The organism is Empedobacter falsenii (genome assembly GCF_019308355.1).
Taxonomy (GTDB): Bacteria; Bacteroidota; Bacteroidia; order Flavobacteriales; family Weeksellaceae; genus Empedobacter; species Empedobacter falsenii_B.
In genome coordinates, this window is the sequence record NZ_JAAGKM010000020.1 from 1 (window position 1) to 46,533 (window position 46,533).

Below are 46,533 nucleotides of genomic sequence, written 5' to 3' on the forward strand. Positions count from 1 at the left end.
CTTCAGCTAAAGTAATTTCTGAACTAGAAAAACTAATCGAATGGCGAGGGAAACCTGAGAAAATTAGAGTAGATAATGGTCCAGAATTTATTGCTGAAAAACTAAAACTATTTTGTCAAAAAAAAGCCATTGAATTATATTATATTCAACCTGGGAAACCTACGCAAAACTCATTGATTGAAAGATTTAATAGAACTTTTAGAACAGATTTTTTAAATGCTTATTTATTTGAAAATATCAAAGAAATGAAAAATTATACAGAAATTTGGATGTGGATGTATAACAATGAAAGACCACACAGTTCTTTGCAATATCTTTCTCCTAGAAACTTTTTATTGAAATATGGTAAGGTCAAAAATCCTAATGATTTTCCTACATTTCAAATTAATCAAAATAATAATACAATAATATTAAATAAAAACTCTACTTTTAAGTGTTCTTAACAAGGGGAAGATTACAGTTGTACCGAAGACTTATACGATTGATAATGAATTATAAAAAAGGCATTAAAACTCTCACGTTAAGAAAATGTTTGAGAGTATTAATAAGATTTTTTATTTTATGAAGTTTTATGACTAACTAATGAAGTTATAATTATAGTTTTATATTAAATTTGTACAACAAAAACAACTATAGAAAATGGCTGAAAAGATATGGTTATCATCTCCTCATATGGGAGGAAATGAATTAAAATACATTCACGAAGCATTCGATGCAAACTGGGTGGCTCCTTTAGGACCAAATGTTAATGGTTTTGAAGCAGATTTAGAAAATTTCTTAAATGCAGATGTAAAAGTTGCAGCATTAGCTGCAGGAACAGCGGCAATTCATTTAGCATTAATAGAATGTGGGGTTTCACATGGTGATGAGGTAATCTGTCAATCGATGACATTCTCAGCAACAGCAAATCCAATTGCGTACCAAGGTGCAACGCCTGTTTTCATCGATTCTGAAAAAGACACATGGAATCTTTGTCCAATTGTATTAGAAGAAGCAATAAAAGATCGTATTGCAAAAGGAAAAACACCAAAAGCGATTTTAGCGGTTCATTTGTATGGAATGCCTTACAAGGTTGACGAAGTACATGCTGTTGCAGAAAAATATAACATTCCTGTGATAGAAGATGCTGCAGAAGCATTGGGTTCTACGTTCAAAGGTAAAGCTTGTGGAACGTTTGGCCGTTTCGGAGCCTTATCGTTTAACGGGAATAAAATTATTACAACTTCTGGTGGTGGAGCGTTGGTTTCTCATACACAAGAAGATAAAGATAAAGCGGTATTTTTAGCGACACAAGCGCGTGATAATGCACCTCATTATCAACATTCGCATATTGGATACAATTACCGTATGAGTAATATTACTGCAGGTATTGGTCGTGGACAAATGGAAGTATTGACAGATAGAGTAGAAGCTCGTCGTGCAATGAACAAATTCTATCAAGAGTTATTTTCTGATATTGATGGCGTAACTGTTTTTGTTGAACCAAGTTCTGATTATTTCTCTAACCATTGGTTATCTGCGATTTTAATTGATCCAAAAGTAGCAGGGAAAACACGTGAAGATTTGCGTTTAGCTTTCTTGGAAGATGATATCGAATCTCGTCCATTATGGAAACCAATGCACATGCAACCTGTATTTGCAGATGCACCTTATTATGGAGGAACAGTAGCAGAAGAATTATTCGAAAATGGATTATGTTTACCTTCTGGTTCTAATTTAACAGATGCAGAACGCGAACGAATTTCTGCTAAAGTAAAAGAAGTGTTTGGAAAATAATTCTCAAAAATATAATATCAATCAAATCCTCTCAAGTTTTCTTAGGAGGATTTTTTGTTTGTTAATATGAGTTAATATGAAATAAATTCCCCTCTTGAGAGGGGTAAGGGGAGTGTAAAATTATAGATTGATATTCTAGTTGATTGAACGGAGCCGAAATCAAAATATATAAGATACGATTCTGAGACAAGCCCAGAATGACAAAATCCGTTTCCAAAACTGAATTTGATTATTAATAAGAATAAGAATAAGAATAAAAGCGTAAAACGTTAAGCGTATAACTTAATAAAAACCGACCTTAAAACTCTCACGTTAAGAAAATAATTTAAGTTCTAAGTATTGAGTTTTAAGTAATAAGTTTTTACAAAATTTGTGAATGAAAAAAGAATTAAAAAAATGTCATATGATTTGGAGGCGAGTGTCAAAAAGTTGAAAGTCATGGTTAAAATGTTTTACTATTTGCGTAGCAAATGATTTAAAACATTGAATGACTAAAACTGATTTTGACCGTCGAAAATCAAAGACTTGATGTTTTGTAATCACATACTCTGTTTGCACAGACTTTGCATTAAGGTAAAAGTTAGAAGAAAAATAATAAAACAGGTTTTAAAATTTCTCGTAAAAAACCGAAATCATCTACAAATAAAACTCAGAATCCCCAGTAATCCTTTCCTTCGTGAATTTCCTAAAAGCGATAAGATGTAGAATAAAACTCATCGGGAAAATACTCAGATAAAGTAACCAATCTACATTTTTATTTAGAATTATTGTTAGAAAAAAACAGACAATAAGCATCGAAAGTAAACCAATTGGAAATTGATGATTGATAAAAATATATTTGATTGGAAAAGTAATAATAATCGCTCCTAAACAACTTATTCCGTACCCAAAATAGGTTGGATTTAGATATAAAGCCATTACTAAACAAGGTAAAATAAAGAGTAAACTGTTTAGGCTAAAATCAATTTCATTCTTTAGTATATATTGTTTGTTGGATAATTTTGAACTTATAAAGTAAGCTAATTTCTCTGTTTTTTGAATATTTCCGAGAAGGAGAAAAAGAATTCCGACAATAGAAACAATGAACAAATTCAGGTTATTTTCAACCAATCCTTGATACGAAATATAATAGGCACCAATAAACATGAGATAATTAATTTTGAATCGTCTAAGTTGAACAATCGTCAAAACATCTAAAATTCGAAGTCTATTTTTTACCATTGGTTTACCAATCTTTCCATTATAAAAAGTGAAAAATAAAATCAATGCAAAAATAACCGCTAAACTAATCATCCAACCAAAATGAATAGCCACAATAATGTTGAAAACATTAACAAGAATGAGATCTATAAGATAAATGAGATAGGTTTTTCGGGGATTGAATAAACCTTTTAAAAGTCCAAAATCTTTTCTGATATTTACTTGCTGACTTGCCATAAAACTAAAAAATAGAACAAGATATTCTTTATAATCAAAGGCAGGAAAACTCGGAAAACTACCATTCAATATTTTGAAAATAATGACAAAATAAAGGATAAAAGGTATCCAAAATTTAGACGAATCGTTGTAGGTTAATTGGCGAAAACGGTTGATGTAAATGATTTTTAGCGTATATAGAATTTTATCCATGATCGATTGATTGCATAAACAAGTTCATAATATTTTCATTCTCAACTTCCGTAATTTGTTGCTCATTTACATAAAATGTTTTGGTCAAATAAGGCGAAACAATCTCGATAATATGCGAAGAAACGAACACAATATTTTCTTTCGATAATTGTCTGATTTTATGCAATAAAACATAATTACTTTCGATATCTAAACCATTAAAAGGTTCATCGAAAATATAAATTTTATAATCATCAAATTGTAAAATAGTATTGACATATGCTTTTTTCAGCGTTCCTGTCGACATTGTTTTAAGTAAAACTTTTTCATCAATATCAAAGATTCGAGTTGAATTTGAGTTTTTTCGACCAGATACTTTTTGATAAAATTTATAAAATTCATCCGCAGTCAAATATTCATAAATCATCGGTTCGGTTGCTAAAAATGCAACATCAGAAGGCTGTAGAATTTCATTGTTTAATCTAATTGAACCTTCATAGGATTTCAAACCGCATAAGGTTTTCAGAAAAGTACTTTTTCCTTGTCCGTTTTTCCCAAAAACGCCATACAAACCATTGGAATCTATTTTGAGATCGATCGCTTTCAAAATAACTTTATCTAAATCATAACTGATTTTCTCAAGATTAATTTCTAAAATTGGTTGAGCCATTTTTACAGAGTTTTAGTGGAATAAAGATAAAAGTACTCAAATAATTTGTTATAAGTTGATTATCGGTTAAATTTGTAATCAAATTGATCAGAAATTATGATTGACCAAATCAAACAATATATTGAAGAAGTAAAAAACTTCCATTCAACAAATGCTGCTGAAATTGAAGAATTCAGAATTAAATTTTTAGGAAAAAAAGGAATTTTAACGGACTTGTTTACGCAGTTCAAATCTGTTCCGAATGAACAAAAAAAGGAATTTGGTCAAGTTGTGAATGAATTAAAAACATTGGCAACTGAAAAATCAACTGTTCTTAAAAATGAAATCTCAAACGAAGGAAAAACTGATTCTTCTTTAGATTTAACACGTCCTGGAGAGCCTTTTACATTGGGTTCTCGTCATCCAATTAATATTACAAAAAATCGTATTATCGAGATTTTTAATCGCATTGGATTCAGCGTTTCTGAAGGGCCAGAAATCGAAGATGATTGGCACAATTTTACAGCGTTAAATTTGCCTGCGCATCACCCTGCGAGAGACATGCAAGATACATTTTTCATCGAAACTAATCCAGATATTGTGTTGCGTACGCATACGTCGTCTACGCAGATTCGTCATATGGAGAAAAATCAACCGCCCATGCGTTTCTTAGCGCCAGGTCGTGTTTACCGTAACGAAGCGATTTCGTCTCGTTCGCATATGATGTTCCACCAAATCGAAGGTTTATACATCGACGAAGGTGTTTCGTTTGCAGATTTGAAACAAACTTTAAGTTATTTTACAACTGAGTTATTTGGTAAATCTGAAATTCGTTTACGTCCTTCATATTTCCCATTTACAGAGCCTTCTGCGGAGGTTGACGTGTATTGGGGATTAGAAACAGAAACTGATTATCGTATGACAAAAGGTACAGGTTGGTTAGAAATTATGGGATGTGGAATGGTAGATCCTAACGTTTTGCGTAATGTTGATATCGATCCTGAGAAATATTCGGGTTATGCATTCGGTATGGGAATTGAGCGTATCGCGTTATTATTATACCAAATTGGGGATATCCGTTTGTATACAGAAAATGATAAACGTTTCTTAGAGCAATTTCAATCGGAGTTATTCTAAGATAGAAAATATTATAAACAAAAAATCCTGTTCAATTGAGCAGGATTTTTTTATTGGAATAATGTTTTAAATAATATATTAGAGATTATATCCTTTAGTTTTAATTTTCATAAAAAAGCATTTAGAAATTGTCATGCCGAGACATCACTCTATTTATTTACAAAGTAATAATTAATGTAATCGTCCTATTAAAAATGGCCTTAAATCTATGACGTTAAGAAAATAATTGAATGTAACGTTAAAAAGATTTTAGCCTGTAGGGTTTTTAAAATCTTTAGTGAAATGAAAGTATTTTTAGTCTAATAGATTTACAGCCTTGACTTTTTGGTTACTTTTTAGTCAAGTAAAAAGTGACATAAAATATAAGGAATATCTAATTATATGATGTGTTTAATTTTCATAAAAAAGCATTTAGAAATTGTCATGTCAAGCTTGTTGAGACATCTCAATTATTATTTAAGTATTGATTTAACATTTTTCTTATCAATTTGTTGATTGTTGACTTCTACAAAATAATCTTGTTGCCAATTTTGAGTTTTCTCCGCTTGTTTATTTTCAGGTTTTACCCAATTCGGATAAACTCTAAAACCTCTTTTTCCTTCTGTTTTAATTGAGGTCAAAATATTCTTTTCAATTAAAATTGATGTCGGAAAAATATAAAAACCTAGTTTAGAATCATCTTCTGCAGCAATAATGTAATAATCAAAACCATCATTTTCGTCAAAAGGTTCGGTTTGTTTAGCTGTATTTCGTTTCCATAACGTTACAAATTGACCAACTTTTTTAGGCGTAATTTTCGCTTTTCTAAATTTTATAGAAAATTCTTTAACATTGAAATTATAACCTATATATTCGTCACATTCTGCATCTTTTTCAAGAGTTGAAATGGATAAATTCGAAGATTTTAGAACAAAATCTTCGAATTTTTGAATAATTTCAATCATTTATTTCAATTGTTGATAAAAGTATAAATCATACGTTGGGAATAAATTTGGATAGAAAATTTTTCCTAAATCATTCAAAATAATATCAGGACGAAGAATTCCTTGTTCAAAATAATCATTCGAACCTTTTGCATTCATACGTTTGTTGTAAGCGTACACATTTCCTTTCTTAAATGCATCAAACCACGCATAGTTTGGATAAGAAGCTTTCATTTCTGCCAACGTATTTACGTTTGTAACATTGATCCAATAATTTGCAGATTTTCCAGCTGTATAAACTTCTTCAAATGTTAAGCTCAAACTATTTTCACCTGTTTTATTCTTGAAAATATAATTTCCTTTCGCATCATCAATCAATTTTGCTTGCAACAAATCATTTGTCGGAACGTACCAAATGTCGCCATACATTGTATTCACAATTGTAGAAACATTACCTTGCGCTTTGGTTTGAATGATATTTTTGATCGAATCATAATTATTTTTAACCGTTTCTACGCGTTTTTCAGCTTCTGTATCTTTTCCGAATAATTTTCCGAAAACCTTCAAATACTCAACTTGTCCCAATGGGTTTTGCTCTTTGTATTCATCTAAATACAATACTTTTATTCCATTTTGTTCCAATTGTTGATGAAATTTTGCTAAAACAGGATTAGAACTTGCGATAATCAATTGTGGTTTATTTTTTAAGATAATTTCTGTGAATAGTTCGTTTGAATTTCCAACTTTTAAGATTGATTTATTCGCAATTCCTTCTGCTATTTTAGGATTGTAAATAAAATCTGCATCGCAAACTCCTTTGATTAAGTCAAGACTTCCTAATTGATCTAAAAACGTCACAGCAGACGAAGTTTCTACCATCACAGTTTTGATTGGCAAGTCTTTTTTATCAAATGAAATCGTATTTCCAGATGATTTTATCGTGATTGTTTCGTTGTTTTCTTCGATAGAAATATTTTTTGCAAACTGAAAAGTTGTATTTTCTTGTTCGGTTTTAACAGCTTCTTTCGACTGTTTACAACTACTAATGGCAAGAAGAACGAATGAGGTTAGAATAAATTTTTTTATCATTTGGATTGAATTTAGAGGAAGCAAGTTAAGAATTCTGTCAAAATCATAAAAAAATATTTTTGTAAGCAATTGATACGTTGTAAATTAAATTATTGTTAAAAATTTTTCTCGAAAAGCTTAGGTTTTTACGATAAAAGTGCTGTATATTTGCATTCGAAAATAAGGGAAAATACTTTCAATTATTTCAAACGGCCGAGTGGCGCAACTGAATAGCGCACTTGATTACGGCTCAAGAGGTTACAGGTTTGAATCCTGTCTCGGTCACAAAAATGCTCAGCGTCAATCGTTGAGCTTTTTTTATGAATGTTAAATTCTATTGTTATCAATAAAAAAGTCCATCTACAAATTGTAAATGGACTTTTTGGATTTTTATTATTTCTTTCTGAAGTAAACTTCAACTGGAACTCCTTCAAAATTGAACTCCTTTCTCAATTGATTTTCGATAAATCGTTTGTAAGGATCTCTAATATATTGCGGCAAGTTACAGAAAAACGCGAATTGAGGCGTTTTTGTAGGTAACTGCGTTACATATTTGATTTTGATGTATTTTCCTTTTACTGCAGGTGGAGGTGTAATCTCGATAATCGGTAACAAGGTTTCGTTTAATTTACTTGTTTTGATACGACGACTGCGGTTCTCGTAAACTTCGATAAATGTATCCACAGCTTTCAAGACACGTTGTTTTGTAAGAGCCGAGATAAACAACACAGGAACGTCTGTAAAAGGCGCAATACGTTTTAGAATAGCATCTTTGTATTCTTTCATTGTATTGGTTTCTTTTTCCAATAAATCCCATTTGTTGATTAAGATGACCACACCTTTTCGGTTACGTTCTGCTAAATAAAGAATATTCAAATCTTGTGCTTCAATACCACGTTCTGCATCAATTACTAAGACACAAACGTCGCATTCTTCGATTGCACGAACCGAACGCATCACAGAATAAAATTCTAAATCTTCGCTTACTTTTCCTTTTTTACGCATTCCGGCAGTGTCTACCAAAACAAATTCGTGTCCAAATTTATTGTACAACGTTTCGATAGAATCACGTGTTGTTCCTGCGATATCCGTTACAATATTACGTTCTTCACCTAATAATGCATTGATTAATGTAGATTTTCCAGCATTTGGACGACCTACGATTGTAATTTTAGGTAAACCTTCGAATGGATCAATGTGTTGTTCTTCTGTAAAACAATCTACCACATCATCTAATAATTCACCTGTTCCACTTCCGCTCATTGCAGCGATAGTGTACATTTTTTCGAATCCTAAGTTATAAAACTCATAAGAATCTTCTAAATTTTTGTTGGTATCGACCTTATTCACAACTAAGAATGTAGGCTTCTTAGTGCGTCTTAAAAGGTTGCCAACTTCCTTATCCATATCCGTTAAACCAACTTGATTGTCTACCATGAACAAAATTACATTTGCTTCATCAATAGCCAATTCAACTTGCTTGCGGATCTCTTCTTCAAAGGTATCATCTGAACCAACGACATACCCTCCGGTATCGATTACGGTAAACTCTTTTCCATTCCAATCAGATTTTCCATAGTGACGGTCACGTGTAACACCAGAAGTGTCATCAACGATAGCTTGTCTTTTTTGGATCATTCTGTTGAAGAACGTAGATTTACCAACGTTTGGTCTTCCTACAATTGCAACTATATTTGACATTTTGCAAAGGTATAATTTTTAGAATTATTTTTTACATTAATTTTTTGATTGAGAAAGTATTGTAAATAAAAAAGGTTAGATAAACTCTAACCTTACTCCATTTTTATTTTACAACTTTAAGAAGTTCTTTTTCAGCAACCACTTTTCTAAGTCCGGAACTTGAGAAACGGTGGTCTCTTGAATTGTAATACAATTCGATTCCTTTTTCTTCACAATATTTACGTCCTGTAAAGTTTTTGTCTTGGTATTCAATCCCTAAAATACGCACATCGATTTTGAAAGATCTCAAAACATCTTCTAAATCCTGTTCTGTTGCATAAGGCACAATTTCGTCAACAAATTTGCAACCTTTTAACTGAATGTAGCGTTCTACAACAGTTTGTGTTGGTTTGTTTTTTTCTGGTCGATCTAATGTTGGATCTGTTTGTAAACCTACAATCAAATAATCGCAATGTTGTTTTGCGTCTTCTAGCATTTTGATATGTCCCGCATGAAGCAAATCAAAAGCACTAAATGTAATTCCGATTTTCATAGTGAATTAGTTTAGTCTTTTATAGTTAGTTTTTATTAATCTTCAGATGATCGGTTGTAATCATCTTCAATTCGAATGATGTCTTCCTCACCAAAATACGTACCATGTTGAACTTCGATAAAAATTAGAGTCTCATTACCTATGTTCTGAATACGATGTTTTGCTTTTAATGGAATAATAACGACTTCACCTGCTTTGTATTCATATTCTTTATCATCAAGTGTTACCATTGCAGTACCCTGAACAATTGTCCAAACTTCTGCACGATGATTGTGGTATTGGTAAGACAAACGCCCGCCAACATTCACTTCTATTCTTTTTAATTTATATATATCGGTGTCCTCTAATACGTAGTACGAACCCCAAGGTCTATTTCCTATTTCCATGTTTTATGCAATTTACGGAATATTTAGATACAACTCTAAAATACTCGATGAATAAATTGTTATGTTCATTCAAAAAAAAAACCTCAAACACATGCTTGAGGTTTTATAAATGTGGTGGTGCCTCCAGGAATCGAACCAGGGACACAAGGATTTTCAGTCCTTTGCTCTACCAACTGAGCTAAGGCACCGTCATTTTGGATTGCAAATATAAGAAGGTTTATTTTATATTTCCAAAATTATTTTTAAATATTTTCTATTAATTTTTTAATGAATTGATTTTTATTCATTTATTTTTATAAAAATTACGAATTGGTAACAAATGGAATGGTCAATCGCACTTTTGCACATCTGGAATTTTATCAAAGAATGGTATTGGGTTCCGCTTACAATCCTTTATGTAATGGTGATTGTTACTATTTTGATCGAAAATCGAAACCCAACCAAAACAATTGCATGGATATTAGTAATTGTTTTTCTACCGTTTATTGGAATAATTCTATATTTTTTCTTTGGACAGAAATTTAAAAAAGATGAATTTTTTAAACGAATAGATAAGAATCATCAAAAAATCATCAATGAAAAATGGGCTGAAATGGATCAATTTGTTCAAGATGATTTAGATAAAGTAAATACAAGAATAGGTTCGTTGTCAAAGGTTTATCGTTATTTAAACAATGCAAGAGTTGCTTATCCTGCAACAAATAATAAAGTAAAGTTGTTGACAAATGGAGAAGAAAAATTCCCTCTTTTTTTGGAAGCTTTACGTGAAGCGAAAGATCATATTCATCTCGAATATTACATTTTTGATGAAGATAATATTGGTAATGAAATCATTGATATTCTGATTGAAAAAGCTAAAAATGGTGTAGAAGTTCGTGTAACTGCGGATGATTTTGGTTCACCAAAACTGAATAAACATCAATCAAGATTTGATGGAACAGGTGTGGAATTTCAAACATTTTTACCTGTTCGATTTTCTTCTTTGGCAAATTCTAATTATCGTAATCACCGCAAAATTTTGATTGTTGATGGTAAAAAAGCATTTGTAGGCGGAATTAACATTAGTGATAAATACATTAATCAAAATGGTGTAAAAAGCCCAAATAATAAGGTTTATTGGCGTGATACTTCGGTGATGATTGAAGGCGATTCTATCAATAGTTTGCAATTGCATTTTTATCTAAATTGGATGATGACGGAAGGCAAAAAGTATAATATTTCTGATCCAAAATATTTTTATTCAAGTAAAGAAAAGAACGATTTTTCAACGGTTAGTTTTGGACTTTCTTCACCAGGAAGTGATTTACATTCGGCAATGGAAGCGATGGTTCTGGCAATTACTTTGGCGAAAAAGAAAGTGCAATTGTGCACGCCATATTTTATACCAAGTGACGAATTTAAAACAGCGATGATGATTGCTGTTTCGAGCGGAGTAGAAGTGGAGTTGATTATACCTAAAAAAGGCGATTCTATTGTAGTGCAACAAGCGTCATTATCATTCCTAAAACCTTTGATGAAGCGGGGTGTAAAAGTTTATTTATACGAAAAAGGATTTATTCACGCCAAAACAATAACGGTTGATGATAAATTGGCTTTTATTGGAACAGTGAATTTAGATTATCGTAGTTTTATGATTAATTTCGAGATTACTTCGGTGATTGAAAATGCAACGTTATTACAACAAATGAGTGCTCAATTTGATATAGATAAAGAGGATTCAGAATTATTAACGCTAGAAAAATGGGAAAATAGACCTTGGTATTACCGTGCATTTGCATCAATTTGTAGATTGTTAGCACCGATATTGTAAATATTTATTACATTCGATTTTAGATCAAGGTAATATGAAAAAGGTATCTTTATTAACAATTGGAAAAATTGCTATAGGTGCAGTTCTAGCTTATGGTTTTCTAAATTTTATAGATCAACCAGATGTTATGATTGAATCTTTTAAAACTGGATTTTTAGAAGGAATCTTAGGAAAATAAAACAAAAACCTCCACTTCAATTAAAGTGGAGGTTTTTGTTTTTTATTGATTTTTAAAATCTTCGATTTCTTTTCTAATTTCTTCATATCGACTTCTCAAATCGTCCGAAATATTATTCGGGATATCTTTAATTTTCTTCAATTGTAATGAAATAAAAATCGCAAATAATCCTGTCGAAATAACCGCTAAACCAAGCCATGCAACAGCTGTTAAACCTGCTAATTGTGGTTTTGATAATAAAATAAGCGAAATGATTAATCCAATAATAGCTAAGAACAGAGAAATTCCCCAATCTTTTACGCCATAATTTTTTAGGTCGAAAGCATAACTAATTCCAGAAATTGAGCGGAATAAAATTAAAAATCCAACATAATAAGCAAAAACTTCTAAACTTAGAATTGGATTTACAACTAACATAAATCCAACAATAGTTGTAATAATTCCATATGTCAATGTCCAGCCCCAACTATCAATTTCATCTTTGTTCGAAATGGAAAAGATAATTTCTGAAATTCCTGAAAATAAAAACGAAACTGCAAAGAAGACTGAAAGTGCTACATATGATGCAGTAGGAAATGCAAAACAATAAATTCCTAATCCAACAAATAGTAATCCTATGATAAGTAAAATCCACCAATATTTGATAGAATTTTTAATTGATTTGTAAAAAGTACGTGCCATTTTGAAAATTGATATTTTAAATTATGCTCTTAAATTTAAGAAATTTTATAATTAAAAGCATTCTTTTTTGAGTAATTTATAATGAAATTAGATTTCTTAAAATTCAGGATTTATTTCATGCCAGAATAAAATTAAAATACCCTTAACTTTGAAGTTCGCTTAAAAATCAACGAAAATGAAGTATGGAATAGAGGCGGCTTCTATCTACGTTCCGCATATATATTTACCAATAAAAGATTTAGCAATTCAGCGTAATATTGATCCTGATAAACTTGAAATTGGTTTAGGTTTAAAGAGAATGTCAGTTTTAGATGTTCACGAAGATACAGCAACTATTGCTGCGAATGCTTTGTTGAAATTGATTACAGATTTTAATGTTAATCCAAACGAAATCGGACGAATTTATTTAGGAACAGAAAGTGCTTTGGATGGAGCAAAACCAACGGCTACTTATGCGGTTCAGTTAGTAGAATCTGTTTTGGCAAATCAATTTGGAGAACGACCTTTCAAACACACAGATGTTGTGGATATGACATTTGCGTGCGTAGGAGGAGTAGATGCGATGCACAATTCTATCGATTATGTTCGTGTAAATCCAGCTAAAAAAGCGATTGTAATTGCGGCAGATTATGCAAAATATGGTTTAGAATCGACGGGAGAATATACGCAAGGTGCTGGTGCAGTAGCGATGTTAATCTCGAATCAACCAGATTTGATTGCGTTTGATAACAATTGGGGAATTGGAATGGAATCTGTTTTTGATTTCTTTAAACCACATCAATCAACTTCTGACACAGCAGTTTTAAATGCTTTAGGAACAACAAAATCTGAAATCGAAATCTTTTCAGATGAACCAGTTTTTGAAGGTCAATATTCTAACGAATGTTATAAAAATAGAGTTAGAGAAGCTTATTTCAACTTTAAAGAAAAGTCTAAAGTAGAAGGTAAATTGTACGAAAATTGGCGATATATTGCTTTTCACTTGCCTTATGCATTTCAAGGAAAAAGAATGTTTTCGGATGTTTTTGCATTAGAAAATGGTCAAAATAATTCGAATGATAACTTGAAAATTGTTTCAAAATCGGATGAATATAAAGCCTTAATCAAAGAAAAAGTAGAACCAACTCAACGTGCTTCTTCGGAGATCGGAAATATGTACACAGCTTCTGTTTTCACGGCGTTTTTATCGGCTTTACAAGTGAGCGCTGATAATGATGAAGAGTTGAATGAAAAAACTGTTGGATTTATTGCGTATGGTTCTGGATCTAAATCAAAAGTTTTTCAAGGACAAATTGGTGAAGGTTGGAAAAATGTGATGAATAAAATGGATTTGTTCAATTATTTGAATCAAAGAGAAGCGATTTCTTTTGAACAATACCAAGATCTACACAATAAAAATCTAAAAACATCTATTAATGATTCGAAAGGTTTTGCCTTAGATCGCATTGAAACTGAAATTCCAGATTTGAAAGGTGCAAGATATTATACTTACAAAGGATAAAAACATAAAAAAATCGCTCATTTGAGCGATTTTTTTTATACTATTTTCTGCTTCCATTTCCCTCGTTTAAAGAGAATAAATGCTAAAATTGCAATAAACGTTTCCGAAACAGGAATTGCTATAAAAACGCCTTCTTCTTTCAAATTGAAATGATAAGAAAGTACATAAGCTAACGGAATTTGAAATAACCAAAATCCAACAAAATTGATAATCGTTGGTGTCATTGTGTCACCTGCTCCATTAAAAGCATTCATCATCACCATTCCAATTCCATATAATAGAAAACCACTTGCCAAAATATACATTCCTTCTTTTGCAACAAGTTTGATATGCGCTTCTGTTGTAAATATCGAAACCAAATAATTGCTTAATCCATAGAAAATAACACTTACAATCAACATATAAATAATGTTGAATTTCATTGTCATTAAAACAGATTTTTCTGCTTTTTCTGGATTTTTATTTCCTAAATTTTGACCAACTAATGTTGCTGCAGCATTGCTTAATCCCCAAGCAGGTAACATAAAAAACATCATCAATCGTAAGGCTGTTTGATAACCAGACGATGCAATTTCTCCACCAGATTGAGCAACAATTCGCGCAAGAATAATCCAACTACAACTTGCAATAATATATTGTACAATAGCAGGAACTGCAATTTTTACAATATTGATAATTAGTTTAGATTTTGGAACGAAATAGCTCCATTTAATTTGAATTAATGAATCTTTTTTCGTTAAACAATACAATTGATAAACCACACCACCACTTCGTCCAATAGCAGTTGCTAAGGCAGCTCCTTCTAATCCCATTTCAGGAAAAAAGAACCATCCACGAACAAGAATTGGACACAGTATAATATTTATTCCGTTAGCTAACCACAAACTTTTCATCGCAATTGCTGCATTTCCAGCTCCGCGAAAAATTCCGTTAATCAAGAATAATAACACAATTGATAAACAACTTGCCATCATTATTTTAGTGAAATTCTTCCCGTATTCTGCGGCTTGTTCGGTTGATCCCATCCAAATCAATAAATCTTTGGAGAATATAAATCCGAAAATACTCAACAGAATTGTAATGATAATCGATAATAAAATTGCTTGCGAAGCACTTTTTGATGCTTTTTCGGGTTTCTTTTCTCCAATTCTTCGTGCAATAATGGCAGTTGCAGCCATACTTATTCCTATTGAAATCGAATAAACAATTGTTAATAAAGATTCTGTAAGACCAACGGTTTGTATGGCGAAAGCGCTTTCTTTTAAATGTCCTACAAAATATAAATCGACCAATGCAAAGACAGATTCCATCACCATTTCGAACATCATCGGAATTGCTAATAGAAAGACTGATTTTTTGATTGGTAACGCGGTTAAATCTAAGTTTTCGCTTGAAAAAGATTGTTTAATCAACGAAAAAATAGACCCAATTTTGGCTGTTAAAGACTTTTCTAAAGTCATTTTTTTTTGGTTTTTCAAATTAAAAATACTTGATAAATTTTTAAATCAAAATGAATTTAACGTTAAGTTGCCGCGAAGTTTTAAGTATTCATTTCAATTAAAATCTGAGAGGATTTTGCGCAAAATTAAATCATTTTTTTCAATACCAATTTATCTTTTTGATTTTATTATCTTTACCAAAATAGCTATACTAAGAAGAAATGAAAAAAACTGCTTTTATTTTATTTAATGTTGCCCTTATGGTAGGAGTGAATGCACAGAGTTATAAGAAAAAGTATCCAGATACAAAAAAAATTGATCATGTTGATACGTATTTTGGAGAGAATGTACAAGATCCATATCGTTGGTTGGAAGACGATTTGTCTGAGGATACTAAGAAGTGGGTAATCGAACAAAATAAAGCAACTTATGCTTATTTGAATGAGATTCCTTTACGCACGCAATTGAAAAAATCGTTGACAGATATCTGGAATTACGAGAAAATTTCGACTCCTTTCAAAGAAGGAGATTATACGTATTACTACAAAAATGATGGTTTACAACAACATTCAGTTTTGTATCGTAAATTAGGTGAAAACGGAACGGAAGAAGTTTTTTTAGATCCAAATAAATTCTCGAAAGATGGTTCTGTTTCTTTGGCTGATGTTAGTTTTTCTAAAGATGGAAGCTTAGTTGCCTATTCTATTTCAGAAGGTGGATCGGACTGGAGAAAAGTAATTGTTTTGAATGCAAAAGATAAAACACAAGTTGGAGAAACATTGATTGATGTTAAATTCTCTGGAACAGCTTGGAAAGGAAACGACGGTTTTTATTATTCTTCTTATGATAAACCAAAAGGATCTGAATTATCTGAAAAAACAGATCAACACAAATTATATTACCACAAGTTAGGAACGGCTCAGAAAAAAGATCAATTGATTTTTGGAGGAGCAGAAATACCTCGTCGCTATGTTGGTGCTTATTTGACAGATGATGAACGTTTCTTAATCATATCTGCAGCCAATACAACAACAGGAAATGAGTTGTATTATCAGGATTTGTCTCAAGCAAATAGCCCAATCAAAACGATTGTGAACAACTTTGATACAAATACTTCTGTTATTGATAATGATGGAGAGACTTTCTACATTTTTACGAATAACAAAGCACCTAATAACAAGGTTGTAAAAGCTACAATCTCAGATTTGAGCGAAGCTGCTTGGCAAACCGTTATTCCAGAAACTGAAAATGTATTATCTGTTTCTACAGGAGGAGGTTATTTATTTGCTAAATACTTAAAAGATGCAATTTCGGTTGTAGAGCAATACAAATATGATGGATCAAAAGTTCGTCAAATTACATTGCCTGGAGTTGGTTCTGCATCAGGATTTGGAGGGAAAAAATCAGAGAAAGAAATCTATTTCGGATTTTCAAATTATATCACACCTTCTACAAGTTACAAGTACAATGTAGAATCAGGTTCTTCAGATGTTTACATTAAACCAAATGTGAAATTTAATTCAGATGATTATATTTCAGAACAAGTTTTTTATACGTCAAAAGATGGAACAAAAGTTCCGATGATTATTACGTATAAAAAAGGATTGAAGAAAAATGGTAAAAATCCTACAATCGTTTATGGATACGGAGGATTCAATATTAGTTTAACGCCAGGATTTAGTCCAGCAACTGCTGCTTGGATTGAAAATGGTGGAGTTTACGCTGTTCCAAACCTACGTGGAGGTGGAGAATATGGTAAAAAATGGCACGATGGAGGGCGTCAATTCAATAAATTGAATGTTTTTAATGATTTTATAGCAGCAGCAGAATATTTACAGAAAAACAACTATACTTCGCCAGATTATACTGCATTATCAGGAGGATCTAACGGAGGATTATTAGTTGGAGCAACAGAAACAATTAATCCAAAAGTAGCAAAAGTAGCATTGCCTGCGGTTGGTGTTTTGGATATGTTACGTTATCATACATTTACTGCTGGTGCAGGTTGGGGCTATGATTACGGAACAGCTGATGATAGTAAAGAAATGTTCGAGTATTTGAAAGGTTATTCACCAGTTCACAATGTAAAAGAAGGAACATGTTATCCTGCTACATTAGTCACAACAGGAGATCATGATGATCGTGTAGTTCCTGCGCATTCGTACAAGTTTGCGGCAAATTTACAAGCGAAACAAGCGTGTGATAATCCAGTTTTAATCAGAATTGAAACGAAAGCTGGTCACGGAGCAGGTCGTTCGACAGAAGTTGTGATCAATGAAACAGCTGATAAGTATGCCTTCACTTTGTGGAACATGGGAATCAAAAAATTGAAATAATTATAATTTAATTCATTCAAAACCATCTGATTATTCAGGTAGATTTTTTAATTTTATAGGGTTAAAAATTTTAAAAATAATGAACACAAAAACATACGCAGCGTTTAATGAAACTGATCCATTAGCGCCACACACAATAGAACGTCGACATTTACATGCGAAAGATATTTTTATAGATATCGAGTATTGTGGAGTTTGTCACAGCGATATTCATACAGCGAAAGGCGATTGGGGAAAACCAAATTATCCAGTTGTTCCAGGGCACGAAATTATTGGTCGAGTAAAAGAAATTGGTTCTGATGTAACAAAGTTTAAAGTTGGAGATTTGGTTGGAGTAGGTTGTATGGTAGAATCTTGTCAACATTGTCATTCTTGCGACGAAGGTTTGGAGCAGTATTGTGAAAATGGTTTTACAGGAACGTACAATTCTAAAAACTCGAAACATGGTGGAATCACTTACGGTGGTTATTCAGAAAACATCGTGGTAGAAGAAGATTTTGTGCTTCACGTACCCGAAAATATCGATGTAAAAGCTGCTGCGCCATTGTTGTGTGCGGGAATTACAACGTGGTCGCCTTTGCGTCACTGGAATGTAAAATCGGGCGATAAAGTTGGTATAATTGGTCTTGGAGGTTTGGGACATATGGGTGTTAAATTTGCAAAAGCAATGGGTGCACATGTTGTAATGATTACAACATCTGAGTCTAAAGGTGAAGATGCAAAGAAACTTGGAGCTGATGAGGTTTTGATTTCGAAAGATGCAACACAAATGAAAGCGCATGCAAATTCATTTGATTTTTTATTGAATACAATTCCTGTAAAACACGATGTTAATCCATATTTACAATTATTAAAATTAGATAAAACAATGTGTATGGTTGGAGCTATCGAGCCTTTAGATGCTGTTCACGGAGGTTTATTGATTATGAAACGTCGTAATTTAGCAGGATCTTTAATTGGAGGAATCAAGGAAACACAAGAAATGTTAGATTTTTGTGGAGAACATAATATTGTGTCTGATGTCGAAATGATCGATATTCAAAACATTAATGAAGCTTACGAGCGAATGATGAAATCTGATGTGAAGTACCGTTTTGTGATTGATATTAAATCATTGAAAGAATCTTAATCTTAGATATAGAAACAAAAAAATCCGCTTAACGAGCGGATTTTTTTGAGTTTTTAAGTTCTATTTCGCAACAGAATCTTTTGTTGTTTCTGCTGGATTTACAGTTTTCGAAGAATCTACCGTAACTCCTTCTACAGAATCTGCCGCAGGAATCTCTGCTTTTTCAACATTTACAGAATCTTCAATAACTGTTGTTGGTTCTCCTACACTTGTTGGTTCTTGTTTACAAGAAATTGCTGTGAAAGAAATCGCTGCGAAAGCGAATAACGCTAATTTTTTCATTTGATTTTTTTGTTTAATCTATTCTACAAATTATTTTTTCTCTGTTGTTGTAGTCTTAGTTGTTTCAACTTTTACAGGAGTTTCTTTTACAACTGCCGAATCTTTGATCACAACAGAATCTTTTCCTACAGAGTCAATTTTTACAGAATCTTCGATTGTTGTAATCGTGTCATTTTTTACTTCTGTTTCAGTTTTTGTTTCTTTCGATCCAAATAAATTACAAGATGTTAGACCAAATGAAGTTCCGATTACTCCTAATACGATTACGTTTAATGCTAATTTTTTCATAACTTTAATTTTTGATATGTTTAATTGATTTTTTGTTTTTCTTGATTTTTTCAATCATTTTGTTGAACCAAAGTTAAGCAGACATCAAAGTTTTTTGAAGCAAAATAGTTGTAAGATGATTGTAATCCAATCATCTAATATTCAACAAATGTTTTACAACAAAAGAAATCATTTAACAACGCATTAATAAAGAAATACAACTCAACATATCAAAAAAATTATTTTATTTGTAGTTGTATTAAAAGACAATTTGTAAAATCGAAATTATTTTACAAAATACTGAAAACCAACTTTATAAATTTTATTTTTTTGAGCAAATTTACAGATATAGAAATTTTCGAAATTCTGAAAAAAACGATTTCAAATCGATTTTTGGAAGAAAATTCTGCTCAATCCGATAATATCTCCGATTGGAAGGGGCAAGAAATTACATCTTTTCAAGACGATTTATTCAATAAAACCAGATCTACTGTTAGTGAAAAATGGTTTTATACGTATTTTAAGTCAGATTTTAAGAAACTTCCGCGTATTGATATGCTCAATCTTTTGGCGCAATATTGTGGATATAAAAATTGGGCACACTTTCTTAATGTTCAGAAAATCGAACATTTTGGTCCAAATAAGACTGAAGAATCGACGATTGAAGTAACAGAAAACGAAAATTTTTCATCAGAACATATAATTCCAGAAGAATCTGAAGTAGAGATTCCAGCAGATGTTAAACCATCAACAGAAAAAGAAATAATTCCGGTAAAAGAGAAAGTTGCTAAAACAAAACCTAAGCTAAAATTGATTTCGATAATAGCAGCAGCAGTTGTTTTGTTGAGCGGAATTGGAGCAACTATTTATTATTCAATTTTTGGTCAGCGAGAATATGAATTTTGTTTTGTAGATTCGGATAGACAAGCTGCAATTACCAATTCTGTTGAGGTTACAATTATTAGAGATGGTTTTACGCCACTTTATTTATCAACGAAAACAGGTTGTATCAAATTCGAATCGCAAAAAGATACAATCAAGATGTTTGTGAGTTCACCTTATTATAAACAAGATACGTTTAAGGTTAATTTGCATCAATATAATCAGCCAGAAAAGCTTTTGTTAGAGCCAGATGATTATAAAATTATGCTGTATTATTATTCGAATTCAGCAAAAGATCTGAAACAACGAATTTCTAAGCTAAATCAAATGATTGCGGATGATGCGTTGATTTATCAAGTGTATGACAATGATTTTTTTGGTGTAGAGATTCTTTCGAAACAACAATATATCAATTTAGTTACAATGCCTACGACATCGTTAAAGAATTTTTCTTTGATCGAATCGGAAAGGAAAAATGGAAAAATTGTGAAATTAAAATTTAAAATCCAGCAAGATGAGAACGATAAGTAAAATAGTTCAGTTTAGCATGATATTGCTGATGAGTTTTTGGATGATATTTTCGTGCAAAGACGATAAATATAAAGGAGATTACAACCCAGAAGCGATAAAAGGTTACAAAAACGAGGCATCGACAGTAAGTAGTAAAATGGATTCGGTAGAAGCTGTAAATTTTATTGCAAAGCAGAAATTGCGCGAGTTTTTTGAGCTTTCGGCGTTGGCATCTAACACCAATGATACGGTTGTTGATAGTTTGTTGAGAGATCAATTGTTGTCTTATTTTCCTAAAAAAGATACGACCGAAATATTTTCGTTATTGAGAGAACTTCGTTCAAAAAAAGTAACATTTACTTCCATTTCTAAATTTGCAATTTTACCAAAAGATTCAATTACACCAGACTCTATCAAGCGAATTGCGTATACAATTAATTATTTCAATTCGGATAAAAAGTTAATCGAAACGAATAATCATGTTGGTGTATTTGTGTTAAAACAAGAGCCGATTAAGTTTCAGAGAGAGTTTAAATTCTATTTTAGAACGTTAAATGATAAAAAAGACTCAATTCAGAAAGATTCAATTCCGTCTGGAGTAATACAGAAATCAAGAGGAAAATCGCCGAAATAAGCGTCTTCAATATATTCGATAGGTCTAAAATAAGTTAGACCTATTTTTTTTGAATTAGGTTTACATCTTGCCAAAAATTTATCATAATATCCGCCACCGTAACCTACACGATTTCCTTTTTTATCGGCAACAAACATTGGAATAAAAATAACATCAATAGCTTTAGAATCAATTTCTGAATACTGAATAGGTTCTGGAATTTGAAGTGAATTTAATACCGTTTCGAAACCTTTTTCTACTTTACAATTAATCATATCATCGCCAATAACCAAAGGCAAAACCACCTCTTTTTGTTGTTGAAATAGCCAATTTATGATTGGATAAGTATTGATTTCGTTATTTTTTTCGATAGGTAAGAAAATATGAAAAGTCTGATCTGTAGAAAAATCTAAGTGTTTGATGTGTTCGAAAATTTGATCACTCAAGTTATTTACTTCTTCTTTAGTGAATGATTTTCTCAACGTTCGATAATATTTTCTAGCTTCAGATTTTGTCATTTCTTCGTAGTTTGATACGAAGTTAAGAAATTATCAAAGTAAAAAAGTAGAGAGTAATAAATTCCAATTAATTTAGAAAAACTAAAACAAAAATAAAACAAGCGATTGCCATAAATAGTAATAAGTTTACCGGTTTTACTTTCATTTTACTGAATAAAGACTTTTTGTAAGTTTTGTGAATTCTTTTCGGTTTAGACATTTTATAGTTTATTTGTTTTCTATATAGATGCAAATATGTATAAAAGGTTGCTTATAAAAAAAAGGGAAACCGTAAATATCTTTTATGAATTTGTATATTAATTAAATAAAATTAAAAAAATAAAAAGTCCATCAAAATTTTGATGGACTTTTATATAGCTAATGTTTTAACCTAAATTTCTTTTACTGTAATTATATTTACAGGGCAAGCTTTGGCAGCACGTTCGCAATTATCTGCGATAGAATGATCAGGATCTTTTAACGTATGGAAACCTTTTTTATCAATTGCTTTTAATAAAACAGATTTACCATCTTTTTTTGACATTCTGAATCGTTCTGGTGCTAACTCATAACAATAGTTGCATCCGATGCATTTATCGCGTTGTAACGTAATAATGACCATTGATAACTATTTTTTAATGAGAATAAGCGCCTTCTTCAACACTATTTTGTTGCGTTCCTGGCTCTTCTACTTTTACTAATTTGTATAATTTATCAGAAGGACGAATTCTAAATTCCATCGGAATTGTAATCGAATCACCTTTTTTAGCTGTATCAGATTTTACATCTTCCACCATCATTTCTGTTACCACCATTTCTTTGGCTCCAGTTGTTGGTCCTGTAACTAAAATCAAATCTCCAACTTTCAAATCATAGGCATCAATTACAAATTGACCAATACTTGGTTTTGGGAAGAAATGAACTCCTTTTCCGATATAAACTTTTTTCTGAGTTGCCATAGAACCTGGAACAGCAGACCATTCTCCTAATTTTTGACCTAAATAATATCCAGACCAAAAACCACGATTATAAACAGTTTGCAATAATCCCATCCAGTAATCCACTTTTTCTTTTGAATATGTTTTATCCGCAATAGAATCAATCGCTTCTCTATACGCACGAATTACAGTTGCAACGTATTCTGGAGCACGTCCACGACCTTCAATTTTCAATACTTTTACACCAGCATCAACCACTTCATCCAAAAATTCCATTGTACAAAGGTCTTTTGGCGACATCATGTATTCGTTATCTAATTCGATTTCGAAACCAGATTCTTGGTCGATTACCGTATATTTTTTACGACAGTTTTGTTTACAAGCTCCACGATTTGCAGAAGAATTGTGCGAATGTAAGCTCAAGTAACATTTACCTGAAACAGCCATACACAATGCTCCGTGACCGAAAATTTCGATTTCAACTAAATTTCCACTCGGTCCACGAACATCATCTTTGATAATTTGTTCACAAATCTTTTTCACTTGTTTCAAACTCAATTCACGCGACAATACCATTGTATCAGCAAACATTGCATAGAATTTTACTGTTTCGATATTCGTAACGTTAATTTGTGTCGAAATATGAATCTCAATCCCAATTTGTCTTGCATAAGCAATAACAGATTGATCCATCGCAATAACAGCCGTAATATTTGCTTCTTTTGCTCTGTCCAATAAGTTTTTGATTAAAGATAAATCGTGATCGTATATAATTGTATTTAAAGTAAGGTAAGAACGCACACCTTTTTCTTCACAACGTCTTACGATTTCTGGTAAATCGTCCATTGTAAAGTTTATTGATGCTCTCGCACGCATATTCAACTGCTCAACTCCGAAATATACAGAATCAGCTCCATTATCTAAAGCCGCTTGTAACGATTCGAAATTCCCAGCAGGAGCCATCAACTCCATTTTTCCATCTTTGGTCATACGAAAATTCTGATTTTAAGGTGCAAAGGTACAACAAAAAATACAAGTGATTAAGTTATTTATAATCAAGTTAAATTTTTGAGAATGAATTTACTTTGAAGTTTAAGTTAGTTTTTAGCATAATATTTGTTGTCAAACAATAAATGATATTCCATGAAAAAAATTATTTTATCAAGTATTTTAAGTATCGGTTTATTTGCCTCTTGTGCTTCAACTAAAGAATTGAAACAAGGAGAAGAATTGTTAACAGTTGCTCCAGAAACAAGAGAATGTACCGCAGGAGTTGCAAAAATGCAATGTATGATGGTAAAAGAAGCAAATGCAGCTGAATGGCAATATTTTTATAATCAGATTGAAGGATTTAAGCATGAACCAGGTTATGAATATCAAATTATTGTTTCAAAATCTGAAATTGAAAATCCACCAGCAGATGCATCTTCATTAAAATATAAGTTAGTAAAAGTTGTAAGTAAAAAATTAGCAACAATGAAATAATTTGAATCTACTTCAAAGAATTTCGAGTAATTTTGTAAAATGTTAATAGAAAGTCTTCAAAATCCAAGGATTAAAAACTTGCTGAAATTGCAAGAAAAATCGAGAGAACGTAAAAATCAAGGTTTATTTATTGTGGAAGGAACACAAGAAAATGAATTAGCTGTAAAAGGTGGTTACGAAGCGGTTGAAATTTATATTTGCGAAGATATTTATAACAAATCAATAGATTTTGGACAGGCAAAAGTATTTACAATTACCAAACAAGTTTTTGAAAAGCTTGCATATAGAAAATCGACAGGAGGAATTATCGGTGTTTATATAACGAAATCTTCAACATTAACGGATTTACAATTACCAGAAAATGCGTTGGTTGTTGTTTTGGAAGCTGTAGAAAAACCAGGGAATCTTGGTGCAGTTTTACGAACTGGAGATGGAGCAAAAGTAGATGCTGTAATTGTTTGTGATGAAACAGTTGATTTTTTCAATCCGAATGTGATTCGTTCTTCGGTTGGAACATTGTTTACCAATCAAATTGCATCGGCGAGTAAAGAGGCTGTTTTGGATTTTTTAAAGTCGAAAAATATTCAAGTTGTTTCAACATTTTTGAGAGATGAAACAAAGAATTTATACGAGACTGATTTTACAAAATCATCTGCGATTATTTTAGGAACTGAAGCAACAGGACTTTCGGATTTTTGGGCTGATCATTCAGATTCGTTGATTAAAATTCCGATGTTAGGTTTTGTAGATTCACTGAACGTAAGTAATGCTGCAGCGATTTGTGTTTACGAAGCAGTGAGACAAAGACAATAAGAGATATAATATTAAAAATAAAAGCCACTTCGAAAGAAGTGGCTTTTATTTTTTTAAGTTATCAACCAAATTTTTTCATGCGCTTTGCAGCCACATTCAGCCAAGGTTGATAATTGCAATGTTTTTGTATTGCTTGATAAATTCCGTTGCTATTCGGATCTTTTGGATCAAGTTCGTAAATTAATGAATTAATAAATCCGTTTTTTATCGATTGACTTTTGATGTTTTCCAATAAAGTATCTGGGGAAAGACCTTGATATAATTTTTCTTGTAAGTTTGTTAAGACAATATTACGGTAACTCTGATACGTTCTATAATCCTCGTCATTATCTAAATCAATTTTGTCTAATTCTGTCAAAAAATTAACGGGTAATTGTTGTGAAGCAGGATTGTAGTAAGTGTACGAATCCTTGTATATGTACAACAAATTGATAAAATCGTAATTTAAATTCGTTTTTTCTGTTTTGATGAATGAAGAATTAACTTCTAATTTTTCTAAATTTTCGAAAACTTTTTGATGAAACTTTTTGATTTGATTTTTGAAATCTGGCGGAGCAAGTTTAAATAATTCGGTATGTTCAGTTAAGAATTTATCCGTTTTAAAACTTTTGTCAACCAAATAATTGTTTCGATTTTTTCCTATTCCAGAGAATTTGAAATTATTCTCCAAATGTTTTAAATCTGTATTTAGAATCAAACTATCACCTGGAATCAAATAAATTGTAAACTCTTCGCGCTCGATAGAAAGTGTTTTGTAGCCTTCGTCAACTAACTGAAGAGTATCCGAAAAGTTTCCATCAAAATCTAAAGCAAAAGCTTTTTCACGATTATTCAATAATAGATAAATGCTATCTGTTTGCGCATTTGCGATTCGTCCACTAAAGTAGACAAGTTCACCTTTTTCTTTTTTAGGCGAACAACTGTAAATTGTAATTAAAAGTAGTAGGAGAAATCTCCACAACGTCTTCATTTTCATTTTTCTCTCTGCCTCACAAAAGTAGAAAATTATTCTTCGTTTTGATGAATTTCGAAGTAAGAATCTATCTTAAAATTTTCTGGTTTATTTGCTGCCGCAACTGCCAATTTATCAGCTTCTTCGTTCCAATGATGTCCAGCATGACCTTTTATCCATTGAAATTTTACGCGATGAATTTTATAAACCTCTAAAAATCTTTTCCACAAATCAGCATTCTTCTTTCCTTTGAAATTCTTTTGCACCCAACCAAAAACCCAACGTTTTTCCACAGCATCTACCACATATTTAGAATCCGTCACAATGGTAATCTCCGTGTTGGTAAACTTTAGCGTTTCCAAAGCCGTAATGACTGCCAACAATTCCATTCGATTATTCGTTGTTAATCGAAAACCTTGAGAAATTTCTTTTTTGACTTTTTTCTCGGTTTCCAACAAAATACAACCAAATCCTCCTGGACCAGGATTTCCCAACGACGAACCGTCTGTATATGCTACAATCGCCATGTTTTATGGTTTGTAGTTTAACATTGTGTCAATTGTTTGACGCGCAACAAAATGATAATTTGGACGTGCATCTTTGTAAATATTCTTCGCTAAATCTAATTGATTAGATTCTTTTAAAGCTAAATATAAAGGTTCTAAAAATTTACGACGACCAACATTTACCAAGAATTCTTTCGCATTTGTGTTGACTTTATCGTAATGCATTAAAAATGCTTTTTCGAACCAAGCACATTCAATTTCTGGATTTTTTGAATTTGTAAAATCATAAATAGCATCCAAATAAGCTAAATCTTCTTTTGTGTTTTTAGTCGTATCAATTTGACGAATAAAATGAACCCATTCGTTTGTAGATTTCGTAGATATCGCCACTTTTTTTGGTGCAACTTTATTTCTTCCGTTTGTAATATCTTGCTGTAATTGTGCTTCTGCTAAATCGAATAATTTTGAAGTAGGTTTTTTCAAATCTTTTGGCCAACCTATGTTATAAATCCATTCTTGAACAAAAGAATCGTCTCCATTTGTCAAATTAGCTTTCAAATATTCGACAAATTTTTCTGTAGTCATCGTTTGGAAAGCATGCGAAGAAAAATATTGATTCAAGAATTTATCAAATTTTTCACGGCCATATTTATCTTCTAACATTTTCAAAAATAAATAACCTTTATCGTAAGGAACATCAGAAAAAGCATCATCAGGATTTGCTCCTTTCATGTTCACTTTTAATGAAGTATATTTTTCTGGAATATTTTTCATCGATGTTTCTAAATCTTGAAATCCAATTACCGAAATCATATCCGCATAATCTTTTCCTTCTAATTCTTCCATAATTCTACGTTCGAAATAAACTGTAAATCCTTCATTTACCCAGAAATCATCCCAAGTAGAATTCGTTACCAAATTTCCAGACCAAGAATGCGCCAATTCGTGTGCAATCAAATTCGTCATCGAACGATCACCTACAATAGCAGTTGGCGTAGCAAACGTTAAACGCGGATTTTCCATTCCACCAAACGGAAACGAAGGTGGTAAAACCAAGACATCAAATTGTTCCCAAGGATATTTTCCGTACAATTTTTCGGCAGCAGTTACCATTTTTCCCATATCAGCAAATTCCCACGCAGCAGCTTTTAACAAACCAGGTTCTGCATAAACACCCGTTCTGTTATCGATGGGTTGATATTGCACATCACTAACAGCCAAAGCAATTAAATAAGGTGCAATTGGTTGTGGCATTTTGAAAGTATAAACTCCTTCTGCATTTTTTTCTTTCGGATTGATTGCACTCATCAAAGGCAACAAATCTTTTGGTGTTTTTACTTTCGCATCATATGTAAGACGAACACTTGGTGTATCTTGAATCGGAATCCAAGAACGTGTTAAAATTGCTTGTCCTTGTGACAATAAAAATGGATGTTTTTTATCGTGTGTTTGTTGCGGATTTAACCATTGTAAGGCATTTGCATCAGGCGAAGTTTTATAGAAAACTTTTACAATTGTATCATTTGGCGTAACATCAATGATTAAGGCTTGACCTTTAATAGAATCTTTTTCACCTAATTTGTATGTTGTTGTTTTTCCATTCGCTAATAAAACTGAATCAATTGTTAGTTTTTCTGTATCTAAAATCAATTGTTTTGCTTGATTATTTTCGAATGTATAAGCCGCCGAACCTTTGATTTGATGCGTATCGAAATCAGTTTCGATATCTAAACTCAAATGTTTGATGCGAGCTTTATCTAAATCAGCAAAAGTTTGATTATCCTTTGCTTCAGTTTCTGTGGTAGAAGTGATTTGTTTATTGCAACTAACCGTCGTTAAAGCCGTTCCTAATGCGATATAAACTAAATTTTTCATTGTTCTAAATCTTTTAAAATCATGTTGTAAGCAGCTTCTTTCAGCGCCACTTTATCGTTTTTTACATTCAAATCTTTCGTTTCGAAAGTCGCCACTAATCGAACTTTTATTTTCCCTGGATATCCTCGAAACCAATTGAATGGAAACATTTTATTAACACCATGAATCGCCAAAACAGCCAAAGGCGTTTGTGTTTCAATCGCAATGTTAAACGCTCCATCTTTGAAAGGATCCAAATAAATCTTGAATTCTTTGTTGTTTGTTACACCACCTTCTGGAAAAATAAAAATACTCAGATTTTTGTCTAATTTTTTCTTTGCTTCTGGATAAACTAGTGCTTTACTACGTACACTTTTTCGGTCGACAGGAATACAAATTCGTTCGAATATTCTTCCAAAGATAGGGATTTTAAGCAATTCTGCCTTGCCAACAAATACGATAGGATGATGTTTTAGAATCGTCAACATCAACATAATATCCATCACCGAAGTATGATTAGCTATAAAAACATAATTTTCTTTCGGATCGAGTGGAACAAGTTTTTTGTAATCTATTCTGAATCCTGTTCCATACAACACAAATTTGCCCCAATATCTAATTAACGGATAAATATATGGGAATGTTTTTTCGAAACTTGCCAAAGGTAGCACGATAAAAACACCAATTGTTAGGACATAAATTGCGGCTAATAAAATCATCCAAATGCGCCAAATAAGGACGAAAAAACCTGTGATGTATTTCATTGAGTTGGTTTAGTTGGGTAAAGATATGGAGAAAATGAAAACTAAACCTATGTTCCTATTTTTTCAAAAACCTCAAAATAGCTTCATTCAATACTTTTGGCTGTTCAAAAGGAACATAATGCGTTGAATTTGGAATGATGAATAATTCTGCTTTTGAAATATTTTGTTGAATTTCTTTTGTATGACTCTCTTTTACTTCATCTTTTTCACCAGCAATAACCAATACAGGATTTTGAATTTTATTTAATTCATTTTTTGTGATATTTGGTTCATTTAACATTAAGTTGATTAAACGTAAATTGGTATTTTCGGAAGGCTTATTTGCTAAACTTTTCAAACTCCCAATCAGTTCTTCGCTTACTCCATTTGGATTAAGAACTGCTCCAATTGTTACAATTTTATTAACTAATTCAGGATATTTAGAATTAAAAATTAAAGCTGTATTTCCACCATCACTCCAACCAATAAGATTGACTTTATTTAAATTAAGTTGCTGAATTACTTGAAATAAATCATTTGCAAACTCTTCATAAGTGTAAGGTGTATTTGTCAAATCGGTACTTCTACCTTGTCCGCGCGTATCAAGAACAATTACTCGATAATACTTCGCAAAAAATGGAATTTGTTGATAAAAGTCTTCAATACTTCCATTATTTCCGTGCAAAAATATCAACGGTTCGCCTTCTCCATATTCTTCGTAATAGATTTTTGCATCAGCCAAATTAATGTATTTTCCACTTTTATTTTTTCCGTAAACAGATTTTTTAGCCTTCTCTTTATGTTGATAATAAGAAATTAATTCTTGTGTTTTTGTATCAATTTCTTCAGGTTTTTCGTCTGTTATAGTTAATCTATCTTTTGAATATAAAACTTCTAAGTTAGCGATAAAAACTCCTGCAGAAGCTTCCCAATTTCCTTGACTTTGATACCTAAACAATAAATCCTTTGCTAAAGATTTTTTAGCAGAAATACCAAAAACAAAATCTTCATGTTCAAGTTTTTTATAGTTCACTAATTGCAGTGTTACAGCAATTTGGTCTACATTTTTGAAACGAAATTTATAAGGTGCTAAATTAATTTTTTGCCATGCAGTTGTAGAAGTTTTATAAATAATATTCTCATCTAAAAGCGATTCTGTTGGTAAACCATTTTTAAATGCGTAAATATTAACTTTCAAAGTGATTTCTTCGTATTTAGAACTTGGAATAATATGAAAGTTAAACGCATTAAGTTTTGTATTTTGGTAAATTTCAAAAATATTTCCTTGTTCAATTGTAGGTACATTTTCATCAAACATTTTAGAAAAAGTAAGCATTGGACGAGTTTTTTGACCAATTATTTTTTCTTTCATTTTTTCAGATTTAACAATAACTTCAGCTAATGAAACTTCTTTTTCCTTTAAAATTATAACTGAGTTTTGTTGAATTTCTTCAATAGATTTCGAAACTTCTTTATAACCAGCTGCATCAAAAATTAAATGACTTTTTGTGAAATTTTCTGGAATTTCGATTGAAAATAGACCATTTTCATCTGTAATAGCTCCAACTTCTGAATTTTTTATTCCAATCGAACAATAAGGTATAGCTAAATTATTACTGTCTTTTACACTTCCTTTCAATTGAATTTGAGCTTGAAGAATTGTACAAATTGTTACGATTAATATAAAAAAATAGTTGCGCATATTTTATTGTTTTTGTTTATAAGACGAATTGTTTTTAAAAAGGTTACATGACAAGATAGATAATTATTTCTTAAAATTTTTCTGCTACAACGTTATCGCAATAATATTGATTTTGAGATGAATTTGAAATGATTAAATTTGTTAAGGAAAGAATACTAAAAATATTATGGCTTTAAATACAATCAATCCAACAACTACGAATGCTTGGAATGCGTTAGAACAACATTTTCAAACGATTCAACATACGTCAATCAAAGAATTATTTGCTCAAAATGTAAATCGTTTTGAAGAATTTTCGATTCAATATCCTTCATTATTAGTGGATTATTCGAAGAATAGAATTAATGCAGAAACGATTCAACTTTTGGTTGATTTGGCGAAAGAAATGGATGTTGATGCAGCGATTCAACAAATGTTTGAAGGAGATGTCATTAACGTGACAGAAAAAAGAGCTGTTCTGCATACAGCTTTACGTAATCGCTCTAATGAAGAAGTTTTAGTTGATGGAAAAAATGTGATGCCTGAAATTAATGAGGTATTAGATCAGATGAAATCTTTTTCGGAGAAAGTAATTTCGGGTGAATGGAAAGGTTTTTCTGGTAAAGAAATTACAGATGTTGTCAACATTGGAATTGGTGGTTCTGACCTTGGACCAGTGATGGTTACAGAAGCACTGAAACATTATAAAACGCGTTTGAATATTCATTTTGTTTCGAATATTGATGGAACGCATTTAGCAGAAACTTTTAAAGAAATAAATCCAGAAACAACATTATTTATTGTTGCTTCAAAAACATTTACAACGCAAGAAACGATGACAAATGCGTTTTCTGCAAAAGAATGGTTTTTAAATTCTGATGCACAAGAAGCTGATGTAGCGAAACATTTTGTGGCGTTATCAACAAATGCAGAAGGTGTTGCAAATTTTGGAATTGATACGGCAAATATGTTCCAGTTTTGGGATTGGGTTGGTGGTCGTTATTCATTATGGAGCGCAATTGGTTTGAGCATTGCTTTGGCAGTTGGTTTTGATCATTTCGAAGAATTATTAGAAGGAGCTCACGAAATGGATTTACATTTCAAAACAGAAACTTTAGATCAAAATATTCCAGTTGTATTAGCGCTTTTAGGAATTTGGTATAACAATTTCTTTGGAGCTGATTCGGTTGCTTTGTTACCTTACGAGCAATATTTATCGCGTTTTGCAGCTTATTTTCAGCAAGGAGACATGGAGTCGAATGGTAAATATGTGGGGCGTGATGGAAAAAAAGTGGATTATGAAACGGGACCAATTATTTGGGGAGAACCAGGAACAAATGGACAACATGCTTTTTATCAATTAATTCATCAAGGAACAAAATTAATTCCAGCTGATTTTATTGCAGGTGCTAATTCATTGAATGTTTTAGGCGATCATCATGCAAAATTATTGTCAAACTTTTTTGCTCAAACAGAAGCTTTAGCATTTGGAAAAGATGAAGAAACAGTTGTTGCAGAATTAGAAAAAGCAGGAAAATCGAAAGAAGAAATTGATTTCTTAGCAGCTTTCAAAATTTTTGAAGGAAATCGTCCAACAAACTCAATTTTATATGAAGTATTGACACCAAAAGTTTTAGGAAATTTAATTGCGATGTACGAACACAAAATTTTCGTGCAAGGTGTTATTTGGAATATTTTCTCTTTCGATCAATGGGGAGTAGAGTTAGGAAAACAATTAGCAAATGTGATTTTACCAGAGTTAGAAAATGATGAGCAAGTTACTTCTCATGATGCTTCTACAAATGGATTAATCAATGCTTATAAATATTGGAGAAAATAATTTATCAATATAATTACTAAAAAATCCGCTCAATGAGCGGATTTTTTTATGAATTTTTGTGACCAGCTTCTTCATGTCTTACATGAACCCAATCAATTTTGTCACTTTGTTTAACTGCGATATTAAAAAAATTGAGATTATCACCAGTTACTTCATAAACACGTTTTATATTCGCTTTTTCTAGTAATTCTACAATTTGATGTGCTACATTCTTTCCCATAATAAAGTATTTTTTTGATTGTGACTAACAAGTTATGAAATTATAGGATAAAAATGTTTAAAATAAGTGTTAAATATTTGAATATTAAATTGTTGAAAAACAAAAAAGCCTGTTGAAAAACAGGCTTAAAATTAACACATGAGGACAAAATTTACTCTACTAAATCTTATACGTACATGAATATTTCAATATTTGTGCCAAAACTATATTTGACATAAAAAATAATTGCACAATCTATTTAACTGCTTTAATTTTTCCATTCATTGTTGCAAAATGTCCTGGGAAAGAGCATAAAAAATCATAAGTACCTTCTTCTAAGGTAAATTTGATTTGATCATTTTCTTTACCACCTAACAATTTTGTGTGCGCAATAATTTCTGATTGTAATTCTGTCGGAATATAATCTGTCGCCTTAGCAGAAGCCGCTGTATTTGCAAAAGCAGAAGCATCAGAACCTGGTTTTAACAAAATAAAATTATGTCCCATTGCTTCTTTTGACATTTCACCAGCATTCATTAAGATTAAAGTTACTTCTTCACCAGCTTTTACTGTAAATTCAGTTTTATCGTAGCGCATATCATCACTCGCTTTCAAAACAATATGATTGTTTGTAGCAGGCGTAGCTGTAGAAGTTTCAGCATCTTCTGATGGAGCTGTACTATAATCTATTTCTGGTTGAGTTGATTCATCTTTCTTAGAATCTCCGCAGCTCATCATCAAAATTGCCGCGAAACTCATCAAAGCTATTTTTTTCATTATTTCAATTTTTTGTTTGATGTAAAAATAATGAAATTCAGTAACTTAAAAAAATTTACTCAGTCTAAATAGAACTGATTTTAAACAGATAAATTTCTAAGGAATATCCAAATATTTGTGTGTTTGTAAAGAATAACGCCATTTTGGATTTTCTTTTACATATTCCACAATCAATGGAAGGTTTTTGTCGCGTTTGCTCCACTCTGTTTGTAAGAAAAGCGTACAATCTTTTCCAACTCGAGCAGCTTGTTCTTCAGCAAATTGAAAATCGTGATTATTGAACACAATACATTTCAATTCATTTGCAGCTTCGCAAACTTCGTCTAACGGCAACATTAATTTCTTAGGAGAAAGACAAACCCAATCAATTTCTCCGCTCAACGGATAGGCACCCGAAGTTTCAATATGGATTCTTGCACCTTTTTCGTGTAGTTTTTTTGTCAAATAAGTCAAATCCCACATTAAAGGTTCTCCTCCTGTAATGATGATTGTTTTGGCTTGAGAAGTTGCCAAATCCACCAATTCATCAACGTTAGTTAAGGGATGCTTTTCAGCATCCCAACTATCTTTTACATCGCACCAATGGCAACCAACATCACAACCTCCTAATCGAATAAAATAAGAAGCCACACCTGTATACATTCCTTCACCTTGAATTGTGTAAAAATGCTCCATTACAGGCAATAATTTCCCTTCTTGTATCAATTGTTGTTCTTCTGCAGTTGTTGATGCAATGTGTATCATAATTTTATTTTTTGTTGTTGTATGCCAACAATGTGTTTTTTAATAACATAGCGCGTGTCATAGGTCCAACTCCTCCTGGAACTGGCGTTATCCACGATGCTTTTTCTTTTACATTATCAAAATCTACATCACCAGCTAATCTAAATCCTCGTGGATTAGTTTCGTCATCAACGCGTGTAATTCCTACGTCAACGATAACCGCTCCATCTTTTACCATATCAGCTTTTAAGAAACCTGGAACACCTAATGCGGTAATCACAATATCAGCTTCTTTTGTAAATTGTTCTAAGTTTTGAGTTTTTGAGTGTGTTAATGTAACTGTACTGTTTCCAGGATTTCCGTTTTTACTCATCAAAATACTCATTGGGCGACCAACGATGCGAGAACGACCAATCACAACTGTATGTTTACCAGCTGTATCAATGTTGTAACGCTCTAGCATTTCCATAATTCCGTAAGGAGTAGCAGGTAAAAATGTTTCCATCTCTAACGCCATTTTACCGAAATTCATCGGGTGAAAACCATCTACATCTTTTTTAGGATCAATTGCATTGATAACCGCTTCTTGATCGATGTGTTTTGGTAATGGTAATTGCACGATAAATCCGTCCAATGTATCATCATTGTTCCATTTTTCAATTTCTGCAATTAAATCTTCTTGAGAAATTGTATCTGGTAAACGTAATTCTGATGATTCAAAACCTACAAAATGACAATCCTTGATTTTATTGTCAACATAGGTTTGAGAAGCGCCGTTGCTTCCTACTAAAATTGCACCCAAATGTGGTACACGAACTCCTTGGTCCTTGTAATTCTGTACCAGCTCCTTGATCTCTTGTTTGATCTCTTTTGCCAGTTTAATACCGTCTAAAATTTGCATTGTTTTGTTGTGTTTGCGCAAAGATACGGACAAATTGGAAAATAAATCATTAAGTTTTGAGTTGATGATTTTCTGATTAAATAGAAAAACCACTTCGTTGTGAAGTGGTTTTAGCATTATTGATATTTTTTCTGCGATTCTTTTAAGTAATTAAAAACTTGTGTTGTGTTCATTTTTTTTAGAATTTATATTAAAAATAAACATGCCCGTTTCGACATTGAAATAATAATCTTTTTCTCCATTTTTCAATTGAAACCATTCCAACAAACCATTTGTAAGATTAACACCAATCCAATTGATTTGTGAAGTTTTCAAGTCAAAAATAAAATTATCATTCGGATTATTTGTGGTGATATAATGTGTTTTGTCGTCCAAAACATATAAAACACCACTTCCTTGAAACGCTTTCATTTTTAAGAATTTTGATTGTAGATTTCCAAAGTTATAACGCAAAACTGCTTTAAATTCTACATTTGGAGGAACTTGTGTTAACAAAGCATTTTGTTTCTTTTCGCGTGATTTACTTGCCCAAAAAGTTATTCCAAGAAGTAGTGCAAATGGAGAAAAAAACAAAATAATGATGATAGTAATGAAAGAATGTTATCCATAGTAGGTTGATTTAGGTTGTGTTAAGATACAAAAAAAAAGCTGTTAGTTTTCTAACAGCTTTTTTGAAATTTTATAAAGTTTGATTTTATTACAAATTACTCATTTTTTCTTCCACAACTTTTCGTTCTTGTACAATCAAATGATCTTCTTCTGTCGGAAATTGAAAAATTCCAGAATTGATGCTTTCAATGCGTTTCAAGACTTCGTAAGATGCTTTTGCTTTTGTAAAATCTTCTCGATTGAGATAAATACGAATCGCTTTCATAAACGTCAAAATATTTTTCTTTTTCAATTCATCTGCCAACAAAAATTGATCGCGTTCTTCGTTTGCTTCCAATAAAGTCGACAAATTATTATCATCAATTTTGTAATACGATTGTAACATTTGATTGAAAATAATCAAAAAACCTTCATCTGCATTTCCAACTTCTAACGAAATGATTCGAGCCAATGTTTTGTTTAATTCTTGAATATATTTTGAAATAAAATCTTGTTTAATCATCTTAATCTAATTTTTTAGACAACTTTTCGAAAGTTTTTTTTGCGTTTTTATCTTCGTATAAAATCTTATGAACAGCGTTGATAATTGGCGCTTTTATTTGGTATTGCTCATTCATAATTGCCACACCTTTTGTCGCATAGTAACCTTCGGCAACCATATTCATCTCCAAAATAGCAGATTTTACGGTGTAACCTTTTCCAATCATATTTCCGAACATTCGATTTCGTGAAAAGAACGAATATCCTGTTACTAACAAATCGCCTAAATAAGCCGAATCGTTAATTTTACGCTTCATAGGACTTGCAGTTTTTAAAATATGATTCATTTCTCGAATCGCATTACTCATCAAAACTGCTTGGAAATTATCTCCATAACCCAAACCATGCGCTATACCTGCTGCAATCGCGTAAATATTTTTCAATACCGCGCCAAATTCAGTTCCGTAAATATCGTTTGAAAGTTTCGTTTTGATAAAATCACATGCTAAACAATCCGCAACAACTTGTGCTTTGTTTTCGTCTTGCGCCGCAATTGTTAAATAAGAAAGACGCTCCAAAGCAACTTCCTCAGCGTGACAAGGACCACTTACAATTCCTAATTGTTCTTCTTTTACATCGAATTTATCAAACAAATATTGTCCAACCAATTGATAATGATCTGGAATAATTCCTTTGATTGATGTTACTACAAATTTATCTGTCAACGGAACAGTTAATTTACTTAAACAATCGGCAACGTAAATAGATGGCACAACCAAAAAGATTATATCCGAATTCATGACAACTTCGTTGATATCCGTTGAAATTTTAAGCTTTTCTGACTTAAATTCGACATCAGTTAAATAATTTGGATTGTGTCTATTTCGCTCCAAATATCCTTTTACGTATTCATCTTTTACCCACCAGTTGAAAGTTTCAAGGTTTTTATTCAGCATTTTTGCAATCGCAGTTGCCCAGCTTCCATTCCCTATTAATCCAACTTTACGATTAGATAACTCTATCATAATATATGTATTGAATAGACAAAGTTAATTAATTTGTAGCTTAGGTATTTTGAATTTTACGAAAAGAAACTCAATTTTGTAAAAATTTTAACGACTTTGTATAAAAAGCTTTTTAGTGAGACCATTATCTACGGTATTGGCTCTATATTGCCGAGGGTAATTATTTTAGCATTGAATTTTTTTATTATCAAGCAAGTTGATAATTCAGATTTTGCAATGTTTTCTCAATTATATTCTGCGGTTTCTTTCCTGAATGTCATTTTAACATTTGGTTTCGAGACTGCATTTTTCCGTTATGCAACCGAAGAAGGAATGTATCAAAAAGTGTTGAATACAGCTTTTTGGTTTATGGTGATGAGTTCTACTGCAATGCTCGTTTTAGTTTTTCTTTTTTTACAACCTCTGGCAGATTCTGCAAATTATAGCGATCACCCAGAATATATTTTGTGGTTTGCGTGGATTGCTTTTTTTGATGCAATTTGTGTGATCCCTTTTGCAGTTCTACGTTTTAAAAATCGACCAATATTATATACAACAATTCGCGTAATTCAGAATGTTTTTCAAGCAGTTTTGACAATTGGTTTGTTGTATTATGTTTCGAAAGATTTTATGCTAGGTTTAGGTTTTGATAATGCGATTTCCTATCCTTTTATAGCGAATTTATTAGCGAGTATTTTAGGATTTGTATTATTAATAGGCGTTGTACGTCATGTTCAATTCAAATTTGATCAATCACTTTTCAAACAAATGTTTTTGTACGGTTATCCGATTATGATTGCTGGTTTGGGGTATATTTTAAATGAAAATTTCGATAAATTAGTTCAACGACAATTAATAGATCCAGCAGCAGCGGGTTCTTATGGCGCTTGTTACAAATTAGCAACATTAATGACGCTTTTCGTAACAGCTTATCGAATGGGAATAGAACCATTTTTCTTTAAAGTTGCCAAAAAAGGAGATGCAAAACAGACATACGCGAATATTTTGTTCTTTTTCAGTATCATTTGTAATATTGTAATTCTTGGAATTTTAGCAAATATTGACTGGATTAAGAAAATATTTGTTCCAAATTCAACGTATTGGAATGCTTTAGATATTGTCCCAATTATTTTAATTGCGAATTTATTTTTCGGAATTTATTATAACCTTTCAACATGGTACAAAGTAACGGATAGAACAAGTATCGGAACTATAATTTCATTGGTTGGTGGTGCGATTACTATTATTTTGAATGTTTTTTTATTGCCAAAATATGGTTTTATGGTTTCTGCCTGGACAACTTTATTGGCGTATGGTGTAATGATGGTGATTTCGTACATTTGGGGTCAGAAAGTTTATCCGATTCCGTATAAAGTCAATAAAATTGTACTTTACATGGGAATTGCAATTGCTTTAGCATGTACAAATTATTACATTCTCGATTCTAATTTGATTATTGGTAATCTGATTCTTATCGTGTACATTGCGTTTATTGCGTTTGCGGAAAAAAATACACTTAAAAAACTAAGAAAATAAAGATGAAAGTAAAAGTTATCAACATCTCGAAACACGCTTTACCAGAATATAAAACAGCTTTATCGGCTGGAATGGATTTAACAGCTAACATTGATGCACCAATCGAATTAAAACCTTTGGAAAGAAGATTAATTCCAACAGGATTGAGCATCGAATTACCAGCAGGTTACGAAGCACAAGTTCGTCCTCGTAGTGGAATGGCGTTAAAATATGGTTTAACTTGTTTGAATTCTCCTGGAACAATTGATGCAGATTATCGTGGAGAAATCGGTGTTATTTTAGCTAATGTTTCAAACGAAGCCGTTACAATCAACGATGGGGAGCGTATTGCACAATTAGTGATCGCGAAACACGAAACGGTTGAGTGGGAAGAATCTAACGCTTTAAATGAAACTGAACGCGGAGCTGGAGGTTTCGGAAGTACAGGAAAACAATAATTTTTTTGTCATTCTGAGCTTGTCGAAGAATCTAAAAAAGAAGTAATTCAATTATAAAATATCAATCTAACAAAAAATATTTTTAGAAATAAAATGAAAATTATTATCCCAATGGCAGGACGTGGTTCACGTTTACGCCCTCATACATTAACAACACCAAAACCATTAATTCCAATTGCAGGAAAACCAATCGTGCATCGTTTGGTAGAAGATATTGCGAAGGTTTGTTCAGAAAAAATTGACGAAATTGCTTTTGTAATTGGTGATTTTGGAGCTGAGGTTGAAGCTGATTTAATTGCAATTGCAGAAAAATTAGGAGCAAAAGGAACAATTTGTCATCAATTGGAGCCGCTTGGAACAGCGCATTCTATTTGGATGGCGAAAGAAGCTTTGGACGGACCAACGGTTGTGGCGTATGCTGACACATTATTCCGTGCAGATTTCAAATTAGATATGGAGTCGGACGGTGTTGTTTGGGTAAAACAAGTTGGTAATCCTTCGGCTTTTGGTGTAGTGAAATTAGATGACAATAGCGTTATTACAGATTTCGTTGAAAAACCAAAAGATTTTGTTTCGGATTTAGCGATTATCGGGATTTACTTTTTCCGTGATGGACAAAAGCTGTATAAAGAAATCGAATATTTATTGGAAAATGATATTCAAAAAGGTGGTGAATATCAATTGACGGATGCATTAGAAAATATGCGTGCTGCGGGTGATAAATTTACACTTGGAAAAGTGGACGAATGGATGGATTGTGGTAACAAAGCGGTTACAGTTGACACCAATACACGTGTGTTGAATTTAGATAAAGAAGATTTCAAAACGATTTCGTCTTCTGCAAAAATTGACAATTCATTAATCATCGAACCATGTTTTATTGGAGAAAATGTTGTGATTAAAAATTCGAAAATTGGACCTTTTGTTTCATTAGGAAATGGAACGGTTGTTGAAAACTCGAATATTGATAACAGTTTGATTCAAGAAAATTCAATCATCAGTAATGCAAATCTTACAGATACAATGATCGGAAACAATGCCAAATATTACGGTGTTTCGCGCAGTATCAGTTTAGGAGATTACTCAGAATTGGATTTTAAATCTCACGAAGCTTAATAAATTATGATCAAAAAATTAACGTATATCTTTTGTTTAGGAGTTCTTGCAACAGCTTGTAACACTCAGAAAGTAGCAAAAGTAGATAAAGATAATACAGAAGTTGTTTCAGCTTCTTCAAAAATTATTCAGCAAACCTTGTCAAAAAAAACATCATTCAAAGATTTAACGATTAAGGCAAAAGTAACGGCAGATTTAGAAGAAATTTCTGGAGATGTAAATGCTACAATTGCTGTGAAAAATGGACAAAAGATATGGGTTAATGCTACAAAATTTGGATTTACAGGTGCACGCGCATTGATTACGCCTGATGGTTTTTCGGCTTTTGAAAAGTTAGGTGGAACATATTATGAAGGAGATTTTTCTATTGCAAATAAATTATTGAAAGTTGATTTTATCGATTATCAAAAATTACAAAATTTGATGTTAGGAAAAGTTTTCGTTGATCTTAATCCTACAGATTATACAGCGACTTTTGCGAATAATCAATATACGATTACATATAATAAAAATCAAGCGATTGCAACTTCTCCAAAAGAAGGCGAATACATACAAACATATGTTTTTGATAACGGTTTCCGATTGAAAGAAGCACATCTGAAAGATCCAAAACGAAAAATGGAAGTTGATTTGGCTTACGACAATTGGGTAAAAGCTGGAGCAGAGGAATTTCCGAAAAATGTTAAAATTATTATAAAAGAGAAAAAAACGCGTCAAATAGACTTGGAATATAATAGTTTTACGTTTCAGGAAACGAACACACCGTTCTCAATTCCAGATGGGTATAAGAAAAAAGAAATAAAATAATGAAGTTTGTTTTATCAACTGTACTTTTAACGTTGTCATTATCAGTGTTTGCGCAGGTTCCGTACAATAAAGCGAACTTACAAAAACAGAATGCTCAGCTTAAAAAAGAGATTATAAACTTAAACAAACAACTCGAGGTTAATAAGCAAAATTCGAAGTTAAATGTTGATTTTGTGCAGAATTTGACGAAAAAAATTCAGGTTCAAACAAAATTAGTCAACAACTTATCAAAAGAAAAACGCTTTATCGAGGACGAAATTTATTTAACTCAGTTAGAGATTAATAAACTTTCGCGCGAGTTGGTTGAGCTAAAAAAAGACTACAAACAGGTTTTGGTTCGTGCATATAAGAACAAATCTGTTGAAAATAAATTACTTTTTGTGCTTTCTTCTAAAAGTTTGGGAGAGGCTTATCGTCGTATCAAATATTTAGAAAAATATTCGGCTTTCCAATTAGGACAAGCGAATGAAATTATCGGTAAACAAACTGATATTCAGACGAAAAAAGCGCAAAAAGAAAAAGCGAAAGACGAAAAAGAAAAAGTACTTTCTCAGCAAACTTTGTTTAGTCAAAATCTTGAAAAAGAACGATTAACAAAAGAGAAAGCGGTCGAAGAATTCCGTAAAAACGAAGGTGTTATTGCTGCTGAAATTAATGCAAAAGAAGCACAACAACGCCAAATTGATGCACAGATTAAAGCAATTATTGAAGAAGAGATTCGACAAGCAAAGATTCGTGCAGAAAAAGATTTAAAAGATTGGAACGAAGCTAAACGAGGAAATACAATTGCATCTTATAATGAGTATTTAAGAGATAACCCAAAAGGAGATTATGCGAAATCAGCTCGTACAGCTATTTTAAGAATTGAGAATGATGCCAAAGCATGGAATATTGCACGTTCAGCGCATACAAAACAAGCGTATCAATCTTATTTAAATCATCATCCAACAGGAAGTTTCGTATCTACAGCAAAAACAGAAGTTGCTAAATTTGAACAATTAGAACGCGAAGCTGAAGCAGAACGTCAACGTATCATTGCACAACGTAAAGCAGAAGAGGAAGCTCGTTTGAAAGCTCAAAAAGAAGAAGATGCTCGTAAAATTGCAGCAGCTAAAGCTGAAGCTGAGCGTAAAGCGAAGATAGAAGCTGAGCAGAAAGTTGTTGTAAAAGTGCCAGAAAAAGAACGTGTTGTAAAAGTAGATGCAGTAAAACCAGCTGAGACTTTTGCAGAACGTCCAGATTCTGAAGGTATTTCGGGAGAATTCTCATCAAACAAAGGTCGTCTACCTTGGCCTGTTGATAAAGGAACGGTTGTAAGTAGATTTGGAGCTAATTCTCACCCAGTTTTATCTAATATTACAACGCAAAATAGTGGTGTTGATATTTCAACTTATCGTGGAGCACATGCACGTGCTGTTTACGAAGGAACTGTTCAAGCTGTAATGAGTGTATCTGGAAATGGTAAGTCTGTATTGGTAAGACATGGTTCGTATTATTCAGTTTATACAAACTTATCAAGTGTAAGTGTTTCGAAAGGTGATGATGTAAAACGTGGTCAGTCTTTAGGAATTATCTATACAAGTGGAGATGGAGAAACAATCATGAATTTCCAAGTTTGGAGCGGAACAACAAAACAAAATCCTGCTTCTTGGGTAGCGGGAATGTAATAAATTAATTATATATTTGCATTAAAATCAATTCAGTATGGGATTAGGAGGTAAAGAATGGATCGTAATCGTACTTGTTGTGTTATTATTATTCGGAGGAAAGAAAATTCCTGAATTAATGAAAGGATTAGGTTCTGGATTAAACGAATTCAAGAAAGCAACAAAAGATGATAACAAATCAGAAGCTACTGAAAGTACTTCTGACAAAAAAGAAAATTAAAATATATTTTTAATTAGATAATAGAGCATTGTAGTTGCGTATACAATTACAATGCTTTTATTTTATAAACTAAAACAAAACATGAAATTCACAGATAAAGCTTGGTCTATTTTTAATCAAAGTATCAATGATTATCACAAATATGATGATGTAAATCGTCAAATCGAAAATCCATATAGCGAAGAAGATTTAATCGCTCATTTATTGTACAAAAAAAATTGGATTGATACAGTTCAATGGCATTTAGAAGATATTATTCGTGATCCACAAATTGATCCAGTAGAAGCATTAAGCTTAAAACGTTGGATTGATAAATCAAACCAAGAACGTACAGATATGGTAGAATATGTGGATAGCTGGTTTTTACAACAATATGCGAATGTAGAAGTAAAAGCAGATGCAACTTACAATACAGAATCTCCTGCGTGGGCTGTAGACCGTTTTTCTATTTTATCGCTTAAGGTTTATCACATGAAACAAGAGGTAGAACGTGAGGATGCAACACCGGAGCATAAAGCAGCTTGTCAAGTGAAATTAGATGTTTTGAATCAACAACATCAAGATTTATCAACAGCGATTGAAGAATTGTTGGCTGATTTTGAAGCAGGTAAAAAATACATGAAAGTGTATAAACAAATGAAAATGTATAATGACGAGGATTTGAATCCAGTTCTTTATGCAAACAAGAAATAATTTTCAGAAAAATTAATAAAATATAGAAAACTCATCTTTTTTGGATGAGTTTTTTTATTGCGTACAAATATGTTAATTTCATCTAATCAAAATATTAGAATGAAAAAACTGAAATTTATTACTTGCTTTACCTTATAATCAACCTAAAAATTAACACCAGAAGAATTTAAAAAGCTTCAAACTAAAATTTTAGAATAATTATAAAGTTGAAATTACCTCGTATTGAAAAATATGAGGTAATTTTATAATTACTGTAAAATTTCACACATGAAGAAAAATTATTTCAAACCCTTACTTTTAGGAATAAGTTTATTCTCGATTTCGGTTTTTGGTCAACAAGAAAAACCAAAATACGATTATCAAGAAGCTTTCAAACCATTTTTTTATCAGAATAATGCAACAGAAACTCGTTCGGCGAGTGGAAAACCAGGTCATAATTATTGGCAAAATCGTGCAGATTATAATCTGAATGTTAGTTTGAATGAAGAAAAAAATGAAATTTCGGGAACATCTGAAATTACATATACCAACAATAGTTTTGATGATTTAGACTTTTTGTGGTTACAATTGGATCAAAATTTATTCAAAAAAGAATCTCGAGGAAGTGCTTTATTACCGATTTCTGGAAGCCGTTATGGTGATTCAACTTCTGAATTTGAAGGAGGTTATAAAATTAAATCTGTTCAAATAGACGGAAAAGAAGCGAAATACACTGTTTCGGATACACGCATGCAAATTGATTTGATTAATCATTTGAAAGCTCGTGGAGGAAAAACAAAAATAAAAATCGAATATTCATTTGTTTCACCAGATTATGGAGCCGATAGAATGGGTGTAGAACCAACTAAAAATGGAAAGATTTTTACGATGGCGCAATGGTTTCCTCGCATGGCGGTTTACGATGACATCATGGGATGGAATACATTACCATACTTAGGACCAGGAGAATTTTATCTGGAATATGGAGATGTAACAGCAAATATTACAGTTCCGTCTACGCATTATGTGGTTGGTTCAGGAGAATTATTGAATGAAAACGAAGTCTACTCGAAAGAAGAAGTGAATCGTTGGAACAAAGCAAAAGCGAGTGATAAAACCGTTATTATTCGTTCTGCTGATGAGGTAAACAAAGCGACAAAAGTTGCAAAAGGAACAAAAACGTGGAAATTTAAAATTCAGAATACACGTGATTTTGCTTGGGCTTCATCATCTTCGTTCATCTTAGATGCAGCAAAAATTAATCTTCCAAGTGGTCAAAAATCGTTGGCAATTTCGGCTTATCCAGTAGAAAGTGACGGAAATGATGCTTGGGGAAGATCGACAGAATATACAAAAGCTTCTATTGAGCATTACTCGAAACAATGGTTAGAGTATCCTTATCCAGCGGCGACAAATGTGGCAGGAAATGAGGGTGGAATGGAATATCCTGGGATTGTTTTTTGTCATATGACTTCGAAAGGTGAAGGACTTTGGGGTGTTACAGATCACGAATTTGGACATATTTGGTTCCCGATGATTGTTGGTTCTAATGAGCGTGTTCATGGTTGGATGGACGAAGGTTTTAATACGTTTATCAATGATATTTCGACGAAGAATTTCAACAATGGCGAATATTACAAAAAGCAATCTGCACAACGAATGGCGGGTTATTTATTCAGCGATAATCTTGAGCCTGTAACGACTCAACCAGATAATATGCGCGAAAGAAATATCGGTGCATTGTTGTATTATAAGCCAGGTGCAGGAATGAAAGTTTTGCGTGAAACAATTTTGGGTGAAGAAAAATTCGATAAAGCATTGCGCCAATACATCAAATATTGGGCATATAAACATCCAACGCCAGAAGATTTTTTCCGCACGATGGAAAATGTTTCAGGAGAAGAATTATCTTGGTTTTGGAGAGGTTGGTTTTTGAATAAATGGACAATTGATCAAGGAATTAACAGTGCAAAATATGTAGATGGAGATTACAAAAAAGGCTTGATTTTGAAAGTTGAAAATTTTGGACAATTACCAATGCCAACTACTGTTCAAGTGAACTTTAAAGATGGGACTTCTCAAGAAGTTAAATTACCGATTGAAGTTTGGAAACGTAATACAGAATGGACATTCAAAGTGCCTTCAACAAAAGAAGTTTCGATGATTAAATTGGATCCAAATGGAGCTTTACCAGATATTGATTTGAAGAATAATACATTCAATATGGCGGATGTAAAACCTGTTGAAAAGATTAATCCAAAAGAATACGAAGGTACATTTACGAATAAACAAATTAATTCAGAATTTGTGTTGAAAGCTGAAAACGATAAATTGAATTTAGTTTTTGGTGGACAAACTATTCCATTAGATTATCAAGGTGATGGTAAATTTGTGAATGAACAAGGCGGTTTGGAGTTGACTTTTGCAAAAGATAAAAAGACATTTTCTGTAGAAGAAGCTGGACAAAAGTTTGAGTTTACAAAGAAGTAAATTTGTTCTAAATTTTCATACTGAACCCGTTTTAGCATCACATCATAAAATATAAAGAATCCGTCTCACAACAAAATTTGAGGCGGATTTTTTATTTCGGTAAAATGTATATTATTTTGGAAAATAGAAAAAGTTGTCCTCTTTAGGCAACTTTCTTTCTTAGATTGTGTGCTAAAGC

The 46,533-nt window shown here is 32.0% G+C and carries 47 protein-coding genes and 2 tRNA genes; 22 read left to right on the forward strand and 27 right to left on the reverse strand.

The window, feature by feature from the left end; translation table 11 throughout:
* Window positions 1-443: integrase core domain-containing protein (locus tag G0Q09_RS09040; RefSeq protein WP_219034637.1), on the forward strand; the 443-nt coding region annotated here is incomplete at its 5' end.
* Window positions 444-639: 196 nt separating this feature from the next.
* Window positions 640-1,776, forward strand: a complete 1,137-nt coding sequence (locus tag G0Q09_RS09045) for a DegT/DnrJ/EryC1/StrS family aminotransferase (RefSeq protein ID WP_219034638.1) — start codon at window positions 640-642, stop codon at window positions 1,774-1,776.
* Window positions 1,777-2,412: 636 nt separating this feature from the next.
* On the opposite strand, the gene G0Q09_RS09050 is transcribed toward G0Q09_RS09045, so the two are convergent.
* Window positions 2,413-3,405: a hypothetical protein gene (locus G0Q09_RS09050; protein ID WP_219034639.1), complete on the reverse strand. Its 993-nt coding sequence runs from the start codon at window positions 3,403-3,405 to the stop codon at window positions 2,413-2,415.
* Window positions 3,398-4,054: an ATP-binding cassette domain-containing protein gene (locus G0Q09_RS09055; RefSeq protein ID WP_219034640.1), complete on the reverse strand. Its 657-nt coding sequence runs from the start codon at window positions 4,052-4,054 to the stop codon at window positions 3,398-3,400. The genes G0Q09_RS09050 and G0Q09_RS09055 overlap by 8 nt, the downstream gene beginning before the upstream one ends.
* Window positions 4,055-4,150: 96 nt before the next feature.
* Here G0Q09_RS09055 and pheS point away from each other — a divergent pair, with 96 nt between their 5' ends.
* Window positions 4,151-5,170: a phenylalanine--tRNA ligase subunit alpha gene (pheS, locus tag G0Q09_RS09060; protein WP_219034641.1), complete on the forward strand. Its 1,020-nt coding sequence runs from the start codon at window positions 4,151-4,153 to the stop codon at window positions 5,168-5,170.
* Window positions 5,171-5,622: 452 nt separating this feature from the next.
* On the opposite strand, the gene G0Q09_RS09065 is transcribed toward pheS, so the two are convergent.
* A complete protein-coding gene (locus tag G0Q09_RS09065; protein WP_219034642.1) occupies window positions 5,623-6,114 on the reverse strand; it encodes a MepB family protein in 492 nt (163 codons plus the stop codon).
* Window positions 6,115-7,182, reverse strand: a complete 1,068-nt coding sequence (locus tag G0Q09_RS09070) for an ABC transporter substrate-binding protein (RefSeq protein WP_219034643.1) — start codon at window positions 7,180-7,182, stop codon at window positions 6,115-6,117. It abuts the gene before it with no gap.
* A 190-nt stretch (window positions 7,183-7,372) separates the two neighbouring features.
* Here G0Q09_RS09070 and G0Q09_RS09075 point away from each other — a divergent pair.
* Window positions 7,373-7,446 (forward strand) — tRNA-Arg (locus tag G0Q09_RS09075).
* 108 nt (window positions 7,447-7,554) lie between these two features.
* On the opposite strand, the gene der is transcribed toward G0Q09_RS09075, so the two are convergent.
* The 4 genes from der to G0Q09_RS09095 form a co-directional block, all read right to left on the reverse strand.
* On the reverse strand, window positions 7,555-8,862 hold the full coding sequence (der, locus tag G0Q09_RS09080; protein WP_219034644.1) for a ribosome biogenesis GTPase Der: 1,308 nt from the start codon (window positions 8,860-8,862) through the stop codon (window positions 7,555-7,557).
* A 103-nt stretch (window positions 8,863-8,965) separates the two neighbouring features.
* Window positions 8,966-9,394 (reverse strand): adenylyltransferase/cytidyltransferase family protein, encoded by a 429-nt coding sequence (locus tag G0Q09_RS09085; protein ID WP_038336508.1) that lies wholly within the window; start codon window positions 9,392-9,394, stop codon window positions 8,966-8,968.
* A gap of 35 nt (window positions 9,395-9,429) precedes the next feature.
* The gene (locus G0Q09_RS09090; RefSeq protein WP_038336510.1) at window positions 9,430-9,780 is read right to left on the reverse strand and encodes a phosphomannose isomerase type II C-terminal cupin domain; all 351 of its coding nucleotides are present in this window, start codon (window positions 9,778-9,780) and stop codon (window positions 9,430-9,432) included.
* Window positions 9,781-9,892: 112 nt separating this feature from the next.
* Window positions 9,893-9,968, reverse strand: a tRNA-Phe gene (locus tag G0Q09_RS09095).
* Between the two features lie 131 nt (window positions 9,969-10,099).
* Here G0Q09_RS09095 and cls point away from each other — a divergent pair.
* Both cls and G0Q09_RS09105 read left to right on the forward strand, forming a co-directional pair.
* On the forward strand, window positions 10,100-11,590 hold the full coding sequence (gene cls / locus G0Q09_RS09100; protein ID WP_219034645.1) for a cardiolipin synthase: 1,491 nt from the start codon (window positions 10,100-10,102) through the stop codon (window positions 11,588-11,590).
* A gap of 34 nt (window positions 11,591-11,624) precedes the next feature.
* Window positions 11,625-11,768 (forward strand): hypothetical protein, encoded by a 144-nt coding sequence (locus G0Q09_RS09105; protein WP_219034646.1) that lies wholly within the window; start codon window positions 11,625-11,627, stop codon window positions 11,766-11,768.
* A gap of 42 nt (window positions 11,769-11,810) precedes the next feature.
* On the opposite strand, the gene G0Q09_RS09110 is transcribed toward G0Q09_RS09105, so the two are convergent.
* Window positions 11,811-12,449 carry an HdeD family acid-resistance protein gene (locus G0Q09_RS09110; RefSeq protein WP_219034647.1) on the reverse strand — a complete coding sequence of 213 codons (639 nt, stop codon included), beginning with the start codon at window positions 12,447-12,449 and terminating at the stop codon, window positions 11,811-11,813.
* Between the two features lie 175 nt (window positions 12,450-12,624).
* Here G0Q09_RS09110 and G0Q09_RS09115 point away from each other — a divergent pair, with 175 nt between their 5' ends.
* Complete coding sequence (locus G0Q09_RS09115) at window positions 12,625-13,950, forward strand: hydroxymethylglutaryl-CoA synthase family protein (protein ID WP_219034648.1); 1,326 nt, start codon at window positions 12,625-12,627, stop codon at window positions 13,948-13,950.
* 35 nt (window positions 13,951-13,985) lie between these two features.
* Here G0Q09_RS09115 and G0Q09_RS09120 read toward each other — a convergent pair whose 3' ends face one another.
* A complete protein-coding gene (locus tag G0Q09_RS09120) occupies window positions 13,986-15,410 on the reverse strand; it encodes an MATE family efflux transporter (RefSeq protein ID WP_219034649.1) in 1,425 nt (474 codons plus the stop codon).
* 200 nt (window positions 15,411-15,610) lie between these two features.
* Here G0Q09_RS09120 and G0Q09_RS09125 point away from each other — a divergent pair, with 200 nt between their 5' ends.
* Both G0Q09_RS09125 and G0Q09_RS09130 read left to right on the forward strand, forming a co-directional pair.
* Complete coding sequence (locus tag G0Q09_RS09125) at window positions 15,611-17,725, forward strand: prolyl oligopeptidase family serine peptidase (protein WP_219034650.1); 2,115 nt, start codon at window positions 15,611-15,613, stop codon at window positions 17,723-17,725.
* Window positions 17,726-17,804: 79 nt separating this feature from the next.
* The gene (locus G0Q09_RS09130; RefSeq protein WP_219034651.1) at window positions 17,805-18,854 is read left to right on the forward strand and encodes an NAD(P)-dependent alcohol dehydrogenase; all 1,050 of its coding nucleotides are present in this window, start codon (window positions 17,805-17,807) and stop codon (window positions 18,852-18,854) included.
* Window positions 18,855-18,914: 60 nt separating this feature from the next.
* Here G0Q09_RS09130 and G0Q09_RS09135 read toward each other — a convergent pair whose 3' ends face one another.
* Together G0Q09_RS09135 and G0Q09_RS09140 are read right to left on the reverse strand one after the other, a co-directional pair.
* A complete protein-coding gene (locus G0Q09_RS09135; RefSeq protein ID WP_219034652.1) occupies window positions 18,915-19,136 on the reverse strand; it encodes a hypothetical protein in 222 nt (73 codons plus the stop codon).
* 30 nt (window positions 19,137-19,166) lie between these two features.
* Window positions 19,167-19,424, reverse strand: a complete 258-nt coding sequence (locus G0Q09_RS09140; RefSeq protein WP_125349180.1) for a hypothetical protein — start codon at window positions 19,422-19,424, stop codon at window positions 19,167-19,169.
* A gap of 309 nt (window positions 19,425-19,733) precedes the next feature.
* Between G0Q09_RS09140 and G0Q09_RS09145 the strand changes: the two genes are divergently transcribed.
* Entirely contained in the window at window positions 19,734-20,816 is a 1,083-nt protein-coding gene (locus G0Q09_RS09145) for a hypothetical protein (protein WP_219034653.1), read from the forward strand.
* Window positions 20,800-21,429 (forward strand): hypothetical protein, encoded by a 630-nt coding sequence (locus G0Q09_RS09150; RefSeq protein WP_219034654.1) that lies wholly within the window; start codon window positions 20,800-20,802, stop codon window positions 21,427-21,429. The genes G0Q09_RS09145 and G0Q09_RS09150 overlap by 17 nt, the downstream gene beginning before the upstream one ends.
* Here the strand turns inward: G0Q09_RS09150 and G0Q09_RS09155 are convergent.
* The 3 genes from G0Q09_RS09155 to G0Q09_RS09165 all read right to left on the reverse strand — a co-directional run bounded on the left by G0Q09_RS09155 (window position 21,369) and on the right by G0Q09_RS09165 (window position 23,833).
* Window positions 21,369-21,926, reverse strand: coding sequence for a 5-formyltetrahydrofolate cyclo-ligase (locus G0Q09_RS09155; RefSeq protein ID WP_219034655.1), 558 nt, complete (start codon window positions 21,924-21,926; stop codon window positions 21,369-21,371). The genes G0Q09_RS09150 and G0Q09_RS09155 overlap by 61 nt on opposite strands.
* A gap of 370 nt (window positions 21,927-22,296) precedes the next feature.
* The gene (locus G0Q09_RS09160) at window positions 22,297-22,527 is read right to left on the reverse strand and encodes a ferredoxin (RefSeq protein WP_038336269.1); all 231 of its coding nucleotides are present in this window, start codon (window positions 22,525-22,527) and stop codon (window positions 22,297-22,299) included.
* Window positions 22,528-22,540: 13 nt separating this feature from the next.
* The gene (locus G0Q09_RS09165; RefSeq protein ID WP_219034656.1) at window positions 22,541-23,833 is read right to left on the reverse strand and encodes a peptidase U32 family protein; all 1,293 of its coding nucleotides are present in this window, start codon (window positions 23,831-23,833) and stop codon (window positions 22,541-22,543) included.
* A gap of 153 nt (window positions 23,834-23,986) precedes the next feature.
* Here G0Q09_RS09165 and G0Q09_RS09170 point away from each other — a divergent pair, with 153 nt between their 5' ends.
* Both G0Q09_RS09170 and G0Q09_RS09175 read left to right on the forward strand, forming a co-directional pair.
* Window positions 23,987-24,328, forward strand: coding sequence for a DUF4377 domain-containing protein (locus tag G0Q09_RS09170; RefSeq protein WP_219034657.1), 342 nt, complete (start codon window positions 23,987-23,989; stop codon window positions 24,326-24,328).
* Window positions 24,329-24,367: 39 nt separating this feature from the next.
* Entirely contained in the window at window positions 24,368-25,141 is a 774-nt protein-coding gene (locus tag G0Q09_RS09175; protein ID WP_219034658.1) for a TrmH family RNA methyltransferase, read from the forward strand.
* Between the two features lie 61 nt (window positions 25,142-25,202).
* On the opposite strand, the gene G0Q09_RS09180 is transcribed toward G0Q09_RS09175, so the two are convergent.
* From G0Q09_RS09180 to G0Q09_RS09200, 5 genes are read right to left on the reverse strand one after another with little or no spacing between them, the layout of a single operon-like run.
* Entirely contained in the window at window positions 25,203-26,117 is a 915-nt protein-coding gene (locus G0Q09_RS09180) for a hypothetical protein (RefSeq protein WP_219034659.1), read from the reverse strand.
* Window positions 26,118-26,146: 29 nt separating this feature from the next.
* Complete coding sequence (rnhA, locus tag G0Q09_RS09185) at window positions 26,147-26,620, reverse strand: ribonuclease HI (protein ID WP_038336544.1); 474 nt, start codon at window positions 26,618-26,620, stop codon at window positions 26,147-26,149.
* A 3-nt stretch (window positions 26,621-26,623) separates the two neighbouring features.
* Window positions 26,624-28,474 (reverse strand): M1 family metallopeptidase, encoded by a 1,851-nt coding sequence (locus tag G0Q09_RS09190; protein WP_219034660.1) that lies wholly within the window; start codon window positions 28,472-28,474, stop codon window positions 26,624-26,626.
* Window positions 28,471-29,217, reverse strand: coding sequence for a lysophospholipid acyltransferase family protein (locus G0Q09_RS09195; protein WP_257468160.1), 747 nt, complete (start codon window positions 29,215-29,217; stop codon window positions 28,471-28,473). The genes G0Q09_RS09190 and G0Q09_RS09195 overlap by 4 nt, the downstream gene beginning before the upstream one ends.
* A gap of 55 nt (window positions 29,218-29,272) precedes the next feature.
* Window positions 29,273-30,898: an alpha/beta fold hydrolase gene (locus G0Q09_RS09200; protein ID WP_219034661.1), complete on the reverse strand. Its 1,626-nt coding sequence runs from the start codon at window positions 30,896-30,898 to the stop codon at window positions 29,273-29,275.
* Between the two features lie 166 nt (window positions 30,899-31,064).
* On the opposite strand from G0Q09_RS09200, the gene pgi reads away from it, so the two are divergent.
* A complete protein-coding gene (gene pgi / locus G0Q09_RS09205; RefSeq protein WP_219034662.1) occupies window positions 31,065-32,717 on the forward strand; it encodes a glucose-6-phosphate isomerase in 1,653 nt (550 codons plus the stop codon).
* A gap of 46 nt (window positions 32,718-32,763) precedes the next feature.
* Here pgi and G0Q09_RS09210 read toward each other — a convergent pair whose 3' ends face one another.
* The 7 genes from G0Q09_RS09210 to G0Q09_RS09240 all read right to left on the reverse strand — a co-directional run bounded on the left by G0Q09_RS09210 (window position 32,764) and on the right by G0Q09_RS09240 (window position 37,431).
* A complete protein-coding gene (locus G0Q09_RS09210; RefSeq protein WP_219034663.1) occupies window positions 32,764-32,937 on the reverse strand; it encodes a thiamine pyrophosphate-binding protein in 174 nt (57 codons plus the stop codon).
* A 234-nt stretch (window positions 32,938-33,171) separates the two neighbouring features.
* Entirely contained in the window at window positions 33,172-33,693 is a 522-nt protein-coding gene (locus G0Q09_RS09215; protein ID WP_125349193.1) for a plastocyanin/azurin family copper-binding protein, read from the reverse strand.
* A 96-nt stretch (window positions 33,694-33,789) separates the two neighbouring features.
* Entirely contained in the window at window positions 33,790-34,437 is a 648-nt protein-coding gene (locus G0Q09_RS09220; protein WP_052217917.1) for a 7-carboxy-7-deazaguanine synthase QueE, read from the reverse strand.
* 4 nt (window positions 34,438-34,441) lie between these two features.
* Window positions 34,442-35,317: a bifunctional 5,10-methylenetetrahydrofolate dehydrogenase/5,10-methenyltetrahydrofolate cyclohydrolase gene (locus G0Q09_RS09225; protein ID WP_038336522.1), complete on the reverse strand. Its 876-nt coding sequence runs from the start codon at window positions 35,315-35,317 to the stop codon at window positions 34,442-34,444.
* A gap of 150 nt (window positions 35,318-35,467) precedes the next feature.
* Window positions 35,468-35,890 carry a hypothetical protein gene (locus G0Q09_RS09230; RefSeq protein WP_219034664.1) on the reverse strand — a complete coding sequence of 141 codons (423 nt, stop codon included), beginning with the start codon at window positions 35,888-35,890 and terminating at the stop codon, window positions 35,468-35,470.
* Between the two features lie 124 nt (window positions 35,891-36,014).
* Entirely contained in the window at window positions 36,015-36,428 is a 414-nt protein-coding gene (locus tag G0Q09_RS09235) for a hypothetical protein (RefSeq protein ID WP_038336563.1), read from the reverse strand.
* Between the two features lies 1 nt (window position 36,429).
* The gene (locus G0Q09_RS09240) at window positions 36,430-37,431 is read right to left on the reverse strand and encodes an NAD(P)H-dependent glycerol-3-phosphate dehydrogenase (RefSeq protein WP_038336564.1); all 1,002 of its coding nucleotides are present in this window, start codon (window positions 37,429-37,431) and stop codon (window positions 36,430-36,432) included.
* A 96-nt stretch (window positions 37,432-37,527) separates the two neighbouring features.
* Between G0Q09_RS09240 and G0Q09_RS09245 the strand changes: the two genes are divergently transcribed.
* The 8 genes from G0Q09_RS09245 (at window position 37,528) to G0Q09_RS09280 (ending at window position 46,355) form a co-directional block, all read left to right on the forward strand.
* Window positions 37,528-38,946, forward strand: coding sequence for a lipopolysaccharide biosynthesis protein (locus tag G0Q09_RS09245; protein WP_125349197.1), 1,419 nt, complete (start codon window positions 37,528-37,530; stop codon window positions 38,944-38,946).
* Window positions 38,947-38,948: 2 nt separating this feature from the next.
* On the forward strand, window positions 38,949-39,383 hold the full coding sequence (gene dut, locus G0Q09_RS09250; RefSeq protein ID WP_038336568.1) for a dUTP diphosphatase: 435 nt from the start codon (window positions 38,949-38,951) through the stop codon (window positions 39,381-39,383).
* A gap of 93 nt (window positions 39,384-39,476) precedes the next feature.
* Window positions 39,477-40,499: a sugar phosphate nucleotidyltransferase gene (locus G0Q09_RS09255; RefSeq protein ID WP_219034665.1), complete on the forward strand. Its 1,023-nt coding sequence runs from the start codon at window positions 39,477-39,479 to the stop codon at window positions 40,497-40,499.
* 6 nt (window positions 40,500-40,505) lie between these two features.
* Window positions 40,506-41,306 carry a lipoprotein insertase outer membrane protein LolB1 gene (gene lolB1, locus G0Q09_RS09260; RefSeq protein WP_219034666.1) on the forward strand — a complete coding sequence of 267 codons (801 nt, stop codon included), beginning with the start codon at window positions 40,506-40,508 and terminating at the stop codon, window positions 41,304-41,306.
* Window positions 41,306-42,973, forward strand: a complete 1,668-nt coding sequence (locus tag G0Q09_RS09265) for a murein hydrolase activator EnvC family protein (protein WP_257468165.1) — start codon at window positions 41,306-41,308, stop codon at window positions 42,971-42,973. The genes lolB1 and G0Q09_RS09265 overlap by 1 nt, the downstream gene beginning before the upstream one ends.
* Before the next feature lie 37 nt (window positions 42,974-43,010).
* Window positions 43,011-43,193: a twin-arginine translocase TatA/TatE family subunit gene (gene tatA, locus G0Q09_RS09270; RefSeq protein WP_038336575.1), complete on the forward strand. Its 183-nt coding sequence runs from the start codon at window positions 43,011-43,013 to the stop codon at window positions 43,191-43,193.
* Between the two features lie 81 nt (window positions 43,194-43,274).
* A complete protein-coding gene (locus G0Q09_RS09275; protein WP_114998393.1) occupies window positions 43,275-43,886 on the forward strand; it encodes a DUF4254 domain-containing protein in 612 nt (203 codons plus the stop codon).
* Between the two features lie 267 nt (window positions 43,887-44,153).
* Window positions 44,154-46,355, forward strand: coding sequence for a M1 family metallopeptidase (locus G0Q09_RS09280; protein WP_219034667.1), 2,202 nt, complete (start codon window positions 44,154-44,156; stop codon window positions 46,353-46,355).
* The last annotated feature ends 178 nt before the right edge of the window (window positions 46,356-46,533 follow it).

Bases quoted from the DNA above. Each gene is read 5' to 3' on its own strand.
- G0Q09_RS09045 (WP_219034638.1), top strand. From the start codon at position 640: ATGGCTGAAAAGATATGGTTATCATCTCCTCATATGGGAGGAAATGAA.
- G0Q09_RS09050 (WP_219034639.1), bottom strand. From the start codon at position 3,405: ATGGATAAAATTCTATATACGCTAAAAATCATTTACATCAACCGTTTT.
- G0Q09_RS09055 (WP_219034640.1), bottom strand. From the start codon at position 4,054: ATGGCTCAACCAATTTTAGAAATTAATCTTGAGAAAATCAGTTATGAT.
- pheS (WP_219034641.1), top strand. From the start codon at position 4,151: ATGATTGACCAAATCAAACAATATATTGAAGAAGTAAAAAACTTCCAT.
- G0Q09_RS09065 (WP_219034642.1), bottom strand. From the start codon at position 6,114: ATGATTGAAATTATTCAAAAATTCGAAGATTTTGTTCTAAAATCTTCG.
- G0Q09_RS09070 (WP_219034643.1), bottom strand. From the start codon at position 7,182: ATGATAAAAAAATTTATTCTAACCTCATTCGTTCTTCTTGCCATTAGT.
- der (WP_219034644.1), bottom strand. From the start codon at position 8,862: ATGTCAAATATAGTTGCAATTGTAGGAAGACCAAACGTTGGTAAATCT.
- G0Q09_RS09085 (WP_038336508.1), bottom strand. From the start codon at position 9,394: ATGAAAATCGGAATTACATTTAGTGCTTTTGATTTGCTTCATGCGGGA.
- G0Q09_RS09090 (WP_038336510.1), bottom strand. From the start codon at position 9,780: ATGGAAATAGGAAATAGACCTTGGGGTTCGTACTACGTATTAGAGGAC.
- cls (WP_219034645.1), top strand. From the start codon at position 10,100: ATGGAATGGTCAATCGCACTTTTGCACATCTGGAATTTTATCAAAGAA.
- G0Q09_RS09105 (WP_219034646.1), top strand. From the start codon at position 11,625: ATGAAAAAGGTATCTTTATTAACAATTGGAAAAATTGCTATAGGTGCA.
- G0Q09_RS09110 (WP_219034647.1), bottom strand. From the start codon at position 12,449: ATGGCACGTACTTTTTACAAATCAATTAAAAATTCTATCAAATATTGG.
- G0Q09_RS09115 (WP_219034648.1), top strand. From the start codon at position 12,625: ATGAAGTATGGAATAGAGGCGGCTTCTATCTACGTTCCGCATATATAT.
- G0Q09_RS09120 (WP_219034649.1), bottom strand. From the start codon at position 15,410: ATGACTTTAGAAAAGTCTTTAACAGCCAAAATTGGGTCTATTTTTTCG.
- G0Q09_RS09125 (WP_219034650.1), top strand. From the start codon at position 15,611: ATGAAAAAAACTGCTTTTATTTTATTTAATGTTGCCCTTATGGTAGGA.
- G0Q09_RS09130 (WP_219034651.1), top strand. From the start codon at position 17,805: ATGAACACAAAAACATACGCAGCGTTTAATGAAACTGATCCATTAGCG.
- G0Q09_RS09135 (WP_219034652.1), bottom strand. From the start codon at position 19,136: ATGAAAAAATTAGCGTTATTCGCTTTCGCAGCGATTTCTTTCACAGCA.
- G0Q09_RS09140 (WP_125349180.1), bottom strand. From the start codon at position 19,424: ATGAAAAAATTAGCATTAAACGTAATCGTATTAGGAGTAATCGGAACT.
- G0Q09_RS09150 (WP_219034654.1), top strand. From the start codon at position 20,800: ATGAGAACGATAAGTAAAATAGTTCAGTTTAGCATGATATTGCTGATG.
- G0Q09_RS09155 (WP_219034655.1), bottom strand. From the start codon at position 21,926: ATGACAAAATCTGAAGCTAGAAAATATTATCGAACGTTGAGAAAATCA.
- G0Q09_RS09160 (WP_038336269.1), bottom strand. From the start codon at position 22,527: ATGGTCATTATTACGTTACAACGCGATAAATGCATCGGATGCAACTAT.
- G0Q09_RS09165 (WP_219034656.1), bottom strand. From the start codon at position 23,833: ATGACCAAAGATGGAAAAATGGAGTTGATGGCTCCTGCTGGGAATTTC.
- G0Q09_RS09170 (WP_219034657.1), top strand. From the start codon at position 23,987: ATGAAAAAAATTATTTTATCAAGTATTTTAAGTATCGGTTTATTTGCC.
- G0Q09_RS09175 (WP_219034658.1), top strand. From the start codon at position 24,368: ATGTTAATAGAAAGTCTTCAAAATCCAAGGATTAAAAACTTGCTGAAA.
- G0Q09_RS09180 (WP_219034659.1), bottom strand. From the start codon at position 26,117: ATGAAAATGAAGACGTTGTGGAGATTTCTCCTACTACTTTTAATTACA.
- rnhA (WP_038336544.1), bottom strand. From the start codon at position 26,620: ATGGCGATTGTAGCATATACAGACGGTTCGTCGTTGGGAAATCCTGGT.
- G0Q09_RS09190 (WP_219034660.1), bottom strand. From the start codon at position 28,474: ATGAAAAATTTAGTTTATATCGCATTAGGAACGGCTTTAACGACGGTT.
- G0Q09_RS09195 (WP_257468160.1), bottom strand. From the start codon at position 29,217: ATGAAATACATCACAGGTTTTTTCGTCCTTATTTGGCGCATTTGGATG.
- G0Q09_RS09200 (WP_219034661.1), bottom strand. From the start codon at position 30,898: ATGCGCAACTATTTTTTTATATTAATCGTAACAATTTGTACAATTCTT.
- pgi (WP_219034662.1), top strand. From the start codon at position 31,065: ATGGCTTTAAATACAATCAATCCAACAACTACGAATGCTTGGAATGCG.
- G0Q09_RS09210 (WP_219034663.1), bottom strand. From the start codon at position 32,937: ATGGGAAAGAATGTAGCACATCAAATTGTAGAATTACTAGAAAAAGCG.
- G0Q09_RS09215 (WP_125349193.1), bottom strand. From the start codon at position 33,693: ATGAAAAAAATAGCTTTGATGAGTTTCGCGGCAATTTTGATGATGAGC.
- G0Q09_RS09220 (WP_052217917.1), bottom strand. From the start codon at position 34,437: ATGATACACATTGCATCAACAACTGCAGAAGAACAACAATTGATACAA.
- G0Q09_RS09225 (WP_038336522.1), bottom strand. From the start codon at position 35,317: ATGCAAATTTTAGACGGTATTAAACTGGCAAAAGAGATCAAACAAGAG.
- G0Q09_RS09235 (WP_038336563.1), bottom strand. From the start codon at position 36,428: ATGATTAAACAAGATTTTATTTCAAAATATATTCAAGAATTAAACAAA.
- G0Q09_RS09240 (WP_038336564.1), bottom strand. From the start codon at position 37,431: ATGATAGAGTTATCTAATCGTAAAGTTGGATTAATAGGGAATGGAAGC.
- dut (WP_038336568.1), top strand. From the start codon at position 38,949: ATGAAAGTAAAAGTTATCAACATCTCGAAACACGCTTTACCAGAATAT.
- G0Q09_RS09255 (WP_219034665.1), top strand. From the start codon at position 39,477: ATGAAAATTATTATCCCAATGGCAGGACGTGGTTCACGTTTACGCCCT.
- lolB1 (WP_219034666.1), top strand. From the start codon at position 40,506: ATGATCAAAAAATTAACGTATATCTTTTGTTTAGGAGTTCTTGCAACA.
- G0Q09_RS09265 (WP_257468165.1), top strand. From the start codon at position 41,306: ATGAAGTTTGTTTTATCAACTGTACTTTTAACGTTGTCATTATCAGTG.
- tatA (WP_038336575.1), top strand. From the start codon at position 43,011: ATGGGATTAGGAGGTAAAGAATGGATCGTAATCGTACTTGTTGTGTTA.
- G0Q09_RS09275 (WP_114998393.1), top strand. From the start codon at position 43,275: ATGAAATTCACAGATAAAGCTTGGTCTATTTTTAATCAAAGTATCAAT.
- G0Q09_RS09280 (WP_219034667.1), top strand. From the start codon at position 44,154: ATGAAGAAAAATTATTTCAAACCCTTACTTTTAGGAATAAGTTTATTC.